This is a genomic window from Pseudomonas sp. NPDC089392 (assembly GCF_044749595.1).
Lineage (GTDB): Bacteria > Pseudomonadota > Gammaproteobacteria > Pseudomonadales > Pseudomonadaceae > Aquipseudomonas.
Genome location: NZ_JBIVIF010000018.1, coordinates 1 through 57,671, shown reverse-complemented (window position 1 = coordinate 57,671; position 57,671 = coordinate 1). Strand labels below are relative to the sequence as shown.

The following is a 57,671-nucleotide window of genomic DNA, read 5'->3' as shown; positions in this document are numbered from 1 at the left end:
TGAAGACGAAGTCGGGCACCTGCTCCAGGGGCTGGGCGAAGAGACGGTCGGGTTGTTTGCTCACGGCGGGCTCGATGCAGGGTGAAACGGAGGCGCATTTTAGCCAATGGCCACGCATCTTGCCATGGCAATGCTTCAGGGGGGGACGGAGCGTTCATTCCAGCGCTATTGAAGATTCCTACACTATCGGGTTAACAAGGTTGATGTCTGTGAGGGCGTGATTATGGGAGCTTTATAGGTGTTTTATAACTGAAGTTCTTATAAGTATGGAATAGATGATGAGTATTGCTGCGGAGCAGGAAGGGGTATCCATCGACGAGATGGACCTGGCAGGTAAAGTCAAAGTGTTGCCGGAACGTTACTTCGCATTTATCGGGAGCCGACTGAGCAGTGGTCAGCAGGTGGGCAACTTGTTGACTGCGGAAAACCTTAAAGTCATCAAGCAGTATGTAAATACTGTCAATCAGCTGCCGCGTTCTCGGGAAGAAATAGACCGGGAAGTGGATTATGTTTCTCTGGGGATTGATGCTTCGCTGGTGCATGACTTGTACATGGCGCTGCACAGGCATGTGCATGAATGGGACAAGCTTGAACGCAGTATCAAGCAACTGGGACCGGAAATCGAGCTGTTTGCTGATAGCCTGGTGCAGCGCGGCGGGGCATTGCTGGACAATCTTGAGCGGAGTGAGGCCTTCCAGCAAATCAAAAGGCGCAAGGCTGAGCAAGGCTCGGACATTTACAGCCATGAGCTGACTGACGATGAGCGTGAGCAGATCACTGCGGTGTTGAGCAGTGGTATGAACGGTTTGATCAGGGAGATCGAATACACAAGACGGCGCATCTGTGAGGTGGATGAGCGGGCCAGTTGGTTCAACAGTGAAGTCAGGCGAGAGCTGAAGCCGCGTATGGGGCGGTTGTTGAAGCATTTCGATGAAAAGCTTGCCAACGGAGACGTGCTGGAGAAACGGCAACAGCTTGACCAGTGGGATGAAGAGATCGACCTGCTGAAGGCCGAGTACGATGCCAATGTCGGTTATGCCTTCACCGGGCTTGTACTGGGGCCGGTAGGGTTGCTGGTGACAGGCGGGGTGTTTGGCGCCAAGGCCGAGCAGATTCGCGCGGTAAAAAACGAGCTGATCAAGCAGCGCAGCGAACTGGCAAGAGCACTGGGGCGGATGGAGCCGGCGCGCAAGGATTTCGAGTGCGTCTCGACCTTGGTCAGGGACTTGCAATTCAGGTGCAAGGACTTGTCGGCGGCTACCAAGCGGCTGGCGGATGTCTGGCTGTTTCTGGCCTCTTATGCCACAAACTCCGTCAACGAGGCAAAAGAGCTGAGTAACATTAGCCAGCTGGAATCCTTTGTCCATGACTTTTCGGAAGTTATCAATCCGTGGAGCAAGATAGGCAGTATTTGCCATACATTGTCGGAGTTATTCAATGAACTGATCGAAGAATACGAGGATGCATGACATGGACGTAGTCAACGTCAAATTGGCAATGCCTGATTTCGTACGGATGAGCACCGTGCATGATCAACTGCTGCAGCTGATCGATACTTGGGACATCAAAGTACTTCCGGCTGCGCGTGAACAACTGGATGAACTGCGGGCATTATTGCCAAGCGTTGAGCGCTCATTCCTGGAGAGCTTGGTGGGCGCTATCGTGCTGCTGGAGAACCGCGAGTTTCCACCCCGTGCACAAGGCGCGGTTACCGATAGCAGGCTGGCCAGCGTGCTTGCCCGGCTTGACCAGCAACACGCGCTGTTGGTCAGGCAAAACTTGAGGCTGGAATTGTTTTCGTTGTCGGCGTTGGGGCAATACGTCGGCGAACTGGAAAACCGTACTGCGCAACTTGGGCGTGAGGTAGGGGCGTTCAAGGAGCGATTGGTGCGCCTGCGACAACAACGGGCGGACATCGTGCAAGCGCTTGAGCTGTTCGAAAAACCCTCGGTTGCCAATGCGTTGAAGGGGCTGATACCCAGCGAAGACGATATTGATCGGGTCTTGGGCCTGATCAAGGACCCCAAAATTGATAGTGAATTGTTCAAGGCCGTGACCCAGAAGCTGAACAGCCACATCGATGCACTTGAGGGGGCAAAAACTTTCAGTGATCTGAGCAAGGCGCGCGCCAGGCTCGACGTGAAAATCAAGGAGTCGCTTGGCGACCAGGCGTATGTGCAGCAGTCATTGCAGGTTGCCCAGGACGAACTGCAGGCAGTCAAGGCACTGTCTGGTCTTGAGCTACTCAAAGAAGAATGGTTGCGCGAACTGCGCAAGGTTGAGCATGAATGGCAAGCTCAGGCCGGGCAGCTCAGCGCGCTGATGGACTTGGAGGTTGCCACATTGGCGCTGAAGGACCTCTGTACTTACCTGATGGCGGTTCAGATTGCCTATGACCGTAGCTGACAATTTTCAGCGAACGATGATCTTGCAGTCGAAGGTTTGTACTGGTGCGACATCTGCGGCCCACGGCTGCTGGTAGACCAGCACCAGCTGGGCATCACCGGTGCTGCTGGCCTGGTAGCGCCAGGTGGAGACACCGGCGCTACCGACCACATCGTCCTCTGCGGGGGCGCTGTATACCTCTGGGCCAAGGCTGCGCAGCACGTTCGAGGCGGGGTTTTCGACGCGCCAGCGATAGCCAGTGGACGGGTTGCCGGGCAAGGTCAGGGTCAGCGCCTGGCCAACTTGCAAGCGCGTGGGGCATTCGCTTTCGGCATCCAGTTCGACGGGCTGCGTGGGCTGTTGGGCGCAGGCGGAAAGCAGGGCGAAGCTCAGGGGAACGAGCAGACGAGGGGCGGTCATGTTGGCTCCGGAGGCTGGCAATGGCCTGAGGATAACCGATGATCGAGGAGAAATGTGTTGTCAGAGCCGACCTCTTCGCGGGTAAACCCGCTCCCACAGGGATCTCCACAGGATTTGATACCTGTGGGAGCGGGTTTACCCGCGAAGAGGCCGGTGCCGGCTAGAACAGGACTTTCGCCACGTCGGCAAAGCGCTTGGCAAAGTGCACCGTCAGCCCTTCACGCAGGTAGTCCGGTAGTTCCTCGAAGTCCCCCCGGTTAGGCTCCGGCAAGATCAGCTCGAAGATCTTCTGCCGCCTCGCCGCAATCACCTTCTCGCGCACGCCACCAATTGGCAGCACCTGGCCGGTGAGGGTCAGTTCACCGGTCATGGCCACGCCTTTCTTTGGCGCCTGGTCGCGGGCCAGCGACAGCAGGGCGCTGGCCATGGTGATGCCGGCACTGGGGCCGTCCTTGGGCGTGGCCCCTTCAGGCACGTGCAGGTGGATGAACGCTTCATTGAAGAAGCCTGGGTCACCGCCAAACTGCTTGAGGTTCGAGCTGACATAGCTATAGGCGATTTCGGCCGATTCCTTCATCACGTCACCCAGTTTGCCGGTCAGCTTGAAGCCGCGGTTGAGGGTATGGATGCGGGTCGCTTCGATCGGCAGGGTAGCGCCGCCCATGCTGGTCCAGGCCAGACCGGTGATCACACCCTTGCCGGCCAGCACTTGCTCGCTGCGGAACACCGGCATGCCGAGCGCGGCCTCGAGGTCCTTGGTGCCAATCTTCAGTTTGGCATCTGGGTCTTCCAGCAGCTTGACCACCGCCTTGCGCACCAGTTTGCCAAGTTGCTTCTCCAACTGGCGCACGCCGGCCTCACGGGCATAGCCTTCGATCACCGTGCGCAAGGCACTGTCGCTGATGCTGAGGCTGGTCTTGGCTACGCCGGCTTTTTCCAGCTGCTTGGGCCACAGGTGGCGCTTGGCGATGGCCAGCTTTTCTTCAGTGATGTAGCCAGACAGGCGGATCACTTCCATGCGGTCGAGCAACGGCCCGGGGATGGAGTCGAGGGTGTTGGCGGTGCACACGAACAGCACCTTGGACAAGTCCAGGCGCAGGTCGAGGTAGTGGTCGAGGAAATCGACGTTCTGTTCCGGGTCGAGGGTTTCCAGCAGCGCCGAAGCCGGGTCGCCCTGGTAGCTCTGGCCCATCTTGTCGATCTCGTCGAGCATGATCACCGGGTTCATCACTTCGACGTCTTTCAGGGCCTGCACCAGTTTGCCGGGCTGGGCGCCGATGTAGGTGCGGCGGTGGCCCTTGATTTCGGCTTCGTCACGCATGCCGCCAACGCTGAAGCGGTAGAACGGCCGGCCGAGCGATTCGGCAATGGACTTGCCAATACTGGTCTTGCCCACCCCGGGCGGGCCCACCAGCAACACGATCGAGCCGCTGATCTCGCCTTTCCAGGCGCCCACGGCGAGGAATTCGAGGATGCGCTCCTTGATGTCGTCCAGGCCGGCATGGTGCTGGTCGAGGACCTTGCGCGCATGCTTGAGGTCGAGCTTGTCCTTGCCGTACACCCCCCATGGCAGGGCGCTGGCCCAGTCGAGATAATTGCGGGTGACGGCGTACTCGGGCGAGCCGGTTTCGAGGATGGCCAGCTTGCCCATCTCTTCATCGATGCGCTTGCGCGCCTGGGGCGGCAGGGTCTTGCCTTCCAGGCGTTGTTCGAACTGCTCCAGGTCGGCGCTGCGGTCGTCCTTGGTCAGGCCCAGCTCCTGCTGGATGACCTTGAGTTGTTCCTTGAGAAAGAACTCGCGCTGGTGCTCGCCGATCTGCCGGTTGACCTCGGCCGAGATCTCGTTCTGCAGGCGCGCGACTTCTACCTCCTTGCGCAGCATCGGCAAGACCTTTTCCATGCGCTTGAGCATGGGCACGCAGTCGAGCACTTCCTGCAGCTGGCTGCCGGTGGCAGAGGTCAGGGCGGCGGCGAAATCGGTGAGTGGCGACGGGTCGTTGGGGCTGAAGCGGTTGAGGTAGTTCTTCAGCTCTTCGCTGTACAGCGGGTTGAGCGGCAGCAGTTCCTTGATCGCGTTGATCAGGGCCATGCCGTAGGCCTTGACCTCGTCCGTCGGCTCGGCGGGCTGGCGCGGGTATTCGACTTCGACCAGGTAGGGCGGGCGGTGGTGCTTGAGCCAGGTGCGGATGCGTACCCGGGTCAGGCCCTGGGCGACGAACTGCAGTTTGCCGTTTTCGCGGCTGGCGTGGTGCACCTTGACCAGCGTGCCGTACTGCGGCAGTGCCGAGGTGTCGAAGTGGCGGTGGTCGTCTGGCGGGGTGTCCATGAAGAACAGTGCCAGGCAGTGGTCCGGTGACTTGGCCACCAGGTCGAGGGTTTCGGCCCAGGGTTCTTCGTTGACGATGACCGGCAGCACCTGCGCCGGGAAGAACGGGCGGTTGTGGATCGGGATCACGTAGACCTTGTCCGGTAGCTGCTGGCCGGGCAGGGCGAGGGCGTGGCTGGTTTCAGCCTGGGTGGTGGTGTGTTCGACTTCGCTGTGTTCGTCGGGGAGTTCCGGGAAATCCTGCTGGTCGCTCATGGGGCACCTGCGTGAATGACTATGGTGCTTAGATGGGGCGGAGGGGGATGGGTTTCAAGCTTCAAGCTTCAAGCTTCAAGGTGCAAGAAAAAAGCGGGACCGCATTGGCCCCGCTTTTACTTGCAGCTTGTAGCTTATGACTTGCAGCTTATTCAGCGAGTTTGTAAGCGATGATGTAGTCGCCCATTCTGGTACCCAGCGAGCCATGCCCGCCGGCAGTCACCAGCACGTACTGCTTGCCATCCTTGCCGGTATAGCTCATCGGCGTGGCTTGGCCACCCGCTGGCAGGCGGGCTTTCCACAGTTCCTTGCCATTGTTCACGTCATAGGCGCGCAGGAACTGGTCCAGGGTGCCGCTGAGGAAGCCGACGCCACCTGCAGTCACGATCGAACCGCCCATGCTTGGTACGCCAACCGGCAGGCCGATCGGCACCGGGGTGCTGTCGCGGGTGGTGCCGTTCTTGTGCTTCCACACCACTTTGTTGGTGAACAGGTCGATGGCGGCGACATAGCCCCAGGCCGGTGCCTGGCACGGTACGCCCAGTGGCGACATGAACGGGTGCATGGTCACCGCATAGGGCGCGCCAGTGTTCGGCTGCACGCCGCTGGTCTCGCTTTCGCGCTTGCTGCCTTCGGCCACTTGCTCACGCGGCACCATCTTCGACACGAAGGCCATGTAGTTGGGCGAGGTGAACAGCAGCTGGCGCACCGGGTCGACCGATACGCTGCCCCAGTTGAACACGCCCACGTTGCCTGGGTAGACCAGCGAACCTTGCTCGGACGGCGGGGTGTACTGGCCTTCGTAACGCAGCTCGCGGAACTGGATGCGGCACAGCATCTGGTCGAACGGCGTGGCGCCCCACATGGCCTGTTCGGTCAGCTCTGGGCCAAGCAGGTTGAGGTCGGAGCGGGCCTGGGTCGGCGAGGTGTGGTCACCCTTCACCGCACCTTGCGGGGTGGGGATCTCGCGAATCGGTACGATCGGCGTGCCGTCGCGGCGGTCGAGCACGTACAGGCTGCCTTGCTTGGTCGGCACGATGATCGCTGGTTTCACGCCATCGTTGGTCTTCAGGTGCACCAGGGTCGGCTGGCTGCCGACGTCCATGTCCCACAGGTCGTGGTGGGTGAACTGGTAGTTCCAGCGGGCCTTGCCGGTGGCAAGATCCAGGGCGACCACGCCAGCGCTGTACTTCTCGGCGCCTGGGGTACGGTTGGCGCCCCACTGGTCTGGCGTCTGGTTGCCGAGCGGCAGATAGATCATGCCGAGGTCTTCGTCGACGCTGGCGATCGACCACATGTTGGCCGAGTTGCGGCTGTACATCTTGCCGGCGGCCAACGGCTTGGTGTCGTCCGGGTTGTTGCTGTCCCAGTTCCACACCAGGTGGCCGTCGTGCACGTCGTAGGCGCGGATCACGCCGGATGGCTCGTTGGTCGACTCGTTGTCGGTGACGTGGCCACCGATAATCACCAGGTCACGGGTGACCGCGGCAGGCGAGGTGGAGTAGTAGCCACCTGCGGTGAACGGGCCGATGCCGGTGGTGAGGTCGATCACGCCTTGGTTGGCGAAGCCTTCGCAGACCTTGCCGTTGTCGGCGTTGATGGCAATCAGGCGGGCGTCTGCGGTAGGCAGGTAGAGGCGGCGTGGGCAGGCCTGGGCCACGGCCTGGCCGGCGTCGGTAATTTTTGGCGCAGGGCTGCCGTCGCGGCTGACGTAGCGGTTTTCGTCATAGTACGAAACGCCACGGCAAGTCATGTGGGCAAAGCCTTTGAAGGTGCCGGTCGGGCTCTTGACCTGCGGGTCGTAGCGCCAGATTTCCGCGCCGGTGTCCGGGTCCAGGGCCAACACGCGGCTGTGCGCGGTGCAGGCATAGAGCATGCCGTTGACCTTCAGCGGGGTGTTCTGGTTGGTCAGCTCCACCGGGTCGTTTTCAGTTGGCAGGTCACCGGTACGAATGCGCCAGGCCTCTTCCAGGCGGTAGGCGTTCTGCGGGGTGATCTGGCGCAGTGGCGAATAGCGATCGCCATGTTCGGTGCGGCCGTAGGCCTGCCATTCGCCGTCGGGCATGGCCGGGGCGGCGCTGGCCATTTCGCTGCTTTCGCGGCCCAGTTCGCCGAACACTTCGCCGGGGTGGGTGAACTGGCTGGCCAGGGCGCAAGCGCCCGAAGCGACCACTGCAACGCCCAGCAGTGCGGTGTTGGCTCTGTTGGCCGGGCCGATCAGCGGGCGACGTGCCCAGGGCAGCAGCAACACCACGCCGATGGCGAACCAGAGGGCCAGGCGCGGCACCAGCTGCCACCAGTCCAGGCCCACTTCGAGCAGGGCCCAGACGGTGCTGCCCAACAGCACCAGGCCATACAGGCCCAAGGCGATGCGGCGCTGGGCCAGCAGCAGGATGCCCGACAGGGCAAAGCCGATACCGGCAATCAGGTAATACAGCGATCCGCCCACCTGGCTCAGCTTGATGCCTCCGGCCAGCAGGGCCAGGCCCATCAGTAACAGCAGCGCGCCGATCAGGCGCGGTAGCCAGCGGCTTCCATTGTTGGCACCTTCAGTGCTCATCGTAGGTTCTCCGTCAGGTCAAAAAAGGAAGGTTAGAAACTGCTCTGGATCTTCAGGCCGCCAATCAGGGCGCCATCGACCTGCGACACCCCGCCCGGGTGGCGGATGTACTGCAGGTTGGGGCGTACCGTGAGCCAGTCAGCCAAATGGATGCCGTAGTACAGCTCGGCGCTGTACTCGGTGTCCTGCACCGGCAGGAAACCTGGGTTGTCGTAGTCGTCGAGGCCGGCGGCCTGGTTGGCCAGGCGGGCGTTCTTGCGGTAGGCAGGGTTGACGTGCACCCGGGCCAGGGCGAAACCGATGTCGTCCTTGGCGCGAGCGTCGAAGGGCCCTTTGTATACCAGTCCTGCCTGCACATAGTTGTCGATGGCATTGGTCTTCTTGTCGTGCACCGTGGCGTTGGCGAACAGGCTCAGGCCACGCGACTGGTCGGACGCCAGCGAGGTCACCTGCTGCTGGGCGCCGAGCCACAAACCGTGCTTGCTCGAACTGCTGCGGTAGGCGGCGCCACTGATGGCTGCCGGCTGGCCGTTGCTGTCCTTGAGAACATCCTGTGCCTTGGCATTACTGTAGTAGTAGCCGGCGCGATATTCCCCTTTCATGCCATTGAGCCGTGGGCTCCATACCAGTTCGACTGGCATCACCGCGCCTTGGGTGCCGCTGCCGCTGAGCTTCAAGCCATTGCCCGATTCCAGGTTGGAAGGGTTCTGCTCGAACACGCCGACCTGGGCGTACAGCTCGGGGGTGAGGTTGTAGCGCACGCGCAGGGCCCACTGGCTGACCGGCCAGTTGTACCAGATGCCACCCACCCAGTTGCCCACCTGCGAGCCGCAGAACGCCAGGTTCTGGAAATCGCAGGGGAAGCTGTTGAAGTCCTCGCCTTCGCCGAAGCGGCCGAATTTCACGTCCAGCGCACCATCGAAGTACTTCTGCTTGATCCACATCTGCGTCAGCCGCCAGGTTTCGCCACGGCCCCAGACTTCCTGGGCCGAGGTGAAGCCGCCGACGCGTGGGTCGTTGATGCGGTCGTTGCTGATGTTGTCGCCGTGGCGCTCGGTGATGGTCAGTTGGAGTTCGGTGTCGTGCCAGCCGAGGATCTTTTCCAGGTCCAGGTGGCTGCCAAAGGTGAACTGGTCGCTGTAACGCGCGGTGCGGTCGTGGTTGTAGCCACCGTGCAGGTTGCTGCCCATCTCGCCGGTGTAGCCGAGGGTGAAGTCGTAGCCTTTTTCCAGTAATTGGCTGCGGGTGCCGCCCCAGTCGCCGAGCATCCACGGGGAGTCGCTGGCGAACATTTCGCTAGCGACGGCGGGAGATGCCAGGGTGCTGAGGGCCAGGCCGATGTAACAGGTTTTGGGCAGTTGGAGCATGAGATAGCGCTATCTTTTGATTATTGAAAAAACGGCAAGCGCATCAAAGGGCGAGCCCTTCAATGGATATGGCGACAAGATGGTTTCGATGAAGCGTTTCAGCTTGCGGCAGGGAGGATATAGGGGAAGTTGTAAGAAAAAAAGACAAAATGTCGCAGTTGATTGTTGCTGATCTGGCAATAGTCGATGGCGGGTGATACGGGCTCGGAATCTGTGGGAGCGGGTTTACCCGCGAATGCGTCGGTGGCTCCACCATCGCATTCGCGGGTAAACCCGCTCCTACAGGGATCTTGACTGCTTCCAGGTACTGAATAAAACAGTTGATCCCAAAGGGGGCATTCAGATCAGAAGGTGGTACGCAGGCCCACCTCCACACTACGCCCCGGCGCCGGCGCAATGTCGCGCAGGATCGAGCTGGCGTAACGCACGGTCTGGTCGGTCAGGTTCTCGCCGCGCACAAACGCCAGCCACTGGCTCTGGCCAATGTCGAAGCGATAGCCAACGCTAGCCCCAAGCGTGGTGTAGCCATCGGTGCTGGTTTCGTTGGCCGGCTTGCGGTGCTGCGACGCAGCGTGCTGCACGTCCACCCGCGCCTGCCAGCGGTCCAGCTCCCAGACCAGGCCGCTGTTCAGGCGCAGCGGGGCGATACGTGGCAATGGCTCGCCGCTGTCGAGGTTCTTCGCCCGGGTGTAGTCACCGGACAGTTCCAGCGCGAAGCTGCCGTAACGGTTTTCGGCCAGCTGCCAGCGGTCCTGGGCCTCGATGCCGTAGAAGCGTGCCCGTACGCCCTGGTACTGGTATTCCGGGAAGCCGTCGTCATGATCGTGGTCGTGGTCATCCTCGTCATGGTCGTGGTCATGCCCGCCCTCGCGGGTGTTGCCGGTGCCGATCAGACCGATGTAGTTGCGGAAGTGGCTGTAGAACACCCCGACACTGCCCTTGTGGGTGCCGTTGTCGAAGCGCAGCGCCAGGTCGGTGGAAATGGCTTTTTCCTTGTTCAGGCTGGCATCGCCCACTTCAAAGGCACCCGTGGCCACATGGGCGCCATTGGCATACAGCTCGTAGAATGTCGGGGCGCGCTCGGTATAGCCGAGGTTGGCGGCCAGCGACCAGATCGGGTCGAACTGGTACACCGCCCCCGAAGACAGGCTGAAGGCATTGAAGCTGCTGGCGCTGTCGGCGTCGACAAAGTTCGCGTTGCCTTTGGCATCCGGATCGACCCGGGTGTGCTCCATGCGCGCGCCCAGGCTCAGGTTCAGGCGCTCGGTGGCCTGCCACTGCTCCAGCATGAACAGCGCCAGGCTATCGGTATCGGTGTGTGGGACGAACGCTTCCTCGCCCAGGGCGGAAAATTCGCTGCGGCTGACCTGGGCGCCGATCACTCCTTCCAGCGGCCCGAGCGGTTGGTGCCGGGCTTCGATGCGCGCTTCGTAGCCTTTGTTCTTGAAGGTGGTGTGGACTTCGCCTTCTTCGATCTCGCTGTGCTCGTAGTCGGTGTAGCCCGCATCGACCTTGATCGAGCTGAACGGGCCGTCCAGGTCACGCAGCTCGGAGGCGAAGGCGTAGTGGTCCTGCTTCATGTCCAGGCGCACACCGGATTCGGCCACCGAGCCGTAGTTGCTGTCGTAGCGGCTGTACGACAGGCCGGCGTAACCGTGATCCCAGTGGTAGGCACCACCGATGGCGCCGCCGTCCTGGCGGCCATCGCTGTTTTCCAGGCGGTGCTTGCTGCCGGGGTCGTCGACATCGCGCACCTTGGCACTGCGCGCGTAGCCAGGGATGCGCAGGTCGTTGAACTGGCGGCTGTTGGCATCCAGGTGCAGCGCGAAGGCGCCGTTGCCGGCCTCCAGCTTGCCGGCGCTGCTGCGGGTGGTGTCGGCGCCGCCGTAACGCAGTTCGCCGGCACCGTGGATGCCCTCGATCGGCGCGTCCGGAATGCGGTTGTCGAACGTATTGACCACGCCGCCGATGGCGTTGCCGCCGTAGAGCAGGGCGGCCGGGCCACGGACGATCTCGACGCGGTCGACGGTCACCGGGTCCAGTGGCACGGCGTGGTCATAGGACAGCGACGAGGCATCCAGGGCGCCTACCCCGTTGCGCAGGATGCGAATGCGGTCGCCATCCAGGCCGCGGATTACCGGGCGGCTGGCGCCTGGGCCAAACCAGGTCGAGGCGATACCGGGCTGTTTGTTCAGGGTTTCACCCAGGCTGCCGTGCTGCTGTTGCAGCAGGTTGTCGCCTTCGAGCACGGTGCTGGGCGCGGCCAGCTGGCGGTTGCCCAATGGGTTGGCGGTGATGACCTGGGGTTCGAGTTCCACGGCCTGGCTGGGTGATGCGGCCAGCCAGAGCGCGACGGCGAGGGGGGAGAGGCGAAGCGGTGAGTACAGCATGGGAAGGGGGCGTTCCTTGGCAGATGCTTTTTTAGTGTTACAACATAACATAACTATTTCAGCACAGAGGTTTTGCCCGTGGCCAGCAATTTTTCTGTCTACTTGCCTGATCCCACCCGCCACTACACTCGTGTAAGGTGCGCATCTTTCCTACGGAGCACAGCATGAGCACGGCCCAACACAACGCGCTGCACGGCAAGACCCTTGAACAGATCCTCACCGAGCTGGTGGCGCATTACCAATGGCAGGGGCTGGCCGAGCGCATCGACGTGCGCTGCTTCAAAAGCAACCCGACCATCAAGTCGAGCCTGACCTTCCTGCGCAAAACACCTTGGGCCCGGGAAAAGGTCGAGCAGCTGTACGTGAAGCTGCAGCGCCAGGCCTGATATGCCGCGCCGCCCCTGGCTGACCGGCATGGCTGTGCTGGGCTGGTTCGGCCTTACCGTGCAGGTGTACCTGGTGCTGCTGGCGCGCTGGCAGGAACAGGCCAGCCTGATTGGCGGCCTGATCAATGTGTTCGGCTATTTCACTGTGTTGACCAATACCCTGGTGGCAACGGTGCTCAGTTATGCGGCTTTCGGCCGGGAAGGCCGTGGCAAACGCTTTTTCCTGTCGCCTGCGGTGAGTGCTGCAGTGGCCGCCAGCATCGTGCTGGTGGCACTGGCCTACAGCGTATTGCTGCGCCACTTGTGGCAACCGCAGGGCTGGCAATGGCTGGCGGATGAACTGCTGCACGACGTGATGCCGGTGCTTTATGCCTTGTACTGGTGGTGCGAGGTGCCCAAAGGCAGGCTGCGGCTATGGCACCTGGCGGCATGGGCGGTGTACCCGACGGTGTACTTTGCCTATGCGCTGTGGCGGGGGAGCGAGATTGGCGTGTATGCCTACCCGTTCATCGATGTGGCGAGCCTGGGGTATGGGCAGGTGATGCTCAATGCCCTGGGGGTGCTGGCGGGGTTCTGGGGGATTGGGCTGGTGTTGCTGGGGCTGGATCGGTGGCGTGGGGTGCAAAAGCTTGCTTAGCCTGTTCCGGCCTCTTCGCGGGTGAACCCGCTCCTACAATGGATGGCGTTACCCAATCATGGATGGCGTTACCCAATCGTTGTAGGAGCGGGTTCACCCGCGAAGAGGCCGGCACAGGCGATAACAATCACTCGTCGTCCGCAGTCCCGTCAGCCCGCCAGTAGGCCGCAGCCTTCAGCGCATCCTCAGGCACCCCTTTCTCCAGCAACAGTGCCTTGGCCTGGCGGGTCAGGGTTTTTTCCAGCGCCACCCAGCCGTACAACCGGCCTTGCGGCAAACTCAGGTTCTGCACCAGTGCCAGCAAGTCTTCCTGCTGGCGACGTACCCAGATCACTTCCACCTGTGCCTTGCTCGGCAGCGGCTGACGCTCTTGCTCGTCTTCGATCTGGATCACCGCCAGCACCTGGCGCCCGGCAGGCAATTCTTCCAACCGTCGGCCAATCGCGGGGATGGCGGTTTCGTCACCGATCAGCAGGTAACTGTCGAAAATATCCGGCACCACCATCGACGCTCGCGGCCCGGCGATATTCAGGGTTTGCCCTGGCGCAGCCTGGGCGGCCCAAGTGGAGGCAGGGCCATCGCCGTGCAGCACGAAGTCGATGTCCAGCTCGTTGGCCACCAGGTCGATGCGCCGTGGCGTGTATTCGCGCATGGTCGGCCGTGCACCACCGTCCTTGCCCAGTTTACCGGCCTCGATGGCCTGTTGCTGCTCCGGCGTTTCGGCGAACAGCAGCTTGATATGGTCGTCGCTGCCCACGCTGGTGAAGCCTTGCAGCTCGGCACCGCCCAGGGTGATGCGGCGCATGCGCGGGGTCAGCTCGGTGACCCGCAGCACCTGCAGGCGGCGTTGATGGATCTCGTGGTTGACGCGGTGAATGGTGTTACTCATGGGGAGCCTCCCTGACAAGTTCGGCCGGCCCAGAGGCGATGGCCTTGGCCGTGTGGTTGAGCAGCTCACGGACCCGTTCGATTTCTTCCGGTGTCCAGCGGCCGCTGTGCATGTGCAGTGCGTGGCGCAGGTTGCCCACTGCCTCATGAATTTCTGGTGGGCGGTCATGGCCGCGCAGGGCACGTTTGCTGACCTCGATGCGCATGCGCACACCGTCCAGGGCAACCGCCTGTTCGGCCAGGGCAGTACGGCCGGCATCGGTAATGGCATAGAGGCGTTTGCTGCCCTGCACCTGGCCGCTGATCAGTTCGGCCTCCTCAAGGAAGTTCAGCGTGGGGTAGATCACCCCAGGGCTGGGGCTGTAGCTGCCATCGAACAGGTTTTCGATCTTGCGGATCAGGTCGTAGCCGTGGCCGGGTTGCTCGGCGAGCAGGTCCAGCATCAGCAGCTTGAGGTCACCGGGGGCGAAAACGCGTGGGCCGCGCTCGCCACGGCCGGGGCGCCGCTCGAAGGGGTCATGGGGGGTGTGTTCGCGCATGGGGATAGGGCTCCGTCGTTTGCGATATATCGTAAGATATTACTCAAGATATATCTAAAGACAAGCCCTTAATTGCAGATGATTATCATCTAGTTGATCGATGCATCCCCTTGCGACGTGGTGGAGTGCACCGCCACCTGCGGCGGTTTGCATTCGTTCGGGTTGCCTGGCTGCAGGTACGGCATGAGAATCGGTGCCATGCCCTTGAGCACCTGCACGGGTAGCGCCGAGGTAAATTTGAACGCTTCCGCCGAGCGCCCTGGCACGAATGCGGTCAAGGTGCCGAAGTGGTTGTCGCCCAGGAAGAACACGAAGGTGGCGGTACGGTTCAGCGAGCGTGAGCCAATCAGCCGGCCGCCAGCGCCAAAGCTTTCGATACGGTTGTCACCGGTACCGGTCTTGCCGCCCATCACCAGTGGCGTACCGTCCTGCAGCTTGAAGCTGCCGGAAATACGCCGCGCGGTGCCCGCATCCACCACCTGCGACATGGCGCCTTTGAGGGCCCGCGCCACTTCGACCGGTAAAATTCGCACGCCTCGGTCCGGGTCGCTGACCAGCTTGGTCTCGTAAGGCGTATTGGCCGCGAAGTGCAGGGTGTCGATGCGCAAGGTCGGCAGGCGCACGCCGTCGTTCTGGATGATGCCGACCAGTTCGGAGAGGGCGGCGGGGCGGTCGCCCGAGCTGCCGATGGCGGTGGCCAGCGACGGCACCAGGTGGTCGAATGGATAGCCTACGCGCTTCCAGCGCTGGTGAATGTCGAGGAAGGCTTCGATCTCGACCATGGTGCGGATGCGGCTGTCACGGGCGCCCTGATGGCGGCTCTTGAACAGCCAGCCGTACACCTCCTGGCGCTCGAAGCGGCTGGCGTTGACCATCTCGGTCAGGGTCGAACTCGGGTTCTTCAGCAGGTAGCCAAGCAGCCACAGGTCCAGTGGGTGGACCTTGGCGATGTAACCCTGGTCGGGCAGGTCGTACTTGCCCGGGCCATAGGCGTCGTACATCTCCGACAAGCGGCCATCGGTCAGCTTGCCGAGGACGATCTTGTCACCCTTGAGATGGGCACGGACAAAGGCGTTGAACGTTTCCTGGCCGGCCTCGGGGAACAGGTAGCGGTGCACCGCCGCCAGCCGTTGCGGGGTCACGCGCATGCTGTCGAGGAAGGTGTCCAGGCGCTGCTGCGAGGTCTTGCGCTGGTATTTCTTCCAGAAGCGCATCAGGTAGTTGGTGCCTTCCTTGTCGGCGAAACGGGCCAGGTATTCCTGGCGGCGCGGGTCGGAGTCGTCCTTGAGCAGCGGCACCCGGTTGAAGGGCTGCTGGTAGGTCACGTAGCGCACCAGGTCGCGCATCAGGCGGATGAACGGCAGGTTGATCGACTCGCGCAACGCGTCCTTGAGGGTTGGGTTGCGGTTGTTGTCCTCCTTGCGGAAGTTGTTGAACACATGCATGCCGCCGCCGGTGAAGAAGGCTTCGCCGGTGTTGGCGGAATACTTGCGCTCCAGCGCGGCGTCGAGCATGGCGTCCAGGCTCTGGTTCTTGCTGTTTTGCGCCAGCCATTCCAGCGACCACTGGGTGATGCGGTCCAGCTCGGCCACTTCCACTTTCTTCAGCTCGGCGGCGGGCTTGCCGGCGTACTTGTCATGCAGCTCGGCGATGATTTCCAGATAGGTGGTGAGCACCCGCAGCTTGGCGGTGGAGCCCAACTCCAGCTTGCTGCCTTCGTTGATATCGAAGGGTTGGTCGGTGCTGTCGGTCTGCACCCGCACCCGCGAGCCATCGGCGGTACGTTCGAACAAGGTGAAGCTGTAGCTCACCTGGTCGGTGGTCTTGGAAGTCAGCAGGCGCTCGCCGATCAGGCCCATCTGCGCTGCGAACTCTGGGTCGGCAAGGTTCTTCAGGTACTGGCTGACCTGCAGCTGCAGGTCGGCCTGCAAGGTACTGGTGGCCGATACGTCAAGGCGATCGAGGTCGTACAGCGGGCGGTTGAGCATGGCCGCCAGGCGGTTGCGCGCCAGGCTGATGCCCTTGTTGGTGACGATCGGCACGATGGTCGGTTGCGCCACCCAGTCACGGTATACCGCCTTGCTGGCCAGTGCGGCATCGGCCAGAGGCTGCTCGATCACCTGGTTGGCGGCGAGCACACGGATGTGCGAGTCGGTGAGCTCAGCCAACTCGACCCTACCCTTGGACAGGTAGTGAGAGGGCCGGCGCTGGGCAATCATCAACGACAGCACCTGGCGCAGGGCCAGGCCACGCGCGGCCATGCTCTCGGGGTCACTGGCGGTCGAGGTCAGGGCCTGGTTGACCTGGTCGAAATCGGCGCCGTACCACACCCGCAGGCCTTCGGCCATGCCATGCACTTCGCCATGCCCAGGCACTGCCGACAGAGGCACGCTGTTAAGGTAGTCACGCACGATACGCTGACGCGCCTCGGTGGTGTCGGGGCCGCCCTGGTAGGCGCGAACGCTGGCAGAAATCATCTGGCGGATTTTTTCGGCCCCCGATACGGTCAGGCCGTCTGGCGAGTGGCGGTATTTTTCCAGCTGCGTGGCCAGGGTACTGCCGCCAGCGGACTGGCCGGGCAGGGCCAGGTACTTGGCCACCTGGCTGTAGGCGGCCTTGGCAAAGCGTGGCCAGTCCACTGCCGGGTTGTTGCGCGGGTCCTTGGTATCCAGCAGGTCGCGGTTCTCGATGAACAGCAGGCTGTTGACCATCACCGGCGGGATCGCGGCAAAGTCCGGGTACAGGTGCTGCGGGTAGTTGTATTGGTACAGCGTGTCGCCGCGGCAGTCGGTGATCGACAAACCGGCCTGGATTTTCTCGATATAGGGGGCGAACAGCCCATGATCGACGTAGTTCATCAACGCGGGTGAGAACTTCACCTGCTCACTGATCAAGTAGTCGCGCTTGAGCAGGCGCGGCAGGAATTCGCCCAGGGCGCTATAGCCCAGGCGTTTGTCGAACGGCCCTTCACCGGGGTAGGCAATGGCTTCGCTGGGGCCGGGTTGCAGCGAGTAGGTCAGCGTACCGGCCAGTTTGCTGAATTCACGCGATTGCAGTTCGGAGGTACGGAATTCGTCATACGCGGCGAAGCCGATGGCCACCAGTGCCACCAGCAGGATGAGGAGGATCAGCCGCCACCACAGCCGACGCTGACGAGGTGACTCGGGTTGTGGCGTCTCGGCCGGAGGTATCTCGGATGCTTCCGTTCTGGTTGGTTCCGATTGCCACAGTGCGCCCATAGTCTTCTATCCGGCCAAGTGTATTCGTCTTGCTTGTCTGAAGCTTAGACGTTGAGCGGGTTAGGTGAAAAATTTGTAGGAGATGGGGAAAGGTGGCGTAGGGCTATGCGGCTTTGGTGTCGGTTTCTTCATACGGCAATGTTGCTATGGTGCCTGGGCGAGATTTAGGGCCGCTGCGCGCCCCCAGATTTCTCGCCAAATTTCTGCACATATACAGTGAAAACTCCTACAACGGTCTTCCTATACTGCTCGCCCCCTTCGCCCTGCCGGGCGCTCTATCCCGGCATACGGGTCGGCCCACAAGGCCAGCCTGGCAAGCCAACGCCACGCCTATCGGCATGGCCGGTGCTGCACGAAGGTCAAATCCAATAACAAAATGAGGTTGTATTGCTATGCCAGTCGGCAACCATCCTGCCCACGGCCAGGCCACTGAAGGCGGCCCGCTCAAGCGTGAACTGGGCGAACGGCACATCCGTCTGATGGCGCTGGGCGCCTGTATCGGTGTCGGTCTCTTCCTGGGTTCGGCCAAGGCCATCGAAATGGCCGGCCCAGCCATCATGCTGTCCTACATCATCGGCGGCCTGGCCATCCTGGTGATCATGCGCGCCCTGGGCGAAATGGCCGTGCATAACCCTGTCGCCGGCTCCTTCAGCCGCTATGCCCAAGACTACCTCGGCCCGCTGGCGGGCTTCCTCACTGGCTGGAACTACTGGTTCCTGTGGCTGGTGACTTGCGTCGCCGAAATTACCGCCGTGGCCATCTACATGGGCATCTGGTTCCCTGATGTTCCCCGCTGGATCTGGGCCCTGGCGGCACTGGGCAGCATGGGCGCAGTCAACCTGGTGGCGGTGAAGGCGTTCGGTGAATTCGAATTCTGGTTCGCCCTGATCAAGATTGTCACCATCATCGCCATGGTCTTCGGCGGCATTGGCGTCATCGCATTTGGCTTCGGCAATGACGGCGTGGCATTGGGTATCTCCAACCTGTGGAGCAATGGCGGCTTCATGCCCAATGGCGTGACTGGCGTGCTGATGTCGCTGCAGATGGTGATGTTCGCCTACCTGGGCGTGGAGATGATCGGCCTGACCGCCGGTGAAGCACGCAATCCGCAAAAGACCATTCCACAAGCCATCGGCTCGGTGTTCTGGCGCATCCTGCTGTTCTACGTCGGTGCGCTGTTCGTGATCCTGTCGATCTACCCGTGGAACGAAATCGGCAGCCAGGGCAGCCCGTTCGTCATGACCTTCGAGCGCCTTGGCATCAAGACCGCCGCAGGCATCATCAACTTCGTGGTCATCACTGCGGCACTGTCGTCGTGCAACGGCGGCATCTTCAGCACCGGGCGCATGCTCTACAGTTTGGCGCAGAACGGCCAGGCCCCGGCGGCCTTTGCCCGCACTTCGAAGAACGGCGTACCGCGCAATGCGCTGCTGCTGTCGATCGGCGCGCTGCTGCTGGGCGTGCTGGCCAACTACCTGGTGCCTGAGAAGGTCTTCGTCTGGGTGACTTCGATCGCCACTTTCGGCGCGATCTGGACCTGGGTGATGATCCTGCTGGCGCAGCTGAAGTTCCGTGCCGGCCTTAGCACTGCTGAACGCAGCACACTGAAGTACCGCATGTGGCTGTGGCCGCTGAGCTCGTACCTGGCCTTGGCCTTCCTGGTGCTGGTGGTCGGCCTGATGGCGTACTTCGAGGATACGCGTGTGGCGTTGTACATTGGCCCGGCGTTCCTGGTGCTGTTGACGGTGTTGTATTACGCGTTCCGGTTGGCGCCGAAAGAAGTGCAAGGTGTGGCCAATACTGCTTCCTGACTTTAGATTGCCGGGGCCGCTTTGCGGCCCATCGCGACGCAAGGCCGCTCCTACAGGGGGCCGCGACAGCTGCAAGGGTCGCGATCTCCTGTAGGAGCGGCCTTGTGTCGCGATAGGGCTGCAAAGCAGCCCCAGGGGCCTGTCAGGCCGCCACCTCACTGTGCGGCTCAAAGCTGTCCGCCCGCGCCAGTTGCCACATGCGCGAATAGAACTGGCCATTCACCTCGCCGGTCAGCAACTCACCCGGCTTCAAGAACACATGCATCTGCGAGAACAGCTTGATCTCGGTGGCCGACACGCGCCGTACCAGGTGCTTGGCTTCCAGCTGCGCCGGGTGTTCCAGGCCTGCTGCGGCAAGCATTTCGGCCAGGGCACGCAAGGTGTTGTGGTGGAAGTTCATCACCCGCTGGGCTTTGTCCGGCACCACCAGGGCGCGCTGGCGCAGCGGGTCTTGCGTGGCCACGCCGGTCGGGCACTTGTTGGTGTGGCAGCTTTGCGACTGGATGCAGCCGATGGCAAACATGAAGCCGCGCGCCGAGTTGGCCCAGTCGGCACCAATGGCCAGCACGCTGGCGATGTCGAAGGCGCTGACGATCTTGCCGCTGGCGCCCAGCTTGATCTTGTCGCGCAGGTTCAGGCCGACCAGGGTGTTGTGCACGAACAGCAGGCCTTCGCGCAGCGGCACGCCGATATGGTCGGTGAACTCCACTGGCGCCGCACCGGTGCCGCCTTCCTTGCCGTCTACGACGATGAAGTCGGGGAGGATGCCGGTTTCCAGCATGGCCTTGGCGATGCCCATGAACTCCCACGGGTGGCCCAGGCAGAACTTGAAGCCCACCGGTTTGCCACCCGACAGCTCACGCAGCTGGGCGATGAACTGCATCATTTCGATAGGGGTAGAGAAAGCGCTGTGGCGCGATGGCGAGATGCAGTCTTCGCCCATCAGCACGCCACGGGTTTCGGCAATTTCCTGGGTGACCTTGTGCTTGGGCAGGATGCCGCCATGGCCGGGTTTGGCGCCTTGGCTCATCTTGATCTCGATCATCCGCACCTGCGGGCTGCGCGCCTGGGCGGCGAAGCGTTCGGGGTCGAAGCGCCCGTCCGGCGTGCGGCAGCCGAAGTAGCCGCTGCCCAATTCCCAAACCAGGTCGCCTCCATGCTCGCGGTGATAGGGGCTGATGCTGCCTTCGCCGGTGTCATGGTGGAAATTGCCCAGCTTGGCGCCCTGGTTGAGGGCGCGGATGGCATTGGCACTGAGCGAACCAAAGCTCATCGCCGATATGTTGAAGATCGATGCGGAGTACGGCTGGCTGCACTGCGGCCCGCCGACGATGATCCGGAAGCTGGACGGGTCAGCCAGCGGTGCCGGGCGCATGGAGTGGCCGATGAACTCGAAGCCGGACTCGTACACGTCGATCAGGGTGCCAAAGGGTTTGTCCGAGGCTTCGTTCTTGGCCCTGGCGTACACCAGCGAGCGCTGGGCGCGGGAGAACGGCAGGGCGTCGCTGTCGGCTTCCAGCAGGTACTGGCGGATTTCCGGGCGAATGGCCTCGACCAGGTAGCGGATGTTGCCCAGGATCGGGTAGTTACGGCGTACCGCGTGGCGTTGCTGCAGCAGGTCGAACAGGCCGATCAGGCTGAGGATGGCGGTGGTCAGGGTGAACGGCCACAACCATTCGTGGTGGGTGAAGGGCAGGCTCGCCAGGGTGAACAACACACAGGCGGCGAAGAAGGCATAGCGACTGAGAAGTGACAGGCTCATACAGGGTCCTTGCGATGGCGCGGTCAGGCTCAGGGCCTGGGGGCAAACCCCGACCATAGCCAAGTTGCCGGTTGCTGCAAAATAAAATCGGGGTAGCGAAAATCATTCTCGTTGTAGGAGCGGGTTTACCCGCGAATGCGTCGGTAGCCCTACCATCGCATTCGCGGGTAAACCCGCTCCTACAACGATATGCAGTGCGCTTGGGATTTTCGTTTATACCCAATGCGCGTCGCGCAGCAGCTTCTGCCGCCAGCTTTCCTGCTCTTGTGCCGGCGCCTCGACCAGATACGAATAGCGCCCGGCGACTCGCACCGCCACCGGCACCCCATCGCGATACAGCAGGCGGTTACCAGTCACCGCCGGCACCTTCGCCCCCGGCAGCAACGAGCCGATCAGGTTCAGCGGGTCACTGGCACTGAGCACCACCAGTGCCCCATCCGGCTCGCGCCGACGCACCTGCCGCAGCAACCCCACCGCCTCTGGCAAGGCGAACTGCTCACCGGCCAACCCGGCAATAAAGCGCCCGCCACGAATCTCGCCACGTGCCTCCAGGCGGTGATAGCAGCGCAACAGTTCACGCCACGGCGGCAGCACATCACTCTCGCGTTCAAGCAGCCGCCAGCAAACTACGCCATAGCGCCGTAGCAGGGCCCGGGCTATGTGCTCCAGGCGCTGGCCCTCATCCACTGTGCCCCGGCGCAGCAAGGCCCAGCGCCCGGCATGGGCCATGCTGCTGGACAGTGGTGCGTGGCCGCGCCGGCTAGTGCGTGACGCGCGTTTCGCTGCCGGAGTGATCAAGCTGCGCAGGCCGGTAAAGCTGTCGGCACCTGCAAGCCCGGCGCCTACCAGCTCCTGCAGTGCTGTTTCCAGTTCGCTGGGCAGCAGGTGCGCATCGTGCGTCAGTTCGTCAAAGAACAGCGCGCCATGCGCCTGCAGCACCTCGTGCACGCGTTGCGCTCGCGCACCAAGGCTGTCCAGGGCTGGCGCGGGGGCAAGGCTGCGCCACAGGCTCAGGTGCTCGCGTGGCAGCAGCACCAGCGGCGTGCTCGTCAAGGTATTGCTCGATACGGTTGCGGCCAGCCGGCTCCAGGCGAATTGCCCACTGCGGCAGGCATCGTCAAGCCAATGCGGGCTGTAGTCGTTGATCCGCGCCGGTAGCAGTTCGGCCTCCCAGGCCCCGGCCGCACTGGGGAAACCTTGCAACTGGCCGAGCACCTCGGCCACGGCTTGCGGGCCGAGCAGGCGCGTGTCGCTGGCCAGGTGCTGCCAGTCGAACAGAAAGCGCATGAAGTCTTGCAGGCTGACCGGCTCGATCTCGCGGCGCAGGCGTTTGACTGTGTAGCGGTGGATGCGCGCCAGCAAATGGCGTTCGCACCATTGCAGTTCGGTTGCACCGGGGCTGAAATGCCCGCGCAGCACATAGCCTTCGGCTTCCAGGCGGGCCAGGGCCTGCTCGATGGCCGGCAGCGGCTTGCCCAGCGGTGCGGCAATCTGTGGCGCGGTCAAAGGGCCGTGGCCACTCAGGCGGGCGCGCAACAGTTCGCTCAGCGCAAGGTCCGGGTCGACGGCCTGATCGAAGCCCGGCAGTACCTGCAACGCAGGTTCCAGCCGAGCGCCGGGATACAGCACCAGCAACAGGTTCAACCGCTCACGCGCCAGCCACTGCTGTTCACCGACCAGGCGCAAGGCCCGCCCAGCCTTGGCCAATTGCCGAAGCAGCAGGTCCCAGTTGGCGTTGCCCTGCACTTCGTCCTGGCTGATGGTGCCAAGCCCCATCAACGCCTCGTGCATTTCGTCGGCATTGGCGGGCTGCGGCCAGGCCTCTGCTGCGACTGCGGCGATGGCATCAGCATCCAGCGCGCCAAGGTCATCGTCACTGTGCGCCTCGTTCCAGCGCCGGTTGAGCACGGCCTGGGTGCGCCGCTCTTCCAGCGGTGCATCGTCGAGGAAGGTATACGGCCTGGCATTGAGAATGGCCGAAGCCAGCGGCGAAGGGGCGGGCAGGTCGCGGCACAGCAGGCGCACTGCGCCACTTTCCATGCGCCGCAACAGGGCCAGCCAGCCTTCGCTGTCCATTGCCTCGTGCAGGCAGTCGTCAAGGGTTTGTTCGACCAACGGGTGGTCGGGAATCTGCCGCTCACCGACGATGTTTTCCAGGCAAGCGATCTGGTCAGGGAACACGGCGGCGATCAGGTCTTCGCTTTTCATCCGCTGGATCTGCGGCGCCACCTTGCGCCCGCCGGCAAAGCGCGGCAAGGTCATGGCCACGCCGGCATTCCAGCGCCAGCGTACGCCGAATAGCGGCGCATCGAGCAGGGCCTGGATAAGGATCTGCTCGGCGCTACGGCTGTTCAGGTAGCGCCATACTTCATCGAGCGCGAAGCTATGGCTGGTCGATAGCGACAGCACGATGGCGTCTTCGCTGGCCGCCGCCTGCAATTCGAAATTGAAGGTGCGGCAGAAGCGTTTGCGCAGGGCCAGGCCCCAGGCGCGGTTGATGCGGCTGCCGTAGGGCGAATGGATGATCAGCTGGGTGCCGCCAGACTCATCGAAAAAGCGCTCCATCACCAAGGTGTCTTGCGAGGGCAGGGCGCCGAGCACTTCGCGGGTACGGGCCAGGTAGTCGAGTAACTGGCCGGCGCTGTCTTCGCCCAGTTCAAAAGTACCCTGCAGCCACGCCAGCACCTGGGCCATGTTGCCGCCAGCCAGCGCCAGTTGCTGGTCGATTTGCGCCTGTAGCCGGGCCACCGCAGCGGAAAGCTCGTCACTGCGTCCCGGCGCTTCCCCCAGCCAGAACGGAATGGTCGGCGGCAGGCCATGGGCATCCTCCACCCGTACCCGGCCCGGTTCTACCCGCAGGATGCGATAGGAAGCGTTGCCCAACTGGAAGATGTCGCCGGCGATACTTTCCACGGCAAAGTCTTCGTTGACGCTGCCGATGTTCAGCGCCTGCGGTTCCAGCAACACGGCGTAGTCGGCATTGTCGGGGATGGTGCCGCCGCTGGTCAGGGCCGTCAGCTGGCTGCCACGGCGACCGCGCAAGGTGCCGCTGACTGCATCGCGGTGCAGGTAGGCGCTGCGGATGCCCTGGCGGCCGTTGTAGCCCTCGGCGAGCATGCGCAACAGGGCCTGGTAATGGCGCTGGTCGAGTTCGGCGTAGGGCGTGGCCTGGCGCAGGCAGTCGAACAGCGCTTGTTCGGCCCAGGCCTGGTTGCTGGCTTCGGCAACGATCTGCTGGGCCAGCACGTCCAGTGGGGCCCGTGGGATGTGCAGCTCATCCAGCTCGCCCTGGCGAACGCAGTCGAGCAGGGCCACGCATTCGATCAGCTCGTCGCGTGAGGTGGGGAACAAGCGCCCCTTGGGCACGCCATCGACCTGGTGGCTGGCACGACCGACTCTTTGCAGGAAGGCGGCAATCGAACCCGGCGAGGCGACCTGGCAGACCAGGTCGATATCGCCGATGTCGATGCCCAGTTCCAGCGACGCAGTGGCCACCAGCACCTGCAGCCTGCCGCTTTTCAGCCGTTGCTCCGCATCCAGGCGCAGCTCCTTGGACAGGCTGCCATGGTGTGCGGCAACCGCTTCCTTGCCCAGCCGGTCGCTGAGGTGGCGGGTAATGCGCTCGGCCAGGCGCCGGGTGTTGACGAACACCAGGGTGGTGCGGTGTTCCCGCGCCAGCGCAGCCAGGCGGTCATACACCAAGCCCCAGACATCGGTGGCCATTACCGCGCCCAGCGCCACGGGTGGCACTTCGATAGCCAGGTCACGCTGGCGCGCATGGCCGACATCGACAATGGCGTAGGGGCGTCCGCTACCGACCAGAAACTGCGCCACCCGCTCGACCGGGCGTTGCGTGGCGGACAGGCCGATACGCCGCAGTGGTTGGCTGCACAAGGCCTGCAGGCGCTCCAGGGTCAGGGCCAGGTGGGCGCCGCGCTTGTTGCCGGCCAAGGCATGGATTTCGTCGACGATCACCGTGTGCACATTGGCCAGGCCTTCGCGACCTGAAGCCGAACCCATCAGCACGTAGAGCGATTCAGGGGTGGTCACCAGAATGTGCGGGGCCAGCTTGCGCATGGCGGCACGCTCCTTTTGCGGCGTGTCGCCGGTGCGCACGGCGGTGGTGATGCGTGGGGCATTCAGGCCCTGCTCTGCGAGGGCCTGGCTGATGCCTTCAAGCGGGGCTTGCAGGTTCAGGCGGATGTCGTTGGACAGGGCCTTCAGCGGGGAAACGTAGATCACCTGGGTTTGCGCGGGCAGCTCGCCCTGGTGCTCCAGGCCTTGGTGGAATAGCTCGTCGAGCACGGCCAGGAACGCACTGAGGGTTTTGCCTGAGCCGGTCGGCGCGGCCAGCAGCATAGACTGGCCGGAATGGATCAACGGCCAAGCCTGGGCCTGGGCATCGGTGACCGTGGCGAAATGGCGACGGAACCAGGTGCGTACGGCGGGGTGGAACAGCTCGAGCACCGGGTGGTGTTTGGCGGGCAGGTTCATGAGTTGGTTATGGAGGGCAGCGGACTCTTTGGCAAGGGGCCGTTCGTCTGGCTGGCCAACTATAACCTGTGCCGGCCCTTTCGCGGGTAAACCCGCTCCCACAGGGATCGCACATACCTTCTGGTTTGCGCTCTATTTGTGGGTGCGGGTTCACCCGCGAAGAGGCCGGCACAGGACTGACTGGCCTTGTCAGGCCAGGACCCCCATGGGATCCTCCCCGGCCATTGTTTCCAGCGAGCCCACCCATGCCCAACACCATCCGCATCGCCGCCGCCCTGCTGATCGACCCTCAGGGCCGTACTTTGCTGGTACGCAAGCGCGGCACCGAGGCCTTCATGCAGCCAGGCGGCAAGATCGATGCCGGCGAAACCCCGGTGCAGGCGCTGGTGCGCGAACTGCACGAGGAACTGGGCCTGCATATCGACCCCGCCCAGGCGGTGCACCTGGGCCAGTTCAGCGCCCCAGCCGCCAACGAACCCGGCTTCGAAGTGCAAGCCGAACTGTTCCGTGTCGACAGCGCCGCAGCCGTGGTGCCAGCCGCGGAGATCGAAGAAGTGGTGTGGCTGGCCGCAGACCAGGCACCCGCCATGCAGCTGGCGCCGCTGACCCGCGACCTGATCCTGCCGCTGTACCGCCAGGCGCTCAACGCACCGCGCTGACGCCATCGAGAGTGGCGAACGAGGTGTCCTTGGCAGTCAGCAAAAAGTCGCGCATGTACGGCGCATCGAGCATGTCGGTGCGCACCGCCGCGTAAAGCGTGGCGAACAGGCCTTTCTCACCCAGGCGCTTGCCCTTCACATAGCCGCGCGAGCTGTATTCATGCAATGCCCAGTGCGGCATGCCGCACACGCCACGGCCGCTGGCCACCAGTTGCATCATCATCACTGTCAGCTCCGAGGTGCGCACGGCGGCCGGTTCGATGTCGGCCGGCTCCAGGAAGCGGGTGAAGATGTCCAGGCGGTCGCGCTCCACCGGGTAGGTGATCAGCGTCTGGTCGAGCAGGTCCTGCGGCACCATGTAGGGCTTGCTGGCCAGTGGGTGTTGGTTGGCTACGGCCAGCATCGCCTCATAGGTGAACAGCGGCACATAGGTGATACCGGCCAGGTCCACCGGGTCGGAGGTTACCACCAGGTCCAGATCGCCACGGGCCAGGGCCGGCAGCGGGGCAAAGGCAAAACCGGAGGCCAGGTCCAGCTCAACTTCCGGCCAGGCATCACGGAACTGGTCGATGGTCGGCATCAACCACTGGAAGCAGCTGTGGCATTCGATCGCCATGTGCAGGCGCCCGGCGGTGCCACCGGCCAGGCGCGCGATGTCACGCTCGGCGCCGCGCAACAGCGGCAGGGTGGCGTCGGCCAGTTGCAGCAGGCGCAGCCCGGCACTGGTGAAGCGGATCGGCTTGGTCTTGCGCACGAACAGCGGCAGGCCCAGGCGCTCTTCCAGCTCTTTGAACTGGTGTGACAGCGCCGACTGGGTCAGGTGCAGGCGCTCGGCGGCCTCAACCAGGCTGTCGGCCTCGCGCAGGGCATGAAGGGTTTTCAGGTGACGGATCTCCAGCACGGCTGACTCCGGGGTGTGGACTTATGGAAACAGGGAATGAGTTGAGTTTCCCTCATGTTGCTGCAGCTGTCGACTGGGCGTTCGGCCGCACCGCCTGGCGGGAGTCATCAAACTGTCACTGAACTGTGGCAGCGCGCCCGAACAGAATTCATCAGACTCGCGCTCTACTGGGGATCTGCATTCTGGTGTTTCTTTCATGCGGGCTTTTTGGCTTTTTCTTTTCTTTGTATTCAGCGTACCTGCGAGTTTCGCCGAACAGCGTTGTGACGCCCACATACCGGTGCAGCGCGCCGAACTGGGCGCGGTCAGCCTGGTGTACCAGAGCGTTGGCGCGCCGCGCGACCCAGCCTTGCTGCTGGTCATGGGCCTGGGTGGGCAACTGATCCACTGGCCGGATGATGTGGTCGAGGCGTTGTGCCGCCAGGGCTTTCGCGTGATTCGCTATGACAACCGCGATGTCGGCCTGTCACGCTGGAACCAGGTGCCGCCGTCGGCCAACCTCACGATCGAGCTGCTGCGCTACAAGCTGGGCCTACCGGTGTCTGCGCCTTACACGCTGACTGATATGGCGGATGACGGCTTGCGCTTGATGGACGCCTTGGGTGTGCGCCATTTTCATGTATTAGGCGTGAGCATGGGCGGCATGATTGCCCAGCATCTGGCGGCCATGGCGCCCGAGCGCGTAAGTAGCCTGACACTGGTGATGTCCAGTTCAGGGGCGGCGGGGCTGCCGGCACCGGACCCAGCGCTGGTGCAGTTGCTGGCCCGGCGCAGTGCGCCGAACCGTGAAGTGGCGATCGAGCAGCAGGCCGACTTGCTGGCGGCCCTGGGTAGCCCCGATGTACATGACGACCGTGCGGCATTATTGCACCAGGCGGCCGTGGCCTACGACCGGGCGTTCAACCCGGATGGCGCCAAACGCCAGATCATGGCGATACTGGCCGAACCCAGCCGGGTCGAGTTACTCAATCAACTGCGGGTGCCGACCCTGGTGGTGCATGGCACGGCTGACCCGTTGCTGCCGGTGATGCACGGCGTGCACCTGGCGGCGCACATCCAGGGCAGCCAACTGCGTTTGATCCCGGGGCTGGCGCACCGCTTCCAGGAGCAGTTCAAGGCGCCGCTGCTAGGGGCGGTGCTGCCCTACCTGCAGGCGCATCGGCAGGATGTCACGCATATCGCAGGGCTTTGAAGCGGCGTCGCCTACTTCGCGGGTAAACCCGCTCCCACAGGAATTGCACAGGCCTAAGGCATTGTGGGGTCCCTGTGGGAGCGGGTTTACCCGCGAAGAGGGCCACGCCGATGCCGGTCAGTGCATCCGCACCCACAAGGTCACCAGCACCGTCGCAGCCATCAGCCAGGCTACCGTGGCCAACGCCAACGATGCCTCCAGGCGCATACGGTCGACCAACACATACAGGGTTGCCAGGTACACGAAGTACGGAATGATCGACCACATGCCGAACAAAATGGTGGTCTTCAGGTCGGCAATGCTGCGCCCCTTGCCGACGATGTAGTGGGCAATCAGGGCAAAGGTGGGGAACAGCGGTACCAGCCCGGCGATGTAGTAGTTGCGTGTCTTCGACAGCACCGCCAGCAGCAGTACCACGCCAGCGCCGAGGGCGGCTTTGAATACCAGGTCCACGTTGTCTTTCCAGGTTGGGTTGAAATCAGCCGAGGCCGTACTTTTTCACTTTGTCGAACAGCGTGGTCTTGGCCATCCCCAGCTCCTGGCTGGCCTGGCTCAGGTTGCCGCCAGTGCGTTGCAGGGCATCGCTGAGCAGGTTGCGTTCAAACGCTTCCACCGCCTCGGCAAAGCCCAAGCCCTGGCTGGCGCCGCCGCTAGGGCCTTTCTTGAAGGCTGGCAGGCCCAGGGCGAAGCGTTCGGCAACGTTGCGCAACTCGCGCACGTTGCCCGGCCAGTCGTGAGCCATGAGGCGCGACAGGGTCTGGCTGTCCAGCGTCGGTGCTTCCCGGTCGAAGCGCAGGGCCGACTGCTGCAGGAAGTGTTCGAACAACTGCAAGATGTCTTCGCGGCGCTCGCGTAGCGGCGGCAACTCCAGCGTCACCACGTTCAGCCGGTAATACAGGTCACTGCGGAACTGGCCGCTCTGGCCCATGCTATCGAGGTCGGCCTTGGTCGCGGCAATCACCCGGCAGTCCACGGCAATACTCTGGTTCGAACCCAGCCGCTCCAGGGTGCGCTCCTGCAGCACGCGCAGCAGCTTGATCTGCAGGTTGATCGGCATGCTTTCCACCTCGTCGAGGAAAAGCGTGCCGCCGTTGGCGTGCTCGATCTTGCCGATGCGGCGTTTGCCGGCACCGGTAAAGGCGTTGGCCTCGTGGCCGAAAATCTCGCTTTCGAACAGGTTTTCCGGCAGGCCACCACAGTTCAACGCCACAAATGGCTGGCCCTGGCGGCGGCTGAAGTCGTGCAGGCAGCGGGCGACCAATTCCTTGCCGGTACCGGTCTCGCCTTCGATCAGCACGTTGGCCGAAGTATCGGCAACGTTGGCAATCAGTTCGCGCAGGTGCTCCATGGCCGGCGAGCGACCAATGATGCGCCCCTCCAGGCTGCTTTGTTCGGCCAGTTGCCGGCGCAGGGCCACCACTTCGCGCGACAGCCCGCGCTGTTCCAGGGCGCGGCGCACCACGTCGACCAGGCGCTCGGGGGAGAACGGCTTTTCCATGAAGTCGTAGGCGCCGTTGCGCATGGCGCCCACCGCCATGTCGATATCACCGTGGCCGGTGATCAGCACCACCGGCAGGCTGCGGTCACGGGCCTTGAGGCGGTTGAGCAGTTCCAGGCCATCGATGCCGGGCAGGCGGATATCGCTGACGACGATACCGGCGAAATCGTCGCCGATGCGTTCCAGCGCTTGTTCGGCACTGCCTACACCTTCGCAGGCGATGTCCTCCAGGGCCAGCGCCTGTTGGCAGCCGAGCAGCACATGCGGGTCGTCTTCGACGATCAGGACGGTAAGTGGCGCTTGGTTCATGGGGGCTCTGCCGATTCGCTAGGGGGAGAAACCAGCGGCAGGGCCAGGACGAAGGCCGTGCCGCCAGTGGCGGGGTGCTCGACGTTGAGGCTGCCCTTGGCGGCGGCAGCAAGGCTCGCCGAAAGGGTCAGGCCAAGGCCCAGGCCGTGTTCGCCCGGTTTGGTGGTGAAGAAAGGTTCGAACAGATGCTTGCGCGCCTCGGCGTCGATGCCGTGGCCGTTGTCGCGCACCTGCAAGCGGTACTTGTCGCCTTGCAACTCGCCTTCCAGCCACAGCTCGGGCAGCGGTTGCGCGGCCATGGCGTCTAGGGCGTTGCCGATCAGGTTGACCAGGATCTGCTCCAAGCGGGTCTGATCGATGGCCAGTTGCTGGTCCTCGAACTGGTGGTGCAACTGCAGGTGGCAGGCGCTGATGCGGTTGGCCAGCACTTGCAGGGTGGCCTCCACCGCCTTGGCCAGCGAGGCCTGGCCGCTGTCGTCGCCACGCCGGGCGAACGAGCGCAGGCTGGCGGTGATGCGGCCCATGCGGTCGATCAGGTCGTTCATGGTGCGCAGGTTGGTGCTGGCAGTTTCCAGTGCCCCGCGCTCAAGGAAGCGCACGGTGTTGCCAGACAAGGTACGCAGCGCGGCCAGTGGCTGGTTCAGCTCGTGGGCAATGCTGGTGGACATCTGCCCGATGGCGGCCAGCTTGCCGGCCTGCACCAGCTCATCCTGGGCGTGACGCAGGGTCTGCTCGGCATGCCGGCGTTCGCGGATCTGGCCTTTGAGGCGTTCGTTGCTGGCGCGCAGGTCGGCGGTGCGCTCGGCAATCCGCCGTTCCAGCTGGCTGTTGGCCTCTTCCAGTGCCTCGCGGGCCGCCAGGCGGGTGGCGATGACCTTGCGCCGCTCGTTCCAGGCAATGCCGAGGATCGCCAGCAAGGCGAAGGCCACGGCCACCAGGATACCTTGCACCATGGATTCGCGGCGCAGGTCCTGCAGCGGGGTGAGCAGGGTGAAGTGCCAGGGGGTATCGGCCAGGCGCCGGGTCTGGGCCAGGTAGGCCACTTCGCGGGCCTTGCCCTGTGCGGTTTCGCTGTTGGCCGGGAAGGTCAGTTTTTCCACGCCATCAGCCAGGGTTTCCCGGGCCAGGGGCTGCAGCTCGTTCAGCGGCCACCAGTAATACTGCAGGCTGCGCGCCAGGCGCTCCTTGATCTGCGGGGTCAGCGGGCGCACCGATTTCAGGCGCCGGGCGGGGTCGCTGGAGAGGATAATGATGCCGTTCTCGTCGCTGACGAACGCCTCCAGGCGGGCACGCTGCCAGCGCTCCTCAAGGGTGTCCAGGCGCACTTTGATCACCGCCACGCCAATGATCTTGCCGTGTTCTTCCAGGCCGTGGGCCAGGTAGTAGCCGGCCTCGCCGGTGGTGCTGCCAATACCGTAGAAGCGCCCAGGCTCGCCGCGCACTGCAGTCTGGAAATAGGCGCGGAACGACAGGTCTTCACCGAGGAACGAATCGGCATCACGCCAGTTGCTGGTGGCCTGCACCCGGCCATTGGTGTCGAGCACGAAGATGGCCCGGCTGCGGCTGCGCCGGTTCAGGCCCTCCAGGTATTCGTTGACCGTCTGGCGCGAACCGCCATCCGGGTCGGTGAGCAGGTGCGAGACGCTGTCTTCCAGCTCCAGCAGGCTGGGCAGGTAGGTGTACTTGCTGATTTCGCTTTCGACCGTGCGCGCGTGCAGCTCCAGCTGGCGCTCGCCGTTTTCGCTGAGGGTGCGGATGCCGTTGCTCTCGCTGATCAGGTAGCCAGCCATGCCCAAGCCGACCATCAGCAGGATGATCAGAGGCGGCAACAACAATTGGCGGAGCAGGCGGGATTTCACGGCAGGCTTGGCAGGGAGAAGAAGCGAAGGGTCGCATTTCATCACAGTGGCCTTGTCACGACCAGCGCCTGCTGCCCGAAAGGGCAGCGGCGCCGACCGGTTCAGTGAGGCAAAATCAGTGTTGCAGGATCTTGCTGAGGAAGTGCTGGGTACGTTCGTGGCGGGCGCTCGGGTCGCCGAAGAAGGCTTCTTTCTGGCAGTCCTCGATGATGTTGCCCTTGTCCATGAAGATCACGCGGTTGGCCACTTTGCGGGCGAAGCCCATTTCGTGGGTCACGCACATCATGGTCATGCCTTCGTGGGCCAGCTCGACCATCACGTCCAGTACTTCGTTGACCATTTCCGGGTCCAGTGCCGAGGTCGGTTCGTCGAACAGCATGACGATCGGGTCCATCGACAGGGCGCGGGCGATGGCCACGCGCTGCTGCTGGCCGCCAGACAATTGGCCGGGGTGCTTCTTGGCATGGGCGCTGAGGCCGACGCGATCGAGCAGGGCCAGGCCCTTCTTGGTCGCTTCGGCTTCGCTGCGGCCAAGTACCTTGCGCTGGGCGATGGTCAGGTTCTCGGTGATCGACAGGTGCGGGAACAGCTCGAAATGCTGGAACACCATGCCTACCCGCGAACGCAGCTTGGGCAGGTTGGTCTTGGGGTCGGCAATCGAGGTGCCATCGACCACGATGTCACCTTTCTGGAACGGTTCCAGCGCGTTGACGCACTTGATCAGGGTGGACTTGCCCGAGCCCGACGGGCCGCAGACCACCACCACTTCACCCTTCTTCACCTCGGTGGTGCAGTCGGTGAGCACCTGGAAGTCGCCGTACCACTTGTTGACGTTCTTGATGGAAATCATACGGTGATCCTTTTTTGCAGGCGCTTGACCAGCCACGAAGCGGAGAAGCTGATGAGGAAGTACACGACACCGGCGAAGATCAGGAACTCATGGGAGCGCCCGATGATGTCGCCGTTGGAGCGTGCCGAGTTGAGGAAGTCCACCAGGCCCACGGTGTACACCAGCGAGGTGTCCTGGAACAGGATGATGCTCTGTTGCAGCAGCAGCGGGGTCATCTTGCGGAAAGCCTGGGGCAGGATGATCAGGCGCATGGTCTGGCTGTAGGTCATGCCCAGGGCTTGGGCGGCGCCCATCTGGCCCTTGGAGATCGACTGCACGCCGGCGCGGACGATTTCGCAGAAATAGGCGGCCTCGAACATCATGAACGCCACCACGCACGAAGTGAAGGCACCCACCGGGGTGTCCTCGCCGGTGATCCAGCGCAGCACGAACGGCACCGCCAGGTAGAACCAGGTGATTACCAGCAGCAGCGGGATCGAGCGGAAGTAGTTGACGTAGGCACCGGCCACACGCGACAGCAGCTTGCTCGATGACAGGCGCATCAGGGCCAGGATGGTCCCCAGCACGATGCCGCCGACCACGCCCATGACCATCAGCTGCAGGGTCATGACCATGCCTTCCCACAGGGCAGGCAGGGCCGGGATGATTTCGCTGAAATCCATGTCCATTTACTTGCCCCCCACGGAGATCAGGCCAGGCACGGCGACTTTCTTCTCGACCATGCGCATCAGCAGCATCAGGCCCATGTTCAGGGTGAAGTAGATCAGCGTGGCCAGGGTGAAGGCCTCGAACAGGTTGGCCGAGAACTCGGCGGTTTGCTTGGTCTGCGCCAGCAGCTCCATCAGGCCGATCAACGACGCTACCGAGGAGTTCTTGAACACGTTCAGGAATTCCGAGGTGAGCGGCGGAATGATGATCCGGTAGGCTTGCGGCAGCAGCACGTTGGTGTAGATCTGCGGCAGGCTGAAGCCCATGGCACGGGCGGCGGCTTCCTGGCCACGCGGCAGCGCCTGGATACCGGTACGCACTTGTTCACAGACGCGGGCGGCGGTGAACAGGCCCAGGCAGATGACCACGCTGATCAGCGCCGAGGTGGTCGGGTTGAGGTCTTGCTTGAACCATTCCTGCAGGCCTTCGGGCAGCAGGTCGGGCACCAGGAAGTACCAGATGAACAGCTGCACCAGCAGCGGCACGTTGCGGAACAGCTCCACATAGGCGGTGGCGATGCCGGATACCATACGGTTCGGCACAGTACGCATCACACCCAGCACCGAGCCCAGCAGCAAGGCGATGATCCAGGCAGAAATGGCGATGGCGATGGTCCAGCCCAGACCGGTGACGTACCAGTCCAGATAGGTCTCGCTGCCCACGCCGGTGGACTTGAAGAATACGCCCCAGTCCCAGTTGTAATTCATCGGGATTTCCCCTCAGACGGTTGTTTCACGGGCACCTTCGAGCATCCAAGGGCGCTGGGCGCCCTCGGATGAAAGGGTAGACACTAATACGTGGCCTGTCGGTTCGATCGTGCGCGGATGCGCACCAGGCCACTATTTGCCGGAGGTCAGGACTTCTTCTCGTCCGCCGCCTTGTCGGTCGGCTCGGCGATCAGCTTTTTCAACTCGTCGCTCATCTTGAACTGCAGGTTCAGGCCCTTTGGCGGGATCGGTTGCTGGAACCACTTGTCGTAGCTCTTCTGCACTTCGCCGGACTTGTAGTAAGCGACGATGGCGTCATCGACCGCCTTCTTGAAGGCCGCGTCATCCTTGCGCACCATGCAGCCGTAGATTTCGTACGACTGCGGGGTACCGGTGATGACCCAGTCCGACGGCTTGCGCGCCTTGGCCATTTCGCCGGCGAGCAGGGCGTCGTCCATCATGAAGGCCACGGCGCGGCCGCTTTCGAGCATGTTGAAGGCTTCACCGTGGTCCTTGGCGGAAATCACGTTCATCTTCATCTGCTTGTCGGCGTTCATTGCCTTGAGCAGGCGCTCTGAGGTGGTGCCGGCGGTGGTCACGACGTTCTTGCCGGCCAGGTCAGGGAAGTCCTTGTACGCAGGTTGACCGTCCTTGACCTTGGTTAGCAGACGGGTACCGACTTCAAAGATGCCCACGGTGAAACCGACTTGCTGCTGGCGTTCGACGTTGTTGGTGGTAGAGCCGCACTCCAGGTCGACGGTGCCGTTCTGCACCAGCGGGATGCGGGTCTGGGAGGTGACCAGGTTGTACTTGACCTTGATGTCGGTACCCAGTTGCTTCTTCAGGGCATCGACGACAGCCAGCTGGATGTCATGCGAATAACCCACGGGCTCAGGTTTGCCGGCCAGGTAGGAAAACGGGATGGAGGAGTCGCGGTGGCCCAGGGTGATGGTGCCCGAATCCTTGATCTTCTTCAGGGTGCCGGTCAGTTCTTCGGCCATGGCCGGCGAAGCGATCACAGCGGCCGCGATGGCGGCGCCCAGCAATTGACGAACGATACGCATCAAATTTTCCTCGACGTGTTTGTTTTTTTTATGGAGCCGTTGGCGGACTCTTTCGTTCAACGAATACAGCAAGAAGCGAGTGCATTCGGCTACCAAGTGTAGAGCATGAGTCGTGCCAAGCTCTGGTATCGATCATAACGCCCCGAAATTGCAGGGTATTAAAGTTTTTTGACGATACCTGTACTGAGTGTTTCGGACGGATTTCCGAATGAATAGCTGCTGGTTGTTCGGAAATTCGAATGAGGGTGCGCTGACTCGGTCGCGATCTATTTACCGCAGCTGCAAACGGTGCGGATGGTGTTGTAGTGCTTTCACAGGAAGCACTCATCATGACGACCCACTCTTTGCCCGCGCATGACTCGATCGATCACTTGATTGCCCAAGGGTTGCCTGACTGGATGAAAGTACCCGCCACCGATCAGGCTGACGCGCAACGCAAGCACACTGAGCTGAGCGCTTATCATCGTGCACTACGTGCCCAGCAGGAATGCGCGGAGCGCTTGAACAACCTGCTGGGGGCAATCCCTTCCCTTGAAGCCTTCGCGGCCCCACGGCTCAAGCAGGCACTGGCAGACGCCGGGCTTGCCAACATCGATCCTTTTACCCGATTCGTGGTGATCTCCCAGGAGCTTCACTATCGCTCGGTTGGCAACAAGTTCAACCTGCCGTATCGCGTAATCCATTCCCGACAGACCCTGCTGGCAGCTGCCTTGCACAACTTTCACGAGGACGAGACCGAGTCATCGATATTTCGCGTGGCCCGGCTGGAAAACGCGCACAAAGCGGTGCTGCCCATGGCTTTCGAGCGCTTTGCGAAATTGTGCCGGCAACTGGATCTGGGGGGGGCTTATCAACAGCTTCTTGCGGGCGTGCTGGCGCCCAAGGGCAGGCCTGATCTTCCTGAAGGCAATGGACGTCGGGAGGTCGAAAAGCTGTTTCAGGACAACCTGCGCGCGCGCCTGGAGGCAGCGGTACACGAAGCGCGGATCAAAGGTGAACTTGACCGGCCTCTGTACCAGCGGCTGTTGCCGCTGTTCACCGCCAAGTCGCCTGAAGACGCGTTGCGTAGTGGCATCTCTGCGCGCCAGTTATACCTGCTGGGTAAACCGGTGATCGGCGTGGTAACCCTGCGGATCCATGCGCAGGAGGGGGGCGCGCAGGCGGTAGTCGCCTGGATACCCGACGATCCGCAGGGTGCACTGACGGTGCATGATTCGTGGGACAGTCTGTACGCGGTACTGGGCCGCCGATTGCACCAGCCGGAGTTTCGCCGATTTTTCACCCGTTTCATCAAGGAGCGGGACCGAGTGGCCTTCTATTCCACACTGGCGGCATTACTGCGGCGCAGTACTTCGCCAGGCGCTCTGCAACTGGATGGGCGCAACCTGGCGATCGACAAGACGTGCTTCTCCCATGTGCGAGAGCTCCAGATCGCCAAGATCTACGATGATGCACGTTGTCTGGCCGTGCCCACCGGTGATGAAGACATGAGTGACCGGCAGCATCGGTTGGAGGCCATGATCGCTGCCGGTTTCGACTTGCTTGGCCTGATCGGGATGTTCATTCCCGTAATCGGTGATTTGATGCTGGTGGTGAGCGCAGTTCAGGTCGTCGACGAGATCTATGAGGGCTTTCAGGATTGGCGCCTGGGTGACCGCCAGGGGGCGCTGGATCACGCGATCGGGGTGGCGGCCAGCCTTGTCCTGTTCACCGCTACTTCCACGGTGGTGCCAGTCCTGAGCCGGCGCTTGTTCATCGATGGCCTTACCCCCGTGGTCAGCGGCACCACGCTGAAGCTGGCCAACAGCCCTCTTGCCGCGCAGGAGCAAACCAGCCTTGCAGCATTGATGGAGAGCTTGCAGGGCCGTTTGCCCGATGACCTGCTGGAAACGGAGGCACGTACCCTGCTCGATGTGACCGGCATGAGCGAAGCGCAATTGCGCCGGTTGTCTGTGGAGCAGGCCCCGCCCTCGGCCAGGTTGCTCGATAACTGGCAGCGATTCATGGCCTACCGGGATGACCCGACCCTTGCTGTCGAGGCGCTTGAGGCGCAGTTGACCAGCTCGGATGACAGCGTGACCCACGGGCAAGTCTCGTTGATGAACACCTTTGGCGGATTGACGGTCCGTGGCGCCAGGCAGGTGCTCGAGCAGTCGTCCTCCGTTCACGTGGAGCAGTTGCTCAAGACCGGGCGTGCATCGCTGGCCATGGCAGAGCGCGCTCGGCGTTATGCCCAGGACAGTCGTATCGACAGGGCATGTCTGGGCATTCGCTTGCGTGAGGCGGTGAACAGCGATACCGAGCGATTGGTGCTGCGGCTGATCGAGCGCAAGCTACCGTGGCCTGACGATCTGCGCATCGAGTTGCGCGACGGCAGCCCGCAAGGCTTGTTGTTGCTCTCGAGCGGCCTTGACGGTGCGACCCGCGTCAAGACCATAGTCAGGGACCAACGGCGTTACCGACTGGCCGACGGGCTGGATGATACGGGGGTAGGGCTGTCGTGGCTCGCGGCAGTCAATCAGTGCCTGGACGATACCCAGAAAGCCGCTGCTGGTAATTCGCGGCTATCGCTTGAGCAGCTACGCGACTGGTTGCTTGCCAGCGCCAGTGCTGATCGCGACCAGGCTGCCGAACTGGTCGGTATCGTGCGTCACGGCGTGGGCGTACGGCCCCCGCAGCGGTTTGCTGATGGTCGATTGGGTTTTGCCTTGAGCGGGGGCGGAGAAAGCAGTCACCAGGCAATCCGGCGAGGCATTCATCAGATTTTTCCGACCTTGAGTGATTTGCAGCTGCAAGCCTACATGGATGCCGTGCGCCAGCGCGGGGAAAACCTGTGGGATCATTACCAGATGCTGCAGCGCCAGCTCACCGATCTGCGCGAAGCCCTTCGGCAGTGGCAAGGCGAATGGCAGTCGCCCGTTGACGCAATCCGGCGTCGGCGTGTTGCCGACGTGCTACGCCGCAGTTGGCGACGCAAGCTGGTGGATGTCAATGAACAGTACGAGCTTGTGATCGATGGTGAGCATGTAGATGCGTTGCCTTCGCTACCAGCGGACATTGACTTCGTTCATGTGCGACGGCTGACTTTGCGCAACATGGGATTGCAAGTGATCGACGCAGCGTTTCTGAGCCGCTTTCCCAACCTGATCGATCTGGACCTGAGCGGTAACCGGCTCACCCAGATTCCTGAGGGCATTGAAGGTTTGACCCAGCTCAGGCGTGTCACCCTGGGGAACAATCAAATCTCGCTGGACGCCGCCGGTAACGCGCGGCTATCCAGCTTGCACCGCCTTGATACCCTGGTCTTGAGTTTCAACCCGCTCAACGGTATTCCTGACCTGTCGGGGCTGCCGAATATCCGTGACTTGCGGTTGCGCTCAACGGGGCAGGTCAGCCTTGACCAGCTTCACGAGAGCGTGGTGCTCAGGGCGCATGTCGACCTGCGGGACAATCGGATCAGTGAACTGCAGCATGAAATGCACGATTTGCGCCTGCGCCTGCAGCGCTTGTCTCTGCATGACAATCCGCTGAGCGAACGCAGCGCGCGACGCCTCGATGCCGCGCGCGGCGTGACGGCCACGGGTGAGCAGGGCAGTGCATTGCATGTCCATCAGTCTGTTGATGCTGACACTCGTGCCGCCTGGGTTGCACACCGGGATGGCACATTGCGTAGCGAGCGTGGCCTGGCATGGGATCGCTTGGTGGAGGAACCAGGGTCGGAAGGACTGTTTCGGTTTCTGGCCGATTTTTCCAGCAGTGAAGATTTCGAACGCCATCCCAGCCATTACCGCGAACGAATCTGGCGAATCCTGAGTGCTTGCGAGCATAACGAGGCGTTGCGCGAACAATTGTTCAGAGAGGCCGATGCGCCTCGCAGCTGCCAGGACCGCCTGTTGCTCATGCTTAACCAGCTCGAGGTCGGCATACTGGTGCACCTGGGCGTCGAGGGCGTGCCTGCGGCCGCCAGGGAAGGACGCCTGTTGCGACTAGGGCGCCAATTGCACCGCTTGGACCTGCTCGATGAAATTGCCAACCAGCATGTACAGGCAATGCGCAGGGCTGATGTCGAGGCTGTCGATGAGATCGAAGTCCGGCTGCTCTACCGTTCGAGGCTGGCCGGCGTACTCGAGCTGCCGGTGCAGCCCGACGAAATGCATTACGCGTTTTTTGCCCATGTCTCCGTCGCTGACCTGACCCAGGCGGAAATGCAAGTGCTACGGGCTGATACGACTGCGGCGATGCTGGACTCGTTAAGCGAGCGGCCTTTTTGGCAGCATTACTTGCGTGAGGCCTACCCAGCCCGTTTCGAGGCGCTGGCCATTCCGTTCCATGACCGCCTGGAGCGCTTGGAGACGCAGGCCAGGGATGGTCAGGAAGGTGGCTATGCTGCACGCGCCTCGGCGTTGATGAACGAACATGCGCTGGAGGAGCAAGCGCTGATGCGTATCCTCACCACGGAGGCGTGGGCGCGTGCGTCTGGCCAGGGCAGTAGCGATGCACAGTAAGCACTCGGGCTTGACGGTCAGGCTACCTTGGCAGAGGAGTGCCTTGTCGCGCTCGACTGCAGATAGTCCCGCAGTGCCTGTTGTTCGCCAGCACTGGTGAACAGGCCCAGCTTGGTGCGGCGCCAGAGGATATCCTCGGCGTCGCGCGCCCATTCCTCACGGCACAGGTAGTCCACTTCACGGCCGAACAGGCCAGCGCCGATGGCTTGCCCCAGATCATCAGGCCCATTGACCCCTTCCAGCAGTTGCCACACACGACTGCCGTAGGTCAGCACCCAGCGCTTGGCGATGTCCACCGGCAGCCAGCCGTGACGAGCCAGCAGTTTATCCACCAGCGCTTGTACGCTGTCCAGCTGCTCGCCACCCGGCAACGGCGCGCTGGCGGTCCAGCTGCCGCTCATTTGCGGGAAATGTGGCTTGAGTTCGGCCATGGCCGACTCGGCCAACTTGCGGTAGGTGGTCAGTTTGCCGCCGAACACTGACAGCAACGGCGCCTGGCCTGCACTGGCGGATAGCGCCAGGGTGTAGTCGCGAGTGACGGCCGAGGGGTTGTCCGATTCGTCGTTGCACAGCGGGCGAACCCCCGAATAGGTATGAACGATGTCGTTGCGACCGATTTGATGGTTGAAGTGTTCGTTGACTACTTTCAGCAGATAGTCGGTCTCTTGCTCGGTAATCGCCACCTTCGCCGGGTCGCCGCTGTATTCGCGGTCGGTGGTACCGATCAGGGTGAAACGCTCCAGATACGGAATGCAGAAGACGATACGCTGGTCTTCGTTCTGCAGGATGTAGGCGTGTTCGCCTTCGTACAGGCGCGGCACGATGATGTGGCTGCCCTGGATCAAGCGGATGCCATAAGGCGCATCGAGCTTCAGGTCATCTTTGATGAAGCTGGCGACCCACGGCCCGGCGGCGTTGACCAGGGCGCGTGCACGAATGCTTTGCAGGCTGCCATCGGCATGCTGCAGGTCCACCTGCCACAGCCCATCTACACGCTCGGCGCGCAAGCAGCGGGTGCGGGTGTGAATGTGCGCGCCGTGCTCGCGGGCGGCCATGGCGTTGAGTACCACCAGGCGGGCGTCATCCACGGCGCAGTCGGCGTATTCGAAACCGCGGGTGATCGCAGCTTTGAGCGGGTAGCCCGGGCGAAAGTGCAGGCTGCGCGAGGCGCCCAGGCGCTTGCGCTTGCCCAGGTGGTCATACAGGAACAGGCCGGCGCGGATCACCCAGGCCGGGCGCAGGTGCGGGCGGTGCGGCAGCACGAAGCGCATCGGCTTGACGATGTGTGGTGCCTTGGCCAGCAGCACTTCACGCTCGGCCAGCGCTTCACGGACCAGGCGGAATTCGTAGTGCTCCAGGTAGCGCAGGCCGCCATGGATCAGCTTGCTGCTGGCAGAGGAGGTGTGCTGGGCCAGGTCGTCCTTCTCGCAGAGGAATACCTTGAGGCCTCGCCCGGCGGCGTCGGCAGCGATGCCCACGCCATTGATGCCGCCGCCGATCACGGCGAGGTCATAGCAGTCGGCGGGTGGGAGCTGGGACGAAACGGGTTGGGACACGGGCAAGGCCTCCTGGGGCTGTTCACATCGAATATGAACATTGATGTTCGTTTCCGAAAATACTAGCGCAACAGAAAGCCGGTCGCCAGTCAGTCTTTATAGAAAAAACTGATTGGATGACAATGAAATGAACATTTTCGAAAATTTTGGGTGGTCAGGGGCGGGGAGATTGGGGAGATTGGGGAGATTGGGGTGATTGGGTTGAGAGGTGTGGCGCCCTTGAGATCGAGCGCCGAGTGTATGGCGCAGTCCTTGTGGCGCCTATGAGATCGAGCGCCGCCCGCGCGGCGCTTCGCGGCTAAAGCCGCTCCTACGTTTGTTTCGGGCCAGTCCATCCTGTGCCAGGCGCGCGCGACCGCCTTGTTTGTACGACGCGATATCGAGTGTGCGCCAAGGCGTTCGCGCGCAAATGCCACAGGCATAACTGGCCCGAAATCTGTAAGACTCGATTTCGAGGTATGCGCCAAGGCGTTCGCGCGCAAATGCCACAGGCATAACTGGCCCGAAACAAACGTAGGAGCGGCTTTAGCCGCGAAGCGCCGCGCGGGCGGCGCTCGATCTCACAGACGCTGGAGATGTTGCGGCAAACACCTGCCAGCCCTGACTCTTTTCCAAGGTAAACACCTGCCAGCCCCGACTCTTTTCCAAGGCAAACACCTGCCAGCCCCGACTCCTTCCCAAGGCAAACGCTGCCAGCCCTCAAACCACCTCAAGCCGAATCTTGTACTGATTCAACAACTGGGTAAGCGCAGGCGTTGGCGCCAAGTCGGTCACCAGGCAATCAACCAAACTGATCGACCCCATGCGCACCATGGCGTTGCGCCCGAACTTGCTGGAGTCGGCGGCGAGGATCACTTGCCGGGCGTTGGCGATGATCGCCTGGGACACCCGTACCTCCTGGTAGTCGAAGTCGAGCAGGCTGCCGTCTTCGTCGATGCCGCTGATACCCACCAGGGCGAAGTCGACCTTGAACTGGTTGATGAAGTCGACGCTGGCCTGGCCGACCACGCCACCATCGCGGCGCACCGTGCCACCCGCCACCAGTACTTCGAAATCATCCTTGGCAGCGAGGATCGCGGCCACATGCAGGTTGTTGGTAATGACCTTCAGGTGGTTGTGATTGAGCAAGGCCCGGGCAATCGACTCGGTGGTCGTACCAATGTTGATGAACACTGAAGCATGGTCGGGAATCTGCCGGGCGACAGCTTCGGCGATGCGTTGCTTTTCGTCGCGCATCTGGTCGGCGCGCATGGCGTAGGCGGTGTTTTCGACACTCGAGTCGTACGCCGCACCACCGTGGTAGCGACGCAGCAGGTTGAGCTCGGCCAACTGGTTGATGTCACGGCGGATGGTTTGTGGCGTCACGACGAACAGCTGCGCCATTTCTTCGATACTGACATAACCGCGCTCGCGCACCAGTTCGAGGATTTGTTGTTGGCGTGGGGGCAGATTCATGGGCGGTCCTTTGGGGCTGCCGGACAAATTCTGCAATGATGCCGTAGGAAGTGGACTACGGCCAGTAGACGAGCGATGCCATTGCCTTACACGGTCCCTGTAGGAGCGGCCTTGTGTCGCGATCGGGCTGCAAAGCGGCCCCAGGTTTTTCACGTCAAGGCTAATATTGCTGGGGCTGCTTTGCAGCCCGATCGCGACACAAGGCCGCTCCTACAAGCGATCACAAGGCATCAAGCATCGTGATCTTCCCAGTCACGAGTACGCTCGACTGCTTTCTTCCAGCCAGCATACAGCTTCTCTTTCTGTGCCTCATCCAGCTGCGGGCTGAACTCGCGCTCGATGATTGCCTTGTCGCGCAGTTCGTCCAGGCCGCTCCAGAAGCCACAGGCCAGGCCCGCCAGGTAAGCGGCACCCAGCGCCGTGGTTTCGCGCATTTTCGGGCGCTCCACGCAGGTGCCGAGGATGTCGGCCTGGAACTGCATGAGGAAGTTGTTGGCCACAGCACCACCGTCCACACGCAACTCGGACAGGCGCCGGCCGCAGTCCTGCTGCATGGCATCGAGCACGTCGCGGGTCTGGTAGGCAATCGACTCCAATGCGGCGCGGATGATGTGGTCCACCTTCACGCCTCGGGTCAGGCCGAACAGCGCGCCACGGGCATACGGGTCCCAGTATGGCGCACCCAGGCCGGTGAAGGCTGGCACCAGGTACACGCCGTTGCTGTCCTTGACCTTGCTGGCGAAGTACTCGGTGTCCAGGGCGTCGTTGACGATCTTAAGCTCGTCACGCAGCCACTGCACGGTGGAACCACCGTTGAACACAGCGCCTTCCAAGGCATAGGCCACTTCGCCGCGGGGGCCGCAGGCGATTGTGGTGAGCAAGCCGTGAGACGACTTCACCGCCTGGTCGCCAGTGTTCATCAACAGGAAGCAGCCGGTGCCATAGGTGTTCTTGGCCTGGCCAGGCTCCACGCACATCTGCCCGAACAGCGCCGACTGCTGGTCACCGGCGATACCGGCAATGGCGATGCCGCTCTTGGTATGGCCGTACACTTCCGAGGACGGGCGCACCTCGGGCAGCATTTGCCGCGGGATGCCGAGGATCTCCAGCAGCTTGTCGTCCCACTGCAGATTGTGGATGTTGAACATCAGCGTGCGCGAAGCGTTGGTGTAGTCGGTGACGTGTACCTTGCCACCGGAGAATTTCCAGATCAGCCAGGTGTCGATGGTGCCGAACAGCAGTTCGCCACGCTCGGCGCGTTCACGGGCACCTTCGACGTTGTCGAGGATCCACTTCAGCTTGGTGCCAGAAAAGTACGGGTCGGTGACCAGGCCTGTAGTTTCGCGAATGTAGTCTTCATGGCCTTCCCGCTTGAGCTGGGCGCAGATCTCGGTGCTGCGGCGGCACTGCCAGACAATGGCGTTGTACACCGGGCGCCCGGTTTCCTTGTCCCACACCACGGTGGTTTCACGCTGGTTGGTGATGCCCAGCGCAGCAACCTGGGCGTGGCTGATACCCGCCTGGGCCAAGGCTTCGACCATGGTCGCGCTCTGCGTGGCAAAGATCTCCATCGGGTCGTGTTCAACCCAGCCTGCCTGCGGGTAATGCTGGGCGAACTCGCGCTGGGAGGTGCCCACCACATTGGCGTCACGATCAAAGATGATCGCTCGCGAACTGGTGGTGCCCTGGTCCAGGGCGATGATGTAGTTCTTATCCTGGGTGTCTGTCATGGTCGTAGGCCTTGCAAGAATAGGGGTCAGGGCTGGGCGTGATGCCGGTATCAATTGGCTTGAGTATCGCCCTGGCGATTGTCATTTGTCTCAGGGTTCGCGGCAGACGCCGTTGGCAGGTTGCGGGCAATCAGGCCGCGATAGGTCGCGGCACCCAGGCAGGCGCCAAGGATCGGTGCGAACACCGGAACCAGGAAATAAGGAATGTCCCGTCCGCCAGTGAAGGCGATTTCGCCCCAACCGGCCAGGAAGGTCATGAGTTTCGGCCCGAAATCGCGCGCCGGGTTCATCGCAAAGCCGGTCAGCGGGCCCATGGCACTGCCGATCACGGCGATCAGCAGGCCGATCAGCAGCGGTGCCATGGCGCCTCGTGGCAGGCCGTTGTTGTCGTCGGTCAGGGCCATGATCACCGCCATCAGGATCGCGGTGATCACCACTTCGACCAGGATCGCCTGGCCGGTGGTAAGCGATGGATGCGGGTAGGTGGAGAACACCGAGGCCAACTCCAGGCTGGCTTCGCTTCCGCGCAGCATGGTGTGGGTCTGTTCGAAATCGAAGAACAGGTTGCTGTACAGCGTGTAGACCAGCGCCGCGCCACAGAATGCGCCGCACACCTGGGCCAGCATGTAGAAAGGCAGCTTGCGCTTGTCGAAACCGGCGAACAGGGTGAGGGCGATGCTCACCGCCGGGTTCAGGTGCGCGCCGGAAATACCGGCGGTGAGGTAGATCGCCATGCTCACGCCCACGCCCCAAATAATACTGATTTCCCACAGGCCGAAGCTGGCGCCCGCCACCTTGAGCGCGGCGACGCAGCCGGTGCCGAAGAAGATCAGCAGGGCGGTGCCGAGGAACTCGGCCAGGCATTGGCTGGACAGCGTGGGTTGGCGTAGAGCAGTCGTCATGTATGACCTCGTTTTTTTTGTTGTGAGGCGCGTGGCGCTCGACAGCAAAGCCCGGTGTCCATCCCCATTGACCCCGGGCAGATGTAGGAAATGCACCTTAAATGTGCACCATTTCTTCAGAAACGAAAAAATATAGACAAGAAACGCTGATGTCAAAGGTCGAAAGTGAACGACCAGTCACGAAATGGTCGTTAAAAGTAGCTGCGAATGCCCGTGCTAGAGGTGCGCGATTGCAGTGCGCTGGCTGCGATGTGGGAATTGTCCTAAAGTAGCCGCCGAGCCGTCCCAGACCGGAGCCCCTGCATGACCCCCGCCCTAGACCTGTTGAAGAAGCACCGCGCCGAGCACCGTGTGCACAGTTATGAACATGACCCCAAGTCGGCGTCATACGGCCTGGAGGCGGCAGAAAAGTTAGGGCTCGACCCGCAGCAAGTGTTCAAGACCTTGCTGGCGAGCAGCGAAAAGGGTGAGTTGCTGGTGGCGGTGGTGCCGGTAGTGGGCACGCTGGACCTCAAGGCCCTGGCCCATGCAGCAGGGGTGAAGAAGTGTGAGATGGCCGACCCGGCGGCAGCACAACGGGCTACGGGTTACCTGGTGGGCGGGATCAGCCCGCTGGGGCAGAAGAAGCGCCTGCGGACCTTTATCGATGACTCGGCGCAGAATTTTGCAACCATCCATGTCAGTGCTGGACGGCGAGGGCTGGAGGTGGAATTGGCAGCAGCGGTGCTGGCCGAATACACCCAAGGCAAGTTTGCCGGCATCGGCCGGGGCTGAGATTGTTGGGGGCTGCAAAGCAGCCCCCACAATCTGAATCAGGTCGCCGAACTGTACCGCCGAACCCCGTTCTCCTGCCGCGTCAACTGCGCCGCCACGCTGCCCGGCACCGGGAACAGCACCAGGTGATCGGCCTCCACCGCAATCCCCACAGCCTCACCCACCTGATGGTCGTTATGGCTCGGGAAAATCGCTTCCAGCTGGCTGCCAGTCGGCAACTGCAGGCGGTACAGGGTCGATGCCCCAAGGAAGCTCTTGCCCACGATATGCGCCCGCAGCGGGCTGTCTGGCGCATGCACGATATCGTCGGGGCGCAGCAGCACATCCACCGAGCTGCCCGGCGCCATGATGTAGGCACGGTTACCGCGCAGTTCACCCAGTTCGGTATTGACCGCCTCGTGGCTGCTCATCTGCCCACGGATGAAATAGCCCTGGCCAATGAAACTGGCCACGAACGGCGTCTGTGGCTCGTGGTAAAGGTTGTAGGGCGTGTCCCACTGCTCCAGGCGGCCTTCCTTGAACACGCCAACCTGATCGCTGACGGCAAATGCCTCTTCCTGGTCGTGTGTCACCAGGATGGCGCTGGTACCACGGCTCTTGAGGATGTCGCGAACCTCATGGCTCAGGCGCCGGCGCAACTCCACGTCGAGGTTGGAGAACGGCTCGTCGAGCAGCAGCAGTTGCGGCTCAGGCGCCAGTGCACGGGCCAGTGCGACCCGCTGCTGCTGGCCGCCGGACAATTCATGCGGGTAACGCCCGCCCAGGCCGCCCAGCTTGACCAGTTCGAGCATCTCTTCGATGACCTCGGCCTGGCGCGGGTGCTTGGCGATGCCGAAGGCAATGTTCTGCGCCACGGTCAGGTGCGGGAACAGCGCGTAGTCCTGGAACACCATGCCGATGCGGCGCTTTTCCGGGGCCAGGGTGAAACCGGCCCGGGAAATGACCTCGCCGGCGAGCTGGATCTCACCTTCGTGCACCGGTTCGAAACCGGCGATGGCGCGCAGTGTGGTGGTCTTGCCGCAACCGGATGAACCCAGCAGGCAACCAATGTCGCCTGCGTTCAGGTGCAGGTTGAGGTTCTGGACGATGCGCTGGTCGCCATAGCCGCAGGCGAGGTTGCGCAGGTTGAGCAGTAGGGGTTGACTCATGCGTGGTGGTAAGCCGGTTCTACAAGGAATTCGAGAAGGGCCTTCTGTGCATGCAGGCGGTTTTCAGCCTGGTCCCAAGCGACCGAACGTGGGTCGTCGAGCAGGTCATGGCTGATTTCCTCGCCACGGTGGGCAGGCAGGCAGTGCATGAACAGGGCGTCGGGTGCCGCCAGGTCGAGCAGTTCGCGGGTGACCTGGTAAGGCGCGAAATGCGCGAGGCGCCGTGCAGTTTCCTCCTCCTGGCCCATGGAAGTCCAGACATCCGTGGTTACCAGGTGGGCGCCGCGCACGGCTTCCTTGGGGTCGCGGATGATCTGCACGTTGTCACCGCCAATGGCCATGAAGCGTGGGTCCGGCTCGTAACCTTCCGGGCAGGCAATGCGCAGCTGGAAGTCGAACTGTTTGGCCGCCTCGATATACGAGTTACACATGTTGAAGCCGTCACCGATCCAGGCCACGGTCTTGCCCTGGATCGCGCCGCGTTGTTCGAGGAAGGTCTGCATGTCGGCCAGCAGCTGGCACGGGTGCGACTCGTCGGACAGGGCGTTGATCACCGGCACGCGCGAGTTGGCGGCGAATTCGGTCAGGGTGCTGTGGGCGTGGGTACGGATCATCACCACGTCGAGCATGCTCGACAACACGATGGCGCTGTCGCCGATCGGCTCGCCACGGCCCAGCTGGGTGTCGCGCGGGGACAGGAAGATGGCCTGGCCGCCGAGCTGGATCATGCCAGCCTCGAACGACACGCGGGTGCGGGTCGAGGACTTCTCGAAGATCATGCCCAGCACGCGGTTCTTCAGGGGCTCGAACAGCACGCCTCGCTTGCGCAGGTCCTTCAGCTCGATGCCGCGGCGGATCACCCCGAGCAATTCGTCGGTGGTGAAGTCCAGCAGGGAGAGAAAGTGCCTAGCGCTCATGATTGACTACCTTATCTGCAACGGTATGCAGGTCGACCGTATGGTTTTTTTTGACAACGGGAGTGACCTGCGGCGTAAGCCGCACGGGGCGGACGAAATAGGGAAAGGCGCAATACTATAAGTAAATGTCGCCTGAAGCCAAGGGGGGAAACAGCGGCCTCATCGCAAAGGGTGTTGCAAAGGGTGTATCAACCCGTTGGCCCGTCTGTTTTTTATTTGCTACAGAGGGTTGTACACGGCTTGCTGGCAATTTGGCAAATGGCTGTCGTAAATCGTGCGCCTGATGTCGGTGGATTCACGCGGCAAAGCGCGCTGGCCGGGGGGCAGGGCAGCGCGCATAGTCGCAGTACTACAACTACAACTACAAGGCAGAGGCGGCCATGACCAAGACCCTGCATCACCGTGCCTGTCACCTGTGCGAAGCGATTTGCGGGCTGAATATCGAAGTGAGCCATGAAGAAGATGGGCGGGCACTGATCAGCTCGATCAAGGGCGACCCACAGGACCCGTTCAGTCGCGGCCATGTCTGCCCCAAGGCTGTGGCCTTGCAGGACATCCAGAACGACCCTGACCGCCTGCGCCAGCCGCACAAGCGGGTGGGTGAGCACTGGCAGGCCATCGGCTGGGACGAGGCGTTTGCTTTGGCCGCAGATAAACTGTGGGCGGTCCAGCAGGCGCATGGGCGCAATGCCGTGGCGGTGTACCAGGGCAACCCGAGCGTGCACAACTACGGGTTGATGACCCACAGCAATTACTTCCTCGGCCTGTTGAAGACCCGCAACCGCTTCTCGGCTACCTCGGTGGACCAGTTGCCGCAACACCTGGTCAGCCACCTGATCTATGGCCATGGCTTGCTGCTACCGATCCCGGACATTGACCAGACCGAATTCATGCTGATTCTTGGCGGCAACCCGCTGGCCTCCAATGGCAGCATCATGACTGTTCCGGACGTGGAAAAGCGCCTGAAGGCCCTGCGCGGCCGGGGCGGGCGCCTGGTGGTGGTAGACCCGCGACGCAGTGAAACGGCGGCCATGGCCGATACACATCTGTTTATTCGTCCCGGTGGCGATGCGGCCTTGTTGTGCGGCTTGCTCAACACCTTGTTCGATGAAGACCTGGCGCGTGGCACGCATTTGCCGGTCAATGGCCTGCAACAAGTGCGTGAGGCGATTGCGCCATTCAGCGCCGAGGCCATGAGCGCGCACTGTGGTATTGCTGCGGCGGACATTCGCCAGCTTGCACGGGATTTCGCCGCCGCCGACAAGGCCGTGTGCTATGGCCGCATGGGCGTCTCGACCCAAGCCTTTGGCACTCTGTGCCACTGGTTGCTGCAACTGATCAACCTGGTGACCGGCAACCTTGACCGAGAAGGCGGCGCGCTATGCACCGAGCCTGCAGTGGACTTGGTGGCCACCACCTCAGGTGGCCATTTCAATGCCTGGCAGAGCCGGGTGTCGGGCTTGCCCGAATACGGGGGCGAATTGCCCGTGGCGGCCCTGGCCGAGGAGATGCTGACGCCGGGCGAAGGGCAGGTGCATGCCCTGGTGACGGTGGCCGGCAACCCCGTGCTGTCCACGCCTAACGGCCGCCAGCTGGATGCAGCCCTGAAGGGGCTGGAGTTCATGCTCAGCATTGACCTCTACATCAACGAGACCACCCGCCATGCCGATCTGATCCTGCCCTCTACCTCGGCACTGGAAAACGATCATTACGACAGTACGTTCAACTTGCTGGCCGTGCGCAACGTGACCCGCTTCAACCGGGCGATCCTGGCCAAGCCGCAAGGCGCGCTGCATGACTGGGAAATCTTCGTCGGCCTGGCGCAGGCGTTTGCAAGGCGTGCCGAGCTTGAATTGAAACCGACCTTGGCGCCGGCGCAGATGATCGACCTGGCCTTGCGCAAGGGGCGCTATGGCGAAGCGACGCCGTGGCAGCTTTCCCTGACAGCACTTGATGATCACCCGCATGGCCTTGACCTCGGGCCATTGCGCGCCAACCTTGCTGCACGCTTGGCAACGGCCAGCAAGTCGGTTGAAGCGGCGGCTCAGGTGCTGCTGGATGACCTGCAGCGGTTGGCCCGACAAGCTCCCCCGGCATCTGGTGAACTGCTGCTGATCGGCCGCCGCCATGTGCGCAGCAACAACTCGTGGATGCACAATTTCCACCGCCTGGTCAAAGGCAAGCCACGCCATCAGTTACTGATGCACCCGCATGACCTGCAGCAGCGGCAACTGCAGGATGGCCAGCGAGTACGCATTCGTTCGCGTACCGGCACCCTGGAGGTCGAAGTGCAGGCCTGTGAAGACATGATGCCAGGTGTGGTCAGCCTGCCCCATGGTTTCGGTCATGGGCGTCAGGGCGTGCACATGCAGATCGCCCAGGCGCAACCCGGGGTGAGTGCCAACGACCTGACTGATGAGCGCCTGCGGGACGCGGTTTCTGGCAACGCTGCGCTCAATGGCGTACCCGTGCAGGTAGAGGCCGCGTAAGGCACGGTAAGGCCGAGCACGCTGCTCGGCTTTCCGATACAATGCGTCACCGTGCCGACGACCGCGTCGGAAAGTTCAGCTGAGGTGCTAGATGGATATCATCGATACGATCAAAGAGCAGATTGCCAACAACACCATTCTGCTTTACATGAAAGGCTCGCCGAATGCCCCGCAGTGCGGCTTCTCGGCCAAGGCATCGCAGGCTGTGATGGGTTGTGGCGAAAAGTTCGCCTACGTCGACATCCTGCAGAACCCGGAAATCCGCGCCAACCTGCCAAAGTACGCCAACTGGCCGACCTTCCCACAGCTGTGGGTAGCCGGTGAGCTGGTCGGCGGCAGCGACATCATGCTGGAAATGTTCCAGAACGGCGAGCTGCAAACCCTGATCAAGGAAGCGGCTGCCAAGGCCAAGGCTTCTGAAGCCTGATCTTCTGGCAAGCATAAAAAAACCCGCTGATTGCGGGTTTTTTTTATGCGGCGAATAATTATTCTTCGCCCATCTGCGACTGCAGGTAGTTTTCGATACCGATCTTGTCGATCAGCCCCAGCTGGGTTTCCAGCCAGTCGATGTGTTCTTCCTCGGATTCGAGAATATCTTCAAGCATGTCACGCGAGCCGAAGTCGCCTGCGGTTTCGCAGTGAGCGATGGCTGCCTTGAGGTCGACCAGGCCTTTCTGTTCGATCTTCAGGTCGCACTCGAGCATTTCCTTGGTGTGCTCGCCGATCAGCAGCTTGCCCAGGTCCTGAACGTTAGGGATACCTTCGAGGAAGAGAATACGCTTGATCAGTTTGTCAGCGTGCTTCATCTCGTCGATGGATTCCTTGTACTCGTGCTTGCCGAGTTTGTTCAGGCCCCAATCTTCGTACATGCGTGCGTGCAGGAAGTACTGGTTAATCGCGACCAGCTCGTTTCCGAGGATCTTGTTGAGATGCTGGATGACGCTTACGTCGCCTTTCATGTCGGGTTCCTGCCCTGTAGAAGTGTGCCAATACAGGGAAGTTTGAGCCTGATACTTAGGTGTGTCAAACCTAAGTTATTGAATAGTAAGTGAAAATTAATAGGAATAAGAATGTTTGTGAACCGCGTTGGAGCGCTAACTTATTGAATTGCAGGCATAAAAAAACCGGACGCATGGTCCGGTTCTTCGAATTCTGGGTTTTCAGGCCGCGGTAAATTCCACAGGGTAGGGCAGGGCTGCCTGGCTGACCTGAAGCTCGGTCAGGGTATCGCGGACCACCTGCTTGGCCACACAGGCGCATTTGCCACATTGGCTGGCGACATTGGTGGCGGCTCGCACTTCCTTGTAACTGCAGCATCCTTCATAGATCGCATCGCGGATCTGTCCGTCGGTAACGCCGACACAAAGACACACATACATAAGGGCTGACCATCGCTGGTTGAGTCGATGGATTGGAGCTTAATGTTAATGAGAATGCTTGTCAAAGGACTTTCTGGAAGGGCCGTGCTTGAGCGACCGGCGGTTGCTTCGTCGATGGAGTCGGCCTGTCATCAGAAGCCGTGTATGATGGTCAGCCTTTGTTGGATGTCGGGCAAGCCCGTCTGGCCCGGCAAACGATTTTTCACCCTAATCAGGAGATTACAATGAGCGTACTCGTTGGTAAGAAAGCCCCCGATTTCACCGTTCCGGCCGTGCTGGGCAATGGCGAGATCGTCGACAGCTTCAACCTGGCTTCGGCCATCAAGGGCAAGTACGGCCTGGTGTTCTTCTACCCGCTGGACTTCACCTTTGTCTGCCCGTCCGAGCTGATCGCCCTGGACAACCGCATTCCTGACTTCCAGGCGCGCAACGTTGAAGTGATCGGTGTGTCGATCGACTCGCACTTCACCCACAACGCCTGGCGTAACACCCCGGTCAACAACGGCGGCATCGGCCAGGTCAAGTACACCTTGGCTGCCGACATGACCCACGAAATCTGCAAAGCCTACGACGTAGAGTCCGAAGGCGGCGTGGCCTTCCGTGGCGCCTTCCTGATCGACACCAACGGTGTTGTCCGTTCGCAGATCATCAACGACCTGCCACTGGGCCGTAACATGGACGAGCTGCTGCGCCTGGTCGACGCCCTGCAGTTCCACGAAGAGCACGGTGAAGTCTGCCCTGCCAACTGGAAAAAAGGCGACAAAGGCATGAACGCTTCGCCAGAAGGCGTTGCTGCCTACCTGAGCGAGAACGCTGGCAAGCTGTAATTGCCACGCGTATAAAAAACCGGCCCTGGTGGCCGGTTTTTTTGTGCCTTCCTGTGCCGGCCTCTTCGCGGGTAAACCCGCTCCTACAGGGGTATGCGAATCCCTGTAGGAGCGACCTTGCCGGGGCGCCGGACCGGTCGGATGGGCCGCAAAGCGGTCCCAAGGGCTCAACTCAATCGTTGAAGTCGCGCCAGCCGCCCATCTCTTTCCAGCGGTTGACGATGCCGCAGAACAGCTCCGCCGTCTTCTCGGTGTCGTAACGCGCCGAGTGCGCCTCACGCCCGTCGAAGTCGATATCGGCGCTCTGGCAAGCCCGCGCCAGCACGGTCTGGCCATACGCCAGGCCGGCCAAGGTCGCGGTGTCGAAGCTGGAGAACGGGTGGAACGGGTTGCGCTTCAGGTCATTGCGCGTCACCGCCGCATTGAGGAAGCCCAGGTCGAAGCTGCTGTTGTGGCCGACCAGGATCGCCCGCTTGCAGCCGTTGGCCTTGAGCGCCTTGCGCACGCCACGGAAGATGTCGGTCAGCGCACTTTCCTCGCTGACGGCCATGCGCAGTGGGTGGTCCAGCTTGATCCCGGTGAACTCCAGTGCGGCCTGCTCGATATTGGCACCCTCAAACGGCTCCACACGGTGGAAGTAGGTGTGCTCGGGGAACAGGAAGCCCTTTTCGTCCATGCCGATGGTGACCGCGGCAATTTCCAGCAGGGCATCGGTGGCGCTGTTGAAGCCGCCGGTCTCCACATCCACCACCACTGGCAGGTAGCCGCGGAAGCGTTCGGCCATCGGGTGGCGCGAACCGCTGCTGCCCTGGGTGTCCAGGTCGTCTTCGTAGAGGTCTTCGCTCACGCGTTTTCCTCCAGCAGGCGCCAGCGCAGTTTTTCGCCAGCGCGCAGTGGCACCACGGTCTGCTCGCCAAACGGCAGGCTGTCCGGGGCGGTCCATTCTTCGCGGACCAGGGTAATGGTGTCGGTGTTCGCCGGCAGACCATAGAAGGCCGGGCCGTGCAGGCTGGCAAAGCCTTCCAGCTTGTCCAGCGCGTTACGCTGTTCGAATGCTTCGGCGTACATCTCGATGGCCGCATAGGCGGTGTAGCAACCGGCGCAACCGCAGGCGGCTTCCTTGGCGTGACGGGCATGCGGGGCCGAGTCGGTACCCAGGAAGAACTTAGGGTTGCCGCTGGTGGCCGCGTCCAGCAGCGCCACCTGGTGGGTGTTGCGCTTGAGGATCGGCAGGCAGTAGAAGTGCGGGCGAATGCCGCCAACCAGCATGTGGTTACGGTTGTACAGCAGGTGCTGCGCGGTGATGGTGGCGCCGACGTTGGCCGGGGCCTCGGTGACGAACTGCGCGGCATCGCTGGTGGTGATGTGCTCGAACACCACTTTCAGCGTTGGGAAACGCTCGACTACGCGGCGCATGTGCTCGTCGATGAAGCGCTTCTCGCGGTCGAACACGTCGATCTCGCTGCGGGTCACTTCGCCATGCACCAGCAGTGGCATGCCGACTTCCGCCAACGCCTCGATGGCTGGGAAGATGTTGTCGATGCTGGTCACGCCCGAGTCGGAGTTGGTGGTGGCGCCGGCCGGGTACAGCTTGGCGGCGTACACGATGCCGCTGGCCTTGGCCGCGCGGACGTCCTCGGGGCTGGTGCGGTCGGTGAGGTACAGCACCATCAGCGGCTCAAAGCGGCTGCCGGCCGGGCGGGCGGCGAGGATGCGCTCACGGTAGGCGCCGGCCTCGGCGGCATTACGCACCGGCGGAACCAGGTTGGGCATGATGATGGCACGGGCAAAAGTACGCGCCACGTCGCCAACGGTGTGGGGCAGGACGGCACCATCGCGCAGATGGATGTGCCAGTCGTCGGGGCGCAGGAGGGTCAGGCGATCGGACATTGGGGATTCCAGGCGGGTCGAACTCAAGCCCCAATGCTACCGGAAAACCCTGGGTGGAGCACGGCTATCAAGTTTTGCCGGCAGCGTCCGATAGCCTGCAGGTAAGCCGTCAGAAATTGTGGAGCCGCCCGTGCGCCAGCGTTACCTAGCCCTGTTGACCCTGTTCGCCAGCCTGCCGGCTGGCGCGCTGACCTTCCAGACGCGCATGGAGAACATTGCCTGGAAGGTCGAGGGTGACCAGTTCGAATGCCGGCTGATCCAGCCGATCGACGGTTTTGGCAGTGGCGAGTTCGTGCGCCGCGCGGGTGAGCAGCCGGTGTTCCAGCTGCGCTCGGCCAGCAACGTGCTGGGGGCGGGCAACGCCAGCCTGCTGGCGGCGGCAGCGCCGTGGCAGCCTGGGCGTGGCGACATCAACCTGGGTAACGTACGCATGGCCCGCACCGGTGTGCTGTTCAGCTCGTCCCAGGGCCAGGCCAGCCGCCTGATCAACGGCCTGCTCGACGGGCGCAGCACGGTGGTGCGCAACTACGCCGGTGAGGCGGGCAGGCCGATGGAGGTGCGCGTGCTGCCGGTCAGCTTCGCCAAGGCCTACAGCGACTACCAGGTGTGTGCGGCCAAGCTGCTGCCGATGAACTACGACCAGGTGCGCCAGACCCAGGTGGGTTTCCCGGGGGGCGGCATCGAGCTGGATGAGTCGGCCAAGGCGCGGTTGGACGTGATCCTTGATTACATGAAAGCGGACCCGACGGTTAATCACATCGAGCTCGATGGGCATTCCGATAACAGTGGTAATCGCCTGACCAACCGCGACCTGTCACGCCGCCGGGCGTTGGCGGTGGCTGATTACCTCAAGGCCCATGGGGTGGCGGAAGAGCAGATTGCCGTGCGTTTTCATGGTGAGCGGTATCCGTTGGCGAAGAACAACAATGCGGCGAACCGGGCGCGGAATCGGCGGGTGAATATTGAGTTGGATCGAGTGGTGGTGGCGGAGAAGCCGGTGGAGCAAGTGGCGCCGGGTGTTGCTCCGGCGCCAGCGCCAGCTCCAGCTCCAGCAGGTCCGGCTGCTGCTCCGGTCTCGGGCGTGCCGGGGGCGAAGGCGCCCTGAGGTCTGGTTGGTTTGTTTGTTGGTGGTGCATGCCTTGAGGTTGCATCAAGGCGAACAGGGTGTTCGCCACAACATTTTCAGCGCCTGTGAGATCGAGCGCCGCCCGCGCGGCGCTCGATCTCACAGGCACTGAACCTCTTGTGGCAGGCCCCAAACCACGTCGCGCCGCTGAAAGTTCCTGTCGCTTTGTCGTCAGAAGCTGTCGCCCCACTGTAAATTTATCCGCAACGTCGTTAGAATCGATCCCTTTCCGTACAACCCCGTGGAGTGATGGCATGGCGGACGTAAAAAAGGTCGTTCTGGCGTATTCCGGCGGCCTTGATACTTCGGTGATTCTCAAGTGGCTGCAGGATACCTACAACTGCGAAGTGGTGACCTTCACCGCTGACCTGGGTCAGGGCGAAGAGGTCGAGCCGGCCCGTGCCAAGGCTCAGGCAATGGGCGTTAAAGAGATCTACATCGACGACCTGCGCGAAGAGTTCGTGCGTGATTTCGTGTTCCCGATGTTCCGCGCCAACACCGTCTACGAAGGCGAGTACCTGCTGGGTACTTCCATCGCACGTCCGCTGATCGCCAAGCGCCTGATCGAAATCGCCAACGAAACTGGCGCTGACGCCATTTCCCACGGCGCCACCGGCAAAGGCAACGACCAGGTACGTTTCGAGCTGGGTGCCTACGCCCTCAAGCCTGGCGTCAAGGTCATCGCCCCATGGCGTGAGTGGGACCTGCTGTCCCGCGAAAAACTGATGGACTACGCCGAGAAGCACGGCATCCCGATCGAGCGCCACGGCAAGAAGAAGTCGCCGTACTCGATGGACGCCAACCTGCTGCACATCTCCTACGAAGGCGGTGTCCTGGAAGATACCTGGACCGAGCACGAAGAAGACATGTGGCGCTGGAGCGTCTCTCCCGAGAACGCCCCGGACCAGGCTACCTACCTCGAACTGACCTACCGCAACGGTGACATCGTTGCCATCGACGGCGTCGAGAAGTCGCCGGCCACCGTCCTGGCCGACCTGAACCGTATCGGTGGTGCCAACGGCATCGGCCGCCTGGATATCGTCGAAAACCGTTACGTTGGCATGAAGTCGCGTGGCTGCTACGAGACCCCTGGCGGCACCATCATGCTCAAGGCTCACCGTGCCATCGAGTCGATCACCCTGGACCGCGAAGTCGCTCACCTGAAAGATGAGCTGATGCCGAAGTACGCCAGCCTGATCTACACCGGCTACTGGTGGAGCCCGGAGCGCATCATGCTGCAGCAAATGATCGACGCTTCGCAGGCCAACGTGAATGGTGTGGTACGCCTGAAGCTGTACAAGGGCAACGTCACCGTAGTCGGCCGCAAGTCGGACGACTCGCTGTTCGATGCCAACATTGCGACCTTCGAAGAAGATGGTGGCGCCTACAACCAGGCGGACGCTGCCGGCTTCATCAAGCTCAACGCACTGCGTATGCGCATTGCTGCCAACAAGGGCCGTTCGCTGCTCTGATTGCTGGCGTGTGCAATAGGAACCCCGGCTCAGGCCGGGGTTTTTTTTGCCTGTTCTTATAAAGCATCTCGGCTGCCAGGTGATTGGCACAACATTTTTATCGCCTGTGAGATCGAGCGCCGCCAGGTGTTCGCCGCAATATTTTCAGCGCCTGTGAAATCGAGCGCCGCCAGTGTTCGCCGAAACATTTTCAGCGCCTATGAGATCGAGCGCCGCCCGCGCGGCGCTTCGCGGCTAAAGCCGCTCCTACGTTTGTTTCGGGCCAGTCCCTCCTGTGCCAGGCGCGCGCGACCGC

The 57,671-nt window shown here is 62.3% G+C and carries 43 protein-coding genes (1 of these 43 running past the window's edge); 14 read left to right on the top strand and 29 right to left on the bottom strand.

Features of this window, described 5'->3' with window-relative positions:
- A protein-coding gene (gene cmoA / locus ACIP1G_RS16825) for a carboxy-S-adenosyl-L-methionine synthase CmoA (protein ID WP_400738902.1) crosses the window boundary here: on the bottom strand, positions 1–64 show its 5' end (the start). The gene continues 680 nt to the left of window position 1, outside the view; only the first 64 of its 744 coding nucleotides appear in the window; its start codon is at positions 62–64; its stop codon lies off the left edge, out of view.
- 214 nt (positions 65–278) lie between these two features.
- On the opposite strand from cmoA, the gene ACIP1G_RS16820 reads away from it, so the two are divergent.
- Positions 279–1,469: an alpha-xenorhabdolysin family binary toxin subunit A gene (locus tag ACIP1G_RS16820; RefSeq protein ID WP_400738899.1), complete on the top strand. Its 1,191-nt coding sequence runs from the start codon at positions 279–281 to the stop codon at positions 1,467–1,469.
- Between the two features lies 1 nt (position 1,470).
- Positions 1,471–2,406 (top strand): alpha-xenorhabdolysin family binary toxin subunit B, encoded by a 936-nt coding sequence (locus ACIP1G_RS16815; RefSeq protein WP_400738896.1) that lies wholly within the window; start codon positions 1,471–1,473, stop codon positions 2,404–2,406.
- A 6-nt stretch (positions 2,407–2,412) separates the two neighbouring features.
- On the opposite strand, the gene ACIP1G_RS16810 is transcribed toward ACIP1G_RS16815, so the two are convergent.
- The 5 genes from ACIP1G_RS16810 to ACIP1G_RS16790 form a co-directional block, all read right to left on the bottom strand.
- A complete protein-coding gene (locus tag ACIP1G_RS16810) occupies positions 2,413–2,805 on the bottom strand; it encodes a protease inhibitor I42 family protein (protein WP_400738893.1) in 393 nt (130 codons plus the stop codon).
- A 160-nt stretch (positions 2,806–2,965) separates the two neighbouring features.
- Entirely contained in the window at positions 2,966–5,386 is a 2,421-nt protein-coding gene (gene lon, locus ACIP1G_RS16805) for an endopeptidase La (RefSeq protein WP_400738890.1), read from the bottom strand.
- Positions 5,387–5,534: 148 nt separating this feature from the next.
- Entirely contained in the window at positions 5,535–7,946 is a 2,412-nt protein-coding gene (locus tag ACIP1G_RS16800; RefSeq protein WP_400738887.1) for a glucose/quinate/shikimate family membrane-bound PQQ-dependent dehydrogenase, read from the bottom strand.
- A gap of 32 nt (positions 7,947–7,978) precedes the next feature.
- Entirely contained in the window at positions 7,979–9,313 is a 1,335-nt protein-coding gene (locus ACIP1G_RS16795) for a carbohydrate porin (RefSeq protein ID WP_400738884.1), read from the bottom strand.
- 344 nt (positions 9,314–9,657) lie between these two features.
- Positions 9,658–11,703, bottom strand: coding sequence for a TonB-dependent receptor (locus ACIP1G_RS16790; protein WP_400738881.1), 2,046 nt, complete (start codon positions 11,701–11,703; stop codon positions 9,658–9,660).
- A gap of 164 nt (positions 11,704–11,867) precedes the next feature.
- On the opposite strand from ACIP1G_RS16790, the gene ACIP1G_RS16785 reads away from it, so the two are divergent.
- Both ACIP1G_RS16785 and ACIP1G_RS16780 read left to right on the top strand, forming a co-directional pair.
- The gene (locus tag ACIP1G_RS16785) at positions 11,868–12,089 is read left to right on the top strand and encodes a VF530 family DNA-binding protein (RefSeq protein ID WP_003252112.1); all 222 of its coding nucleotides are present in this window, start codon (positions 11,868–11,870) and stop codon (positions 12,087–12,089) included.
- A gap of 1 nt (position 12,090) precedes the next feature.
- On the top strand, positions 12,091–12,726 hold the full coding sequence (locus tag ACIP1G_RS16780; protein WP_400738878.1) for a Pr6Pr family membrane protein: 636 nt from the start codon (positions 12,091–12,093) through the stop codon (positions 12,724–12,726).
- 127 nt (positions 12,727–12,853) lie between these two features.
- On the opposite strand, the gene ACIP1G_RS16775 is transcribed toward ACIP1G_RS16780, so the two are convergent.
- The 3 genes from ACIP1G_RS16775 to ACIP1G_RS16765 all read right to left on the bottom strand — a co-directional run bounded on the left by ACIP1G_RS16775 (position 12,854) and on the right by ACIP1G_RS16765 (position 17,392).
- Complete coding sequence (locus ACIP1G_RS16775) at positions 12,854–13,615, bottom strand: siderophore-interacting protein (protein ID WP_400738875.1); 762 nt, start codon at positions 13,613–13,615, stop codon at positions 12,854–12,856.
- The gene (locus tag ACIP1G_RS16770; RefSeq protein ID WP_400738873.1) at positions 13,608–14,153 is read right to left on the bottom strand and encodes a PadR family transcriptional regulator; all 546 of its coding nucleotides are present in this window, start codon (positions 14,151–14,153) and stop codon (positions 13,608–13,610) included. The genes ACIP1G_RS16775 and ACIP1G_RS16770 overlap by 8 nt, the downstream gene beginning before the upstream one ends.
- An 89-nt stretch (positions 14,154–14,242) precedes the next feature.
- Complete coding sequence (locus tag ACIP1G_RS16765; protein ID WP_400738870.1) at positions 14,243–17,392, bottom strand: transglycosylase domain-containing protein; 3,150 nt, start codon at positions 17,390–17,392, stop codon at positions 14,243–14,245.
- Between the two features lie 392 nt (positions 17,393–17,784).
- Between ACIP1G_RS16765 and ACIP1G_RS16760 the strand changes: the two genes are divergently transcribed.
- Positions 17,785–19,203 carry an amino acid permease gene (locus tag ACIP1G_RS16760; RefSeq protein ID WP_400738867.1) on the top strand — a complete coding sequence of 473 codons (1,419 nt, stop codon included), beginning with the start codon at positions 17,785–17,787 and terminating at the stop codon, positions 19,201–19,203.
- Between the two features lie 142 nt (positions 19,204–19,345).
- Here the strand turns inward: ACIP1G_RS16760 and ACIP1G_RS16755 are convergent, their stop codons facing one another.
- Positions 19,346–20,965, bottom strand: a complete 1,620-nt coding sequence (locus ACIP1G_RS16755; protein ID WP_400738864.1) for an FMN-binding glutamate synthase family protein — start codon at positions 20,963–20,965, stop codon at positions 19,346–19,348.
- Positions 20,966–21,178: 213 nt separating this feature from the next.
- Positions 21,179–25,459, bottom strand: a complete 4,281-nt coding sequence (locus ACIP1G_RS16750; protein ID WP_400738862.1) for a DEAD/DEAH box helicase — start codon at positions 25,457–25,459, stop codon at positions 21,179–21,181.
- A 245-nt stretch (positions 25,460–25,704) separates the two neighbouring features.
- Between ACIP1G_RS16750 and ACIP1G_RS16745 the strand changes: the two genes are divergently transcribed.
- Positions 25,705–26,118 carry an NUDIX domain-containing protein gene (locus tag ACIP1G_RS16745; protein WP_400738859.1) on the top strand — a complete coding sequence of 138 codons (414 nt, stop codon included), beginning with the start codon at positions 25,705–25,707 and terminating at the stop codon, positions 26,116–26,118.
- Here ACIP1G_RS16745 and metR read toward each other — a convergent pair.
- Positions 26,102–27,019, bottom strand: a complete 918-nt coding sequence (metR, locus tag ACIP1G_RS16740; protein ID WP_016488801.1) for a transcriptional regulator MetR — start codon at positions 27,017–27,019, stop codon at positions 26,102–26,104. The two genes, ACIP1G_RS16745 and metR, sit on opposite strands and share 17 nt — an antisense overlap.
- 196 nt (positions 27,020–27,215) lie before the next feature.
- On the opposite strand from metR, the gene ACIP1G_RS16735 reads away from it, so the two are divergent.
- Positions 27,216–28,211, top strand: a complete 996-nt coding sequence (locus ACIP1G_RS16735) for an alpha/beta fold hydrolase (protein ID WP_400738857.1) — start codon at positions 27,216–27,218, stop codon at positions 28,209–28,211.
- 117 nt (positions 28,212–28,328) lie between these two features.
- Here the strand turns inward: ACIP1G_RS16735 and ACIP1G_RS16730 are convergent, their stop codons facing one another.
- The 7 genes from ACIP1G_RS16730 to ACIP1G_RS16700 all read right to left on the bottom strand — a co-directional run bounded on the left by ACIP1G_RS16730 (position 28,329) and on the right by ACIP1G_RS16700 (position 35,206).
- The gene (locus tag ACIP1G_RS16730) at positions 28,329–28,664 is read right to left on the bottom strand and encodes a GlpM family protein (RefSeq protein ID WP_015271577.1); all 336 of its coding nucleotides are present in this window, start codon (positions 28,662–28,664) and stop codon (positions 28,329–28,331) included.
- Between the two features lie 25 nt (positions 28,665–28,689).
- The gene (locus ACIP1G_RS16725) at positions 28,690–30,018 is read right to left on the bottom strand and encodes a sigma-54-dependent transcriptional regulator (RefSeq protein ID WP_400738854.1); all 1,329 of its coding nucleotides are present in this window, start codon (positions 30,016–30,018) and stop codon (positions 28,690–28,692) included.
- Positions 30,015–31,919 (bottom strand): ATP-binding protein, encoded by a 1,905-nt coding sequence (locus ACIP1G_RS16720; protein WP_400738851.1) that lies wholly within the window; start codon positions 31,917–31,919, stop codon positions 30,015–30,017. The genes ACIP1G_RS16725 and ACIP1G_RS16720 overlap by 4 nt, the downstream gene beginning before the upstream one ends.
- Before the next feature lie 73 nt (positions 31,920–31,992).
- The gene (locus tag ACIP1G_RS16715) at positions 31,993–32,727 is read right to left on the bottom strand and encodes an amino acid ABC transporter ATP-binding protein (protein ID WP_060512719.1); all 735 of its coding nucleotides are present in this window, start codon (positions 32,725–32,727) and stop codon (positions 31,993–31,995) included.
- Positions 32,724–33,395 carry an amino acid ABC transporter permease gene (locus ACIP1G_RS16710; RefSeq protein WP_400738848.1) on the bottom strand — a complete coding sequence of 224 codons (672 nt, stop codon included), beginning with the start codon at positions 33,393–33,395 and terminating at the stop codon, positions 32,724–32,726. The genes ACIP1G_RS16715 and ACIP1G_RS16710 overlap by 4 nt, the downstream gene beginning before the upstream one ends.
- Positions 33,396–34,142, bottom strand: coding sequence for an amino acid ABC transporter permease (locus tag ACIP1G_RS16705; RefSeq protein WP_400738846.1), 747 nt, complete (start codon positions 34,140–34,142; stop codon positions 33,396–33,398).
- Between the two features lie 146 nt (positions 34,143–34,288).
- A complete protein-coding gene (locus ACIP1G_RS16700) occupies positions 34,289–35,206 on the bottom strand; it encodes a glutamate/aspartate ABC transporter substrate-binding protein (RefSeq protein ID WP_400738843.1) in 918 nt (305 codons plus the stop codon).
- Between the two features lie 329 nt (positions 35,207–35,535).
- On the opposite strand from ACIP1G_RS16700, the gene ACIP1G_RS16695 reads away from it, so the two are divergent.
- Complete coding sequence (locus ACIP1G_RS16695; protein ID WP_400738841.1) at positions 35,536–39,711, top strand: NEL-type E3 ubiquitin ligase domain-containing protein; 4,176 nt, start codon at positions 35,536–35,538, stop codon at positions 39,709–39,711.
- Between the two features lie 17 nt (positions 39,712–39,728).
- Here ACIP1G_RS16695 and glpD read toward each other — a convergent pair whose 3' ends face one another.
- The 4 genes from glpD to ACIP1G_RS16675 all read right to left on the bottom strand — a co-directional run bounded on the left by glpD (position 39,729) and on the right by ACIP1G_RS16675 (position 45,354).
- Positions 39,729–41,267: a glycerol-3-phosphate dehydrogenase gene (glpD, locus tag ACIP1G_RS16690; RefSeq protein WP_400738838.1), complete on the bottom strand. Its 1,539-nt coding sequence runs from the start codon at positions 41,265–41,267 to the stop codon at positions 39,729–39,731.
- Positions 41,268–41,966: 699 nt separating this feature from the next.
- Entirely contained in the window at positions 41,967–42,722 is a 756-nt protein-coding gene (gene glpR / locus ACIP1G_RS16685) for a DNA-binding transcriptional repressor GlpR (protein WP_400738835.1), read from the bottom strand.
- A gap of 230 nt (positions 42,723–42,952) precedes the next feature.
- Positions 42,953–44,452, bottom strand: coding sequence for a glycerol kinase GlpK (gene glpK / locus ACIP1G_RS16680; protein ID WP_400738832.1), 1,500 nt, complete (start codon positions 44,450–44,452; stop codon positions 42,953–42,955).
- Between the two features lie 50 nt (positions 44,453–44,502).
- The gene (locus tag ACIP1G_RS16675; RefSeq protein ID WP_400738829.1) at positions 44,503–45,354 is read right to left on the bottom strand and encodes an MIP/aquaporin family protein; all 852 of its coding nucleotides are present in this window, start codon (positions 45,352–45,354) and stop codon (positions 44,503–44,505) included.
- Between the two features lie 303 nt (positions 45,355–45,657).
- Here ACIP1G_RS16675 and ybaK point away from each other — a divergent pair, with 303 nt between their 5' ends.
- Entirely contained in the window at positions 45,658–46,128 is a 471-nt protein-coding gene (gene ybaK, locus ACIP1G_RS16670) for a Cys-tRNA(Pro) deacylase (RefSeq protein WP_400738826.1), read from the top strand.
- A gap of 38 nt (positions 46,129–46,166) precedes the next feature.
- Here the strand turns inward: ybaK and ACIP1G_RS16665 are convergent, their stop codons facing one another.
- Positions 46,167–47,276, bottom strand: a complete 1,110-nt coding sequence (locus ACIP1G_RS16665; RefSeq protein ID WP_400738823.1) for an ABC transporter ATP-binding protein — start codon at positions 47,274–47,276, stop codon at positions 46,167–46,169.
- Positions 47,273–48,193: an ornithine carbamoyltransferase gene (argF, locus tag ACIP1G_RS16660; RefSeq protein WP_400738821.1), complete on the bottom strand. Its 921-nt coding sequence runs from the start codon at positions 48,191–48,193 to the stop codon at positions 47,273–47,275. The genes ACIP1G_RS16665 and argF overlap by 4 nt, the downstream gene beginning before the upstream one ends.
- Positions 48,194–48,573: 380 nt before the next feature.
- Between argF and ACIP1G_RS16655 the strand changes: the two genes are divergently transcribed.
- Positions 48,574–50,682 (top strand): molybdopterin oxidoreductase family protein, encoded by a 2,109-nt coding sequence (locus ACIP1G_RS16655; protein ID WP_400738819.1) that lies wholly within the window; start codon positions 48,574–48,576, stop codon positions 50,680–50,682.
- 91 nt (positions 50,683–50,773) lie between these two features.
- Entirely contained in the window at positions 50,774–51,109 is a 336-nt protein-coding gene (gene grxD, locus ACIP1G_RS16650) for a Grx4 family monothiol glutaredoxin (RefSeq protein WP_400738816.1), read from the top strand.
- Positions 51,110–51,167: 58 nt separating this feature from the next.
- Here grxD and bfr read toward each other — a convergent pair whose 3' ends face one another.
- Both bfr and ACIP1G_RS16640 read right to left on the bottom strand, forming a co-directional pair.
- Positions 51,168–51,641: a bacterioferritin gene (bfr, locus tag ACIP1G_RS16645; RefSeq protein WP_003258014.1), complete on the bottom strand. Its 474-nt coding sequence runs from the start codon at positions 51,639–51,641 to the stop codon at positions 51,168–51,170.
- 201 nt (positions 51,642–51,842) lie between these two features.
- A complete protein-coding gene (locus ACIP1G_RS16640) occupies positions 51,843–52,061 on the bottom strand; it encodes a bacterioferritin-associated ferredoxin (RefSeq protein ID WP_400738813.1) in 219 nt (72 codons plus the stop codon).
- 224 nt (positions 52,062–52,285) lie between these two features.
- On the opposite strand from ACIP1G_RS16640, the gene ACIP1G_RS16635 reads away from it, so the two are divergent.
- Positions 52,286–52,888: a peroxiredoxin gene (locus tag ACIP1G_RS16635; protein ID WP_012273884.1), complete on the top strand. Its 603-nt coding sequence runs from the start codon at positions 52,286–52,288 to the stop codon at positions 52,886–52,888.
- A 172-nt stretch (positions 52,889–53,060) separates the two neighbouring features.
- On the opposite strand, the gene rnt is transcribed toward ACIP1G_RS16635, so the two are convergent.
- Both rnt and pyrC read right to left on the bottom strand, forming a co-directional pair.
- Entirely contained in the window at positions 53,061–53,672 is a 612-nt protein-coding gene (rnt, locus tag ACIP1G_RS16630; RefSeq protein ID WP_400739033.1) for a ribonuclease T, read from the bottom strand.
- Positions 53,673–53,731: 59 nt separating this feature from the next.
- Positions 53,732–54,778: a dihydroorotase gene (gene pyrC, locus ACIP1G_RS16625; RefSeq protein WP_012273882.1), complete on the bottom strand. Its 1,047-nt coding sequence runs from the start codon at positions 54,776–54,778 to the stop codon at positions 53,732–53,734.
- Positions 54,779–54,908: 130 nt separating this feature from the next.
- Here pyrC and ACIP1G_RS16620 point away from each other — a divergent pair, with 130 nt between their 5' ends.
- Both ACIP1G_RS16620 and ACIP1G_RS16615 read left to right on the top strand, forming a co-directional pair.
- Positions 54,909–55,883, top strand: coding sequence for an OmpA family protein (locus ACIP1G_RS16620; RefSeq protein WP_400738810.1), 975 nt, complete (start codon positions 54,909–54,911; stop codon positions 55,881–55,883).
- Between the two features lie 275 nt (positions 55,884–56,158).
- Entirely contained in the window at positions 56,159–57,376 is a 1,218-nt protein-coding gene (locus ACIP1G_RS16615) for an argininosuccinate synthase (RefSeq protein WP_400738808.1), read from the top strand.
- Positions 57,377–57,671 lie beyond the last annotated feature (295 nt).

Bases quoted from the DNA above. Each gene is read 5' to 3' on its own strand.
- ACIP1G_RS16820 (WP_400738899.1), top strand. From the start codon at position 279: ATGAGTATTGCTGCGGAGCAGGAAGGGGTATCCATCGACGAGATGGAC.
- ACIP1G_RS16815 (WP_400738896.1), top strand. From the start codon at position 1,471: ATGGACGTAGTCAACGTCAAATTGGCAATGCCTGATTTCGTACGGATG.
- ACIP1G_RS16810 (WP_400738893.1), bottom strand. From the start codon at position 2,805: ATGACCGCCCCTCGTCTGCTCGTTCCCCTGAGCTTCGCCCTGCTTTCC.
- lon (WP_400738890.1), bottom strand. From the start codon at position 5,386: ATGAGCGACCAGCAGGATTTCCCGGAACTCCCCGACGAACACAGCGAA.
- ACIP1G_RS16800 (WP_400738887.1), bottom strand. From the start codon at position 7,946: ATGAGCACTGAAGGTGCCAACAATGGAAGCCGCTGGCTACCGCGCCTG.
- ACIP1G_RS16795 (WP_400738884.1), bottom strand. From the start codon at position 9,313: ATGCTCCAACTGCCCAAAACCTGTTACATCGGCCTGGCCCTCAGCACC.
- ACIP1G_RS16790 (WP_400738881.1), bottom strand. From the start codon at position 11,703: ATGCTGTACTCACCGCTTCGCCTCTCCCCCCTCGCCGTCGCGCTCTGG.
- ACIP1G_RS16785 (WP_003252112.1), top strand. From the start codon at position 11,868: ATGAGCACGGCCCAACACAACGCGCTGCACGGCAAGACCCTTGAACAG.
- ACIP1G_RS16780 (WP_400738878.1), top strand. From the start codon at position 12,091: ATGCCGCGCCGCCCCTGGCTGACCGGCATGGCTGTGCTGGGCTGGTTC.
- ACIP1G_RS16775 (WP_400738875.1), bottom strand. From the start codon at position 13,615: ATGAGTAACACCATTCACCGCGTCAACCACGAGATCCATCAACGCCGC.
- ACIP1G_RS16770 (WP_400738873.1), bottom strand. From the start codon at position 14,153: ATGCGCGAACACACCCCCCATGACCCCTTCGAGCGGCGCCCCGGCCGT.
- ACIP1G_RS16765 (WP_400738870.1), bottom strand. From the start codon at position 17,392: ATGGGCGCACTGTGGCAATCGGAACCAACCAGAACGGAAGCATCCGAG.
- ACIP1G_RS16760 (WP_400738867.1), top strand. From the start codon at position 17,785: ATGCCAGTCGGCAACCATCCTGCCCACGGCCAGGCCACTGAAGGCGGC.
- ACIP1G_RS16755 (WP_400738864.1), bottom strand. From the start codon at position 20,965: ATGAGCCTGTCACTTCTCAGTCGCTATGCCTTCTTCGCCGCCTGTGTG.
- ACIP1G_RS16750 (WP_400738862.1), bottom strand. From the start codon at position 25,459: ATGAACCTGCCCGCCAAACACCACCCGGTGCTCGAGCTGTTCCACCCC.
- ACIP1G_RS16745 (WP_400738859.1), top strand. From the start codon at position 25,705: ATGCCCAACACCATCCGCATCGCCGCCGCCCTGCTGATCGACCCTCAG.
- ACIP1G_RS16735 (WP_400738857.1), top strand. From the start codon at position 27,216: ATGCGGGCTTTTTGGCTTTTTCTTTTCTTTGTATTCAGCGTACCTGCG.
- ACIP1G_RS16725 (WP_400738854.1), bottom strand. From the start codon at position 30,018: ATGAACCAAGCGCCACTTACCGTCCTGATCGTCGAAGACGACCCGCAT.
- ACIP1G_RS16720 (WP_400738851.1), bottom strand. From the start codon at position 31,919: ATGAAATGCGACCCTTCGCTTCTTCTCCCTGCCAAGCCTGCCGTGAAA.
- ACIP1G_RS16715 (WP_060512719.1), bottom strand. From the start codon at position 32,727: ATGATTTCCATCAAGAACGTCAACAAGTGGTACGGCGACTTCCAGGTG.
- ACIP1G_RS16710 (WP_400738848.1), bottom strand. From the start codon at position 33,395: ATGGACATGGATTTCAGCGAAATCATCCCGGCCCTGCCTGCCCTGTGG.
- ACIP1G_RS16705 (WP_400738846.1), bottom strand. From the start codon at position 34,142: ATGAATTACAACTGGGACTGGGGCGTATTCTTCAAGTCCACCGGCGTG.
- ACIP1G_RS16700 (WP_400738843.1), bottom strand. From the start codon at position 35,206: ATGCGTATCGTTCGTCAATTGCTGGGCGCCGCCATCGCGGCCGCTGTG.
- ACIP1G_RS16695 (WP_400738841.1), top strand. From the start codon at position 35,536: ATGACGACCCACTCTTTGCCCGCGCATGACTCGATCGATCACTTGATT.
- glpR (WP_400738835.1), bottom strand. From the start codon at position 42,722: ATGAATCTGCCCCCACGCCAACAACAAATCCTCGAACTGGTGCGCGAG.
- glpK (WP_400738832.1), bottom strand. From the start codon at position 44,452: ATGACAGACACCCAGGATAAGAACTACATCATCGCCCTGGACCAGGGC.
- ACIP1G_RS16675 (WP_400738829.1), bottom strand. From the start codon at position 45,354: ATGACGACTGCTCTACGCCAACCCACGCTGTCCAGCCAATGCCTGGCC.
- ybaK (WP_400738826.1), top strand. From the start codon at position 45,658: ATGACCCCCGCCCTAGACCTGTTGAAGAAGCACCGCGCCGAGCACCGT.
- ACIP1G_RS16665 (WP_400738823.1), bottom strand. From the start codon at position 47,276: ATGAGTCAACCCCTACTGCTCAACCTGCGCAACCTCGCCTGCGGCTAT.
- argF (WP_400738821.1), bottom strand. From the start codon at position 48,193: ATGAGCGCTAGGCACTTTCTCTCCCTGCTGGACTTCACCACCGACGAA.
- ACIP1G_RS16655 (WP_400738819.1), top strand. From the start codon at position 48,574: ATGACCAAGACCCTGCATCACCGTGCCTGTCACCTGTGCGAAGCGATT.
- grxD (WP_400738816.1), top strand. From the start codon at position 50,774: ATGGATATCATCGATACGATCAAAGAGCAGATTGCCAACAACACCATT.
- bfr (WP_003258014.1), bottom strand. From the start codon at position 51,641: ATGAAAGGCGACGTAAGCGTCATCCAGCATCTCAACAAGATCCTCGGA.
- ACIP1G_RS16640 (WP_400738813.1), bottom strand. From the start codon at position 52,061: ATGTATGTGTGTCTTTGTGTCGGCGTTACCGACGGACAGATCCGCGAT.
- ACIP1G_RS16635 (WP_012273884.1), top strand. From the start codon at position 52,286: ATGAGCGTACTCGTTGGTAAGAAAGCCCCCGATTTCACCGTTCCGGCC.
- rnt (WP_400739033.1), bottom strand. From the start codon at position 53,672: ATGGCCGAACGCTTCCGCGGCTACCTGCCAGTGGTGGTGGATGTGGAG.
- pyrC (WP_012273882.1), bottom strand. From the start codon at position 54,778: ATGTCCGATCGCCTGACCCTCCTGCGCCCCGACGACTGGCACATCCAT.
- ACIP1G_RS16615 (WP_400738808.1), top strand. From the start codon at position 56,159: ATGGCGGACGTAAAAAAGGTCGTTCTGGCGTATTCCGGCGGCCTTGAT.